Origin of the sequence: Collinsella sp. BG-O-102, assembly GCF_023656745.1 — a bacterium.
Taxonomy (GTDB): Bacteria; Actinomycetota; Coriobacteriia; order Coriobacteriales; family Coriobacteriaceae; genus Collinsella.
The window spans coordinates 1-56,579 of the sequence record NZ_JAMOKO010000003.1 but is presented as its reverse complement, the minus strand read 5'-3'; the positions used below and the strand labels follow the sequence as shown (position 1 = coordinate 56,579).

Sequence of the window (56,579 nt, the reverse complement as noted above, 5' to 3'; positions counted from 1 at the left end):
ATGATGCAAAAGTTGGAACTTCTTTTTCACCGCCGCGCTCTTGGTGCGCTCGGGAAACATGGGGTCCAGATACACCACGTCGGGGGCGGCAAGCTCGCCCCGCCCGATCAGCTCAGCCGTATGGCGAAGGCCGGCAATGCTGTCCTCGCCCGCATGTAAGCGCATGCGCGACACGGCAGCCACAAGCGCCGGATCATCTGCCGCGCGATCCAGGGCATCCTTGAGGAGCGCCGCGATCACGCAATCCTGTTCATACAGATCGACGGTAAAGCCCGCGGCCGCCAACAGCAGCGAATCCTCGCCAAAGCCTGCCGTGGCATCAATCGCCCATGGACACTCGATGCCTTTTGCGCGCGCAGCCTTTACCAACAGCTCTTGCTGCAGACGGCCCTGCTTGAGCCGCGGAAGCATGCGGCCGAAATCGGCGCGCAGCTCCATCGTGCCGTCGGTAAGCGTGAGGCCCTCGGGCTTCCCGGTCAGCTCAAGCCCCGCGGCCCGAGCAGCAGAAAAGGGATCGAAGACGCCCATGGACACTCCTTAACAAGCAAAACGAATACGTGAGCGCCGTTTATGCCAGCACCCAACCGTCCGCTATTGTCCCACATGCGACATGGTCCACAGCATCCCAATGCAAAGCACCGCCATCAATCCCGTGCACACGGCAGCGATCACGGAATCACTCATGCGCCTTCCCAACGACCGCGGCTCACGCACTTGCCCTGCTCCGTACATCATGGCTTCTCCTTCGGTCCAGCTCTTACCATGGCCCCATCATCGCAGCGCCGCGCATACGCTGCCATCGATTTGACTTACGCCCAGCTTTCTTTTTTGAAAGGTTGGACCGTGCGGGCAAGAGACGCTTTCAAACGCATGCATCGCCGCGTTGAACTACAATGTGCTTCACCATATGTGCAGTACATTGGGTGCGCCAAGTTGGCGTACTCGTATCGAAAGGACCAGCCATGAGCTTCACTCGCAAGACTCTCAAAATCCTTGCTCTCATCTACTTTGTTTTGGGCATCGCCAGCCTCGTCACCGCCGGCGTCGGTATCGCCACGGGCGGTCTCGATTCCACGTACGGTTCGTACGCCACGCTCGCAGCGGTCGTGCTTATCGCCAAGGGTCTCGTCGACCTTGCCGCAGGCGTCGCCGGTATCAAGGGCGCCAACAAGCCTTCGCAGGTGGACGGCGCGTTTAAGCTCGGTATTGTTGCCGCGGTCGCCACGCTTGCCCAAGCGGTGCTCACGCTTCCCGCGTTTGGCGGCGACGCCATCAACTTTGGCGCCTTTGTCATCGTGGTGTACGACCTGTTCTTTGTTCAGCAGGCACACGCCGTTAAGGCCGAGAACAAGGACCGCCTGTAAGCGCCCGCTTCTCATAACCTCTGTTTCAGCCAAGCAACTAAAAAGGGCCGATCGCGCATCTCCGCGGTCGACCCTTTACGTTTTCCCAGATAAAACCTGCCAAAATAAATCTGTCCCTTTTTGGTAGGTTAGTGGCGGTACTCGGCGATGATGAAGTCGATGTCGGTTTGAAGGGTGTCCAAATTTGCCAGGCGTTCTTTGTCGGAAGGGCGCGTACGGTAGTAGTACGGCGTCATCTGGAACACTGCCTCGATGTCGGCCTGGGTCTGAAGCGTAATATTCGCAGACACCCGCTGCATTCCGACTAACTCGAGCTCGGTGGTCTTCGGCAGCTTCTCATCGTTAAGGTACGGCGTGTCGTAGAGCACCTCCTTAAGCCCAAAGAGATGACGGGCGCCCGGCACCACGGTGTAGAGCGAGCCCTCTGGCGCCAGCACGCGGGCAAATTCGCGCTCGTTAAAGGGAGCAAAGAGCTCGGTCACCATATCGAAGGCGCCATCGGCCACGGGGATATCCTTCATGTTGGCTACGAAATAGGCTGCATCGCCGCGCTTGGCGGCCAGGCGAACCATCTCTTTGCCCAAGTCGAAACCGTAAGCATCCACGCCCGGCACCGCGCCCATGGCGCTGGTGTAGTAGCCCTCGCCACAGCAAATATCGAGCAACGTCATGGGGCCGTTCGTAGACGCGGCGCGCCCAGACACCTGCTTGCGCACCAGCTCAACCATCGCATCGCGCAACGGCGCATAGTATCCACGGTTCAGAAAGTCACGACGGCTGCGTGCCTGCGACTTGGGATCGCCCATGGAGTCGCCGCTCTTGGACGAACGTAGTAGATATAGATAGCCCTCGCGAGCTCGGTCAAACCGGTGTCCGCCCGCACATGCAGCACCACGCTCGTCGTCCACCAACGGCTCATGGCAAACGGGACACAACAACATGGCAACTCCTTAGCGCGAACAACACAACGCCCACCATTGTCGCACGCCTTCCCCGCCTAGTCATTGGGGACGTTCTTGAATGACTAGTTAGAAGAGATAAGGAGTGTCCCCAGCTGCCGGCAGAAAAGGAACGTCCCTACGTGCCGACTGGTTGCATTAGGAGTATCATCATCTGCGCAAATAAGCACGAAAGAGCATATTAGAGATTGAGAGCATATGGCTGACACCGTATCTAAGCACATTGACATGACCACCGGCTCGCTGTGGCGCAATATCCCCCTGTTCGCCTTCCCCGTGGCCGCCACGAGCATCTTGGAGCAGCTGTCGAACCTCATCGCCACGGTCATCATCGGTAACTTCTCGGGCGACCAGGGAACCCTCGCCATGGCAGCGGTCGGCTCCAATGTTCCGCTTACCAGTCTTATGCTCAACCTGTTTATTGGCATGTCGCTTGGCTCCAACGTGGTCATCGCCAACGCCATCGGCCGCAACGATCAGAACATGGTCAAACGCGCCGTCCATACCTCGATTTTAATGGCGCTCGTGGGCTTTGTCGTCATCGCCCTGGGCGAGGTCTTTGCCGAGCCCATGCTCGCCGCGCTCAACGTTCCCGCCGAGACCATGCCGCTCGCTTCACTCTACCTACGTGTCTTTTTGCTCAGCATGCCCTCGATTTTGCTCTACAACTTTGAGGCCGCGATTTTCCGCTCCGTCGGCATCACCCGCATGCCGCTGCAGGCGCTTGCCGTGTCCACCGTCCTCAACATTGGCCTGGACCTCATCTTTGTCCCCGTACTCCACTGGGGCGTCGCGGGCGTCGCCATCGCCACCGCCATCGCCTACACCGTCAGCGCCGCTACGCTCTTTATTCGCCTGCTCAAGACCGACTCCGTCGTCCGCGTCACCCCGCGCGACCTGGCTATCGACCCCGTCGCCCTCAAGCGCATCGTTAAGATCGGCCTGCCCGCCGGCATCCAAAGCGCTGTCTTTGCCGTCGCCAACATCATCATCCAGTCCGCCATCAACAGCCTGGGCACCGAGGTCATGGCGGCATCGAGCGCCGCCATGAGCCTGGAGTACGTGTGCTACAACCTGCTCAACAGCTTTAGTCAGGCTTGCACCACCTTTGTGGGACAAAACCACGGTGCCCGCCAGATCGACCGTTGCACCAAGACGCTCAAGGTCTGCCTAGTCGAAGGCGGTATCGTCGCGCTCACCACGATTATCGTTATTGTTGGCCTGGGGCGCGAGATCTTGTCGCTGTTCAACAGCGATCCCAACATCGTCTCGATCGGCTATATCCGCGTATGTTCAATCTTCCCGGCGTACGCCTTTAGCATGTTCTACGAAAACATGTCGGGCTACCTGCGCGGCTTTGGTATCTCGCTCACGCCCGCCCTCATCACCATGATCTGCGTCTGCGGCATCCGCTTCTACTGGGTGTTCTGCGTGTTCCCGCACTTCCGCACCTTTGCGAACATCATGATGGTCTACCCCATCAGCCTGGGCACCACGGCGTTCTTTATGGTCGTAGCGGTATTGCTCTGCCACCCGGCACGCACCTATCGCGCCACCCAAGCCAAAGCGACAGCCCGCTAAACACCGCACTCAACGCCACGCCAGTCATTAATTGACAATATGTGAGCTCATGTAGTCGATAAAGCGCCTCGTGGCGATAGGCATGGTGTCCCAACTGCGCCAGGCTGCCACTACGTCGCGCGAGGGGGCGTGCACGATGGGCCGCACGCGAATATCGGCTCGCATGCCCTCAACGGTACGGCGATATAGCATGCTCACGCCTAGGCCCTCCTCCACCATCGCCATGATGGTGTAGTCGTCGGTCACCTCACTCGTCACATACGGCGACAGGCCATGCGCAGCAAATGCATCGAGCACCAGGCTCTGTTCGCCCTCATCCAGCAGCACAAACGGCTCGGACGCCAGGTCGGCGAGTGTCACCTTTTCCTTTGCCGTCAGTGGATGCGCGGCCGGCAATAATGCTACCAACTCGTCGTGATAGACCACGCGCTTCTCGAGACCAGCGGTAAACCCGCGTGCCGTAAAGCAAAAGTCAACCACGCCATCGTGCACCCACTGGGCGTTGCGCGTGTAATCGCCCTGCTTGAGGGTAAAGTGCACGCCCGGATGCAGGGCCCCAAAGTCGCGGATCACGCGCGGCAACACGGTTCGACTCACGTTGGTAAACGTCGCAATGCGAATATCGGTCGACGAAAGCCCCAGCAGCTCCTGGCGCTTGCCCTCGAGCTCGGCCTCGGCAGTCACGATCTGGCGCAGGTACGGCAGATATTGTTTACCGTCGCGCGTAAGCGTAACGCCCTGCTTTCCGCGCTCGATAAGCGTGGTACCCAGCTCGCGCTCGAGCGCTTTGACGGCCTGGCTCACCGCACTTTGCGTATAGCCCAGCTCGTCCGCCGCGCCCTTAAGACTGCCGCGATCGACCACCATACAAACAATCTGATACCGCGATGTCATCGTGCCTCCACATCAATGCAGCCGTAAAACGTTTTGTCAGCGCTTTTCGCGCCTACTTTAGCATTTCTTAATCATACTGAAGATACATTCGCTTTACTACATCCACATCTGGGAGCAGAATCCTTTGTACGAAACCGTTCTGTAACAAAAGGAGTCCCATGGATCGCAAAAAAGCAATCGCGCTCTCATTTTCCGTTCCCGTCGCATGGGGCTTTTCGTACCCTCTCATGAAGATCGGCATGGACAGCATGAACGCCACGAGCATCGTCGCGCTACGCTGCATCATCGCCTTTGTGGTCTGCCTGCTGCTCTTCCACAAGCGCGCGTTCCGCATCAACCGCGACCTTATGGTTCGCGCCGCCATCATCGGCGCCATCATGGCAACCGAGCTCACCTGCATGTGCCTGGGCTCCAGCCTCACCTCTGCCTCCACTGCCGGCTTTTTGCAGAGCCTGACGGTCGTGATCGTGCCGTTTGCCAACGCCGCCCTGCTGCGCCGCGCCCCCGAGCGCAAAGTGCTCATCGGCACCGCCATCGTCACCTGCGGCATGTTGCTGCTCTCGGGCACCGACTTCACCAGCCTGAATCCGGGCGCGCTCATCATGCTGCTCTCCGCTTTTATCTATGCCGGCCACATTATCGTAGCCAAGCGCTTTGTCGAAGATGTCGACCCGCTGTCCCTGGGCGTTTGGCAGTTGAGCTTTGGCGGCCTGTTCTCGGGCATTGCCGCATGCGTCTTTGGCGGTTTCACACTTCCCAGTACGCCCAGCGAGATCGTGGTCGTCGTTGCCCTCGCGCTCATCTGCTCTGCCTACGGTTTTATCACCCAGACGCTCGTGCAGCCCCACGTGCCCGCCGAGACCACCGGCTTCGCCTTCTCGCTCGAGCCAGTCTGCTCCGCCGTCTTCTCGTTCTTCCTGGTCGGCGAGGTCCTGAGCCCCATCGCCTTCTTTGGCGCCGCCCTCATCCTCACCGGCGTCATGGTGGCAACCGTCGAGCTTCCGCGCCTCCGCGCACATGGACAGGCTCGCATGGCAGGAGCACCCGAGCAAGCCTCGTAGACCCCACTCTTCATACAGCCGCGGCATAAAGGCAACCGGTGCGCCTTTACAATAGATGCCAACAGAGCATCTGACGTAAAGGAGCCCCATGGACGCCGCGACCCGCGACCGCAACATAGCAACTTGGTTGGGCGATGCACCGCAGCCGGTACGTGACACTACGAACCAGCTGCTCGAGCGCATCGCCCTTTTGCGTGCCGAGCAGACTATCTACCCGGCACAAGACGACATCCTCAATGCCCTCGCCTACACGCCGGCCGACCAGGTCAAGGTTGTCATCTTGGGTCAAGACCCCTATCACGGACCCAACCAGGCCATGGGGCTGTCGTTCTCGGTCCCCGCGACGCAAACCAAGTTGCCGCCGAGCCTGCGCAACATCTACAAGGAACTCAATGCCGATCTGGGTTGTCCCATTCCCGCCACAGGAGATTTAACGCCATGGGCACAACAGGGCGTCCTGCTTCTCAACACTACGCTCACCGTGCGCGAGCATGCCGCGAACTCGCACGCCAAGCTGGGCTGGAGCACGCTCACCGACTACGTTATCGAACGCTGCTGCCAGCTGCCTCAACCGGTTGTCTTTTTGGCATGGGGCCGCTTTGCCCAGCAGATGGTCGAGGGCAAGCTCGTCGCAACTGACGCGGGCAAGGCAACCGACAAGTTCTGTCTGGCCTCCACGCACCCCTCGCCGCTTTCGGCCAATCGTGCCACGGCAGAACTCCCCGCCTTTATGGGGTCGCGTCCCTTCTCGGCAGCCAATCGGCTACTCGAACAGCACGGCTCGACCCCCGTCAACTGGACTTGCCTCGGCTAAAAATCGATACATCAAAAACGCGCCCGACGGCTTTCCATCGGGCGCGTTTCCTATTCGGGCCAAATAAATTGCGTGCGGCCGGCCTCGCCGCCATCGATCAACAGACTCTGTCCGGTCATAAACCGGTTGGTCACGCCCACAAAGTAGATCCACTCGGCGATCTCTTGGGCGGTGGCCCAGCGTTTAAGCGGCGTGAGCTCCATAATCTGATTCCACAGGCGCTCGTCTTCCATCACGCAACGGTTGAGCGGCGTGATAACGCCGCCCGGGTCCACACTGTTGGCGATGGCCTGCGGCGCCAGGCGGTTTGCAAGGTTCTTGGTGTAGGCGATAACGCCGCCCTTGCTGGCAGCATAGGCAGGAAACTCCGATCCCGTATGCCCGCTCGCCGACCCCACATTGACCACGGATTTGATAGCGGGCGCCGGCTTGGCGGCAAGCCCCTCCCCCGCAAAGGCGTAGCGCTCGGTCACGTTGATGGTGCCATACAGGTTGGCGGCGATGTCATCGGCCGAATCCTGCGTACCGGCAACGTTCACGATTACCTGGGGTTCAAGGTCGCCTGGAAACGAGCCCGGCTCGCGGACATCAACGATCAGATGGCGGTAGCGCTCGTGTTCGACCGCCGCCGGCAGCAGATCAAAGCCCACAACCTCGTGGCCCTCGTCCAAAAAGCGCTGCACGCATGCGGCTCCGATACCGCCCGAAGCGCCCGTGATCAAAACCCGCATACTTGCTCCTTAGGCGGTTGCGTGGCGCTCGAGGTACTCGGAACCCACATTCTCGCGCTCCCAGCCGCGCACGACCTTGTAGCCCACGGGGCTCAGGAAGACCTCGCACAGCAGCTCGGCAACAGCGCCCGTCAGCGAGCACATGAGGACTTGCACCCAGGTCCAGCCGAAGAACGTGTGGCTCACCACAATAGCAAAGACCAGATTGTCGATAAACTGGCCAACACCCGTGGACACATAGGAGCGGAAGGCGAAGCTCGCAAAGTTATTCTTTTTGAGCATGCGGCCGAGCGACTGGTTGAGCGTGGAGTTAACCACGGCAGAAACGAGCATTGCCAGCGAAGAGCCCAGCACCACGTACCAGGTGCCGCCGATGGTGGCGTTAAGGGCGGTGTTGACCTCGATCATGCCGGTGTCGTAGTAGGCGCCCCACATACCGGGCGTGAGCGAGCATGCCCAAAAGCACAGGCTCACGGCCAGGTTGACCAGCAGCGCGAGGATAGAGATTTTGATGGATGCCTTGGCGCCAAAGCGCTTGCAGATCATGTCCTGGCACAAAAACGAAACCCAGCTCACCACAAAGCCGCAATCGAGTGCCAGATACGGCAGGCTGATAAGCTCTTTGTTGGCCAGCAGGTTCATCATGATGACGCTCACGAAAAACAGCGAAACCGTTGCCGCGGGAATGCTCCGCAGCAGGACCTTGTAGTCCTCCATGACCTTCTTGATCATTATGTACTCCTTTGGTTTTAGGTTTAACGAGCAGGATATCGGACCCGAACTGCTCGGACGCCCCGGTCTTGAGACGACGGTGGGTATAATAGCCGCTCACACGGCATAAGGCAAGCAAACGGCGCGGCAGCCCCGCAGGGCCACCGCGCCGATGCGTTAAAAGGCCACGTTGCCAAACTCCGACAGGATAAGGTCGGGGTTGTGGTCAGTTGCCCAATCCACGTTCCACGGGCTCGTGAACAGCAGCAGCTTACCGCCGCGCATGTCCTCGACGCGCAGTGTGTCGCGCGTGAGCGAAAGGCCCGGGATATCGATGGTGTCGGGGTCGTTTTGGATCCAGCGGATGTCCGTATAGGGCAGTGGCTGGCGACGAACCTCAACACGGTACTCGGCCTTGAGGCGGCGCTCGAGCACCTCAAACTGCAGCACGCCGACCACGCCCACAATGACGCTCTCCATGCCGGCACCCAGTTCGCGGAAGATCTGGATGGCACCCTCCTGGGCAAGCTCCTCCATGCCCTTGACGAACTGCTTGCGCTTGAGCGTGTCGACCTGCGTAATGCGAGCGAACATCTCGGGGGCAAACGTCGGGATCTGCGGATACTGCACGTGGCGCTTGCCGGAGCACACGGTGTCGCCGATGCTAAAGATACCCGGGTCGAACAGGCCCACGATATCGCCCGCGTACGCCTCGTCCACGATGGCGCGGTCATCGGCCATCATCGACGTGCCCGTTGCAAGCTTAAGCTTGCGGTTGCCCTGCACGTGGAAGGCGTCCATGCCGCGCTCGAACTTGCCCGAGCAAATGCGCACAAAGGCGATGCGGTCACGGTGATTCTTGTCCATGTTGGCCTGGATCTTAAACACAAAGCCGCTAAAGTCGTCGCGGCAGGGATCGACCGGTTCGCTGGTGAGCGTATCGGTATAGGCGCGCGGCGTCGGGGCCAGACGCAGGAACTCCTTGAGGAAGGGCTCCACACCAAAGTTGGTAAGCGCCGAGCCAAAGAACGCCGGGCTCAGCTTGCCGCAGGCCACGGCATCCAAGTCGAGCTCGTCGCCGGCGCCATCGAGCAGCTCGATGTCGTCCATCAGGTTCTTATGGTTCTCTTCGCCAATAAGCTCGTCCATGGCGGGGTCGCCCAGCTCGGCCTCGACCTCGGCGACCTTCTTGGTGGCGTTGGCGTGGCCGTCGCCCTCAAAGGCGATAACGCGACGGGTCTGACGATCGAACACGCCGCGGAAATTGCGGCCGCTGCCGATCGGCCAGTTCATGGGATACGTATTGATGCCCAGAACGTTCTCGATCTCTTCCATGAGCTCAAACGGATCGCGGGCCTCGTGGTCGAGCTTGTTCACAAAGGTGAAGATGGGAATGTGGCGCAGCGTACAGACCTTAAAGAGCTTCTTGGTCTGGGCCTCGACGCCCTTGGCGCCGTCGATAACCATGACAGCGGCGTCGGCAGCCATAAGGGTACGGTAGGTATCCTCCGAGAAGTCCTGGTGGCCGGGGGTATCGAGGATGTTGACGCAGGCGCCGTTGTAGGTGAACTGCAGCACCGAGGAGGTAACGGAAATACCGCGCTCCTTCTCGATGTCCATCCAGTCCGAGACGGCATGCTTGGCCGAGCTCTTGCCCTTGACCGAGCCGGCAGTCTGGATGCTGCCGGTATAGAGCAGCAGCTTCTCGGTAAGCGTGGTCTTACCGGCGTCCGGGTGGCTGATAATCGCGAATGTGCGGCGCGACGAGATTTCATCCGACAGGCTTGCCATGCGGATCCTTTCTTGCATTGAGTGCATTACGTCGTTGTAACCGCATTATTGTAGCCGTGAAATCCCGCTCTAGGGCACCTATCAGGACAAATTCATCAGTTGGGGCCTGGGCGGCCGGTCCAATCCGCATTTGCCTCTTGCAGAACTGTGCATAGTGTATATATACTGTACTTACCGGTTATATACACGTGTAGCCCATCAGCTAAGGAGCCGCTGTGGACATCATCCTATCCAATTCGAGCGATAAGCCCATCTACGAACAGATATCCTCGCAGGTCAAAGCTCAGATCCTATCGGGCACGCTCGCTGCGGGAGCCAAACTCCCCAGTATCCGTGCACTCGCGAGCGATCTTGGCGTGAGCGTCATCACCACAAAGCGCGCCTACGCCGACCTGGAGCAGCTCGGGTTTATCTGCACCGTGCAGGGCAAGGGCTGTTTTGTCGCCGAGGGCAACCAGGAGCTCTTGCGCGAAAACCAGCTCTGCCATATCGAAGAGCTGCTTGCGAAAGCGGCGAGCCAAGCCGAAACCCTGGGTGTCACGCGCGACAAGCTGCACGAGATGCTCGACCTGGTAGCCCCCGAAACCATGCAGTAGCCATCTGCAAGAAAGGCTATACCATGCAATATTTGCTAGAAATCAAAGGTGCATCGCGCCATGTGAGCGATCGCTTTTCGCTGCGCGACGTCACGCTTGCCGTGGAGCCTGGCCAGATCGTCGGCTTTGTAGGCGCAAACGGTGCCGGCAAAACAACGACGATTCGCGCCGCGCTCGGGCTTATAAAGCTCGATGCCGGCGAGGTGCACCTGTTTGGGCAGCGCTGTGGCGCCGACGCGCCCGATGGGTCGCAACGCCATCTACGCTCCCGCGTCGGTCTTGTCCTGGACACGTGCCCCTTCCCCTCCACGCTCAAGGTGGGCCAGGTCGAGTCGCTCGTAGGCCCGGCGTACCCCACGTGGGACCGCGAAACGTTCGCCGGATTCATCAACCGATTTGGCCTCGATCCCAAGACAAAGGTCAAGGACCTCTCCCGCGGCATGGGCATGAAACTGCAGCTTGCCTGTGCACTCAGCCACAATGCCAAGCTGCTCGTTTTGGACGAAGCCACCGCGGGCCTCGATCCCATGGCACGCGAGGAACTGCTTGATGAGCTGCTTGCCTTTGTCGCCGACGACCAGCACAGCGTGCTGCTCTCGAGCCACATTACGTCCGACCTCGATCGCACCGCCGACCGCGTCATCTGCATCGATAACGGCTCGATTGTGTTTGACCTGCCGCGCGAGGACATTACCGACCGCGCCGGCATCGCCCACTGCACCCAAGCGCTGGCCGCCGAGCTTATGACTTGCGTCGAAGGTGCCCATGCCGCCCGCCACGCCTATAGCGTGGACGTGCTCGTGCCCAACCGTCGCGAAACGCTCGAGGCCTTTCCCGAGATTCCCTGCGATCGGGCAACCATTGACGACTATCTGCGCCTCACGCTGAAAGGGGCTTCGAAATGAAACGCGCCTTTATGTCCGAGCTCGCCATCGCTCGCACGCTCATCCCGAGCATTGCGGGCGTCGGCCTGTTCATCTTCGTCGTGCTAACCCTTGCCATCGCATCGGACGGCGATTCCGGTATGAGCGCCGGCGCCTGCGCGGTCAGCGCCATGTCGCCCATCATAATCATGAACTCACTGGCTGGCTACGATAACCAAAACGGCTGGGAGCGCTATCGGGCAACGCTGCCGTTCTCGCGCAAAGACATCATCTGCGCACGCTACCTGTGCATTATTGCTTTCTCGGCCGTCATGGCATGCGCCGCCGTGCTTTTGAACATCATCGCCCTTCCGTTCTTCAACAGCGCGGGCGTGGCCTCGACAGGACAAACCATCTTTGAGATCGCAATTGCCTCGGCAGCATCGATGCTCATCTCCCTCATGATGGTGTTCTTGGCACAGCCGCTGTTCTTCCGATTTGGACACATGGAGGCACTGCGCCTATCCGTTGGCCTGTTTGCCCTACTCGGATGCCTTACCATGGCAGCGCTGAGCTCCTCCAACCCCATCAGCAACTGGCTTATGTCGATTGCCGGGGCGAATCCCAATCCTGCCGTCCTTGGCTGTCTGTGTGCAGGAATTGCCGTACTGGCGCTCGCACTATGCGCAATCAGCTGCACCGTCAGCACCAAGGTTTATCGAGTACGCGATCTGTAGCCACACGAGTCTCAATCCGCGAAGGACGCGATCGCCGCCCCTCCCCGCAAATCCGTGGCAAAGGGCATGTCCCCGGCGTGCGCCACTGTACTACTTGCGCAGCGGCTTGGGCAGTGGAATGCCGGCGGCGATGACAGCCGCGATGATCATGCAGACGATACCCTTGAGTGGGAAGCACATGAGCAGCAGGCCCACGACCATGACCGGCTGACGCATGACCGCACCCATCGTCGATGCCGTGCAGACGGCGACGCAAAAGACCGGATCTGCGCCGGTGAGGATGGCAAGGCCATAGCCCAGGCTTACGCCCGAGAAGATAACCGGGAAGAAGTGACCGCCGCGCCAACCAAGGTTGATGAGGGCGGGCGTCAGCATGGCCTTAACAAGACCGGTCGCGATAAGCACGCCAGCGGGAATGGTCAGATAGGTTTCCATGAGCACGTCGGCCTGGGTCTCGCCGGCAAACATGGTATAGGGCAGGACCGTGCCACAGATGGCGAGTGCCAGACCGGCCAGCATGGCCTTGACGACAGGTCGCTCCCCTATTGCATGGGACAGTGCCTCGCTTGCATGCTCAGAGACAAAGTACAGCCAGCCGCAGACGGTGCCGATCAACGACAGAGGGACGAGCCAGGTAAGCTCTAGGTTGCCCACCTCGGCGGACTCGAACCTGGGCATGCCCATGCCGCCGCCCACAAGCTGTCCAAGCAGCAGGTAGGTGCCCAGACCGCCGGCAATCGCAATACCGTAGACCACCGTCTTTTGCGCCTTGGGCAGCTTGATGGTGATCTCGCCGGACGCGGACTCATCGTCGGCGTCTTCACCCTGGCCGTCGGTGCTACCGGCAAGCGGCGCCACAAAGCCAAAGACGGGCGCGGTAAAGAGCGCCGTCAGGGCAGCCTGGGTGCCCAGCAGCGTGAGCTCCCTAAACTCGGCGCCAAAGCGACGCATACGATCGCCGACCCAGCTGCACAGACCTGCGATAACGCCGGTCAGACCGGCCTCCGGTCCAATACTTCCACCAAACAGCAGCGGCAGCAATGCCGCGAGCGAAAGCCTGCCCAGGTTGTCGTACGGGTAGCGCCCGTCTTGCTTAACCTTTGCCATCACCTGGTTGAGGTCATCGGTCTTGATGCCCGTCATCTTTTCGTACAGGCCAATCACCAAGCCGCCCAACAGGCAAACGAAAAACGGGTACGGCAAAAAGCCAAACGGGCCGCTGGCGAGTTCGGGCGAAGAGACACCCAGCATATGCGGGACCTCGGTCCACAAATAATCAATGCCGTGCTCCATCGCAAAGAAGAACAGCCAGACTGCGGCACCTGCGAACGCACCGGTCACGGCAACGCTAACTAAAAACAGCGCGCGGTTTGTGGGTTTGGCAAGGTTATCCATCGGGCCCTCCCGCGGTCAAAGTCGACATAGATACGTTTATTGTAGAGCGAGCGTTGCCGAACGAGCTAACCATCTGCGCCGCAAACGGCACCATTGGGATTCACAGTGAGGAAGGCTCAAGACTTATCCGTTGATAATCGAGGCAATCTCGCGCAAATCGTCGGCAAAGTAGATGCCCTGCTGGCGCCTCAGGCTCGAAAGCCCTTTATCAATCATGTGCCCGAGCAGTGCCTTGAGGTCGTTGTAGTAACCGTCCAGGTTATACAGGATGCACGGAGCACTCAGGTGCCCCAACGACACCGCGGACATAACCTCGGCAATCTCCTCGAGTGTGCCCGTGCCGCCCGGAAATGCGATGAACGCATCGCCGAGCTCAATCATCTTGGCTTTTCGCTCGGCCATATCACTCGTCACGATAAGGTCGTCGATTCCGTCGTGCTGAAACTCGGCCTCGATAAAAAAGCTCGGCTCCACGCCCGTCACATGTCCGCCAGCATCGAGCACGCTATCGGCGAGCGCGCCCATCAGGCCCGATTTGGACCCGCCGTATACCAGCGCGTGGCCGTTGGTGCCAATCCAGTTGCCCAGCTCCTGTACCGCAGGCAGAAACGCCGGGTCATTACCGACGCTGGCACCCAGATACACGGTGATATTCATTTCAGTCCCCCTCGTCGTGACGCGCGGCGCCCGTTCTAGCGTTGGCGCCGGCGATATTCGCGCACGCGGCGCGACAGGTCGGCGAGCTCGTCACGATCGAGCTCTTCCAAATGCTCAAGATCGTCCATAAAGCGCGCCATGGTGTCCTTTTGGCGCAGCTTGATGAGCGTATTGCAGTAGTTCACCGCCACGCCCGTAAGCATGGCGATATAGAAGATACTGATGACGCTTAGGATAACGGTAATGCCGCGGGCAACCGGCGTTTCGGCGGGGATATCGCCAAAGCCGATCGTCGAGACCGTCTCAAAGCTAAACCAAAGTCCATCGCCAAACGTAAGGGTCGTGGGCTCGGACAGCCAGACGGCCGTCGAGCACAGCAGATAGAAGATAAGAAACAGGCCCGTGATGCGCGCAAAGCCAGCCTGTCGCAACACATCGGCAAGCGTCCTCAACTTGTTCATCGCGACCCCTTTTCCCAGACGTCCAATCACGTTTGCTCGGTATTGTCCCACAACCGGCAGTTAGGGACGTTCCTTTTGTGCCGGCAGAAAGGGGCTGTCCCCAACTGCCGGGCGGGAGCGTTTAGCGGTGCAGCCGCCGGCTAGGCAGGCTGAGCTGGTATCCTTATGCGGTATTGTCTCGATTCGTTAGGATTGCACGTGAGAGCTACCGTCGCCCTTCGTTTAGTTATATCTCGCGCCTTGGTCATCGTGCTTGTCGCGCTTACCGTGCTGAGCGCCGCCGCGCCCGCCCCCGTCTATGCCGCCAACACCGTTCAACAGGTCAAGACGGTCCGCGTCGGCTGGCTCGTCAACAACGAGGGCTTCCAGGACGGCACCCCCGGCGAGCGCCTCTCGGGATGGGGCTACGAGTACCTCCAGACCCTGTCGTACTACACGCCCGGCTGGCGGTACGAATACGTCTCCGGCACCTTCACCGAGCTTATGGACATGCTCGAGGCAGGCGAAATCGACCTCATGCCCAACATCTCCTACTCCGAGGAACGCGCCCAAAAGCTGCTCTTTTCCTCGAACCCCGAGGGCACCGAGCGCTACTACATCTACGCCAAGCCCGATCGCGACGACCTCGCAAAGGGTGACCCTCAAGCACTCCAGGGTCTCACTATCGGCTGCAACCCCGGCGTTATGCAAACCTTCGTTGGCCAGCAATGGCTCGCCAACGAAGGAATCGCCTGCGCATACAGGGAGTATGACGGAGGATCCGATCTCTTTAACGCGCTCGCAGACGACGAAGTCGATGCCGCAATCATGAACGACACCATTTCGTCGCCCGAGGCGTCGCCCATGTTCTACGTTGGTTCAAGCGACTACTACCTTGCCGTCCCCAAAAGTCGTTCCGACCTGATGAACGACATCAATGCTGCCATGACGGCAATCGCCCGCGTCAACCCACGCTATAACGACGAAGTCAAATCTAACTACTCGACCCAAAACAGCGGTTCATCATCGCTCAACATCCCCGAACGCTCCTGGCTCAAAGCAAATGGCAACACCATCACGCTCGGCTACATTACGGGCAAACTCCCCTACTGCAACGAAGACGAAGACGGCGAAATGGAAGGCTCGCTCGCATCGCTTGCAACGACGCTGCACGATCAATTTGGCATTACGGTCAAAACCGTCGCCTTTGATAGCTACAAGATGATGTCGAAGGCCCTGTCAAAGGGAAGCATAGACGTTGCGCTGCCAATATACCGAGATTACTGGTTTGCCGAGCAATCGGGCGTTGTGCAGTCGGTATCGTTGGGGACTATATCCCTCACCGCCATCCACACCGGAAGCAACCTGAACAAAGACCTTCAGAACATCGCCTGCACCAAATCATCGATTATCAACCGAAATGTACTTGAAAGTCTGTTCCCCACAGCGACCGTGACCGAATACCAATCCGACGATGAAGCGTTCGACGCCCTCAGGAAGGGAACGGCGCACTGCATCGTCGCTCCCAGTTCACGCGTAAAAACCATCGGTGACCGTTATGATCTCGAGGACTGCGAGACGGCCGAACTCCCTGACACCCGTGAGCTCTCGTGCTGGATTTCGCGCGGAAAACCCGAGCTGTCGGGAATCATCAACAAGGGCATCATCAATGCCGGAGAATCGCTCTCCGCAAGCAATTACTCCTCAACGTCGTACACGGCGCAAGAATCGGACACGTTCCAGTTTCTCCACCGCAACCGCACCGCCATTGCAGCTACCCTCATCGGTATGTTGTCGGTCGGCATCGTCCTGCTCATCTGGGCGCTCGTGCGCGCTCGAACCGAGCGCAAAAAAGCCGATGCTGCCAACGCTGCTAAGACGGCATTCCTCACGCGCATGAGCCACGACATCCGTACGCCGCTCAACGGTATCCTGGGCCTTATCGAGATCGAGGAATTGAAGGAAGGCGATATGCAAGTCGCCCGCGAGAGCCGTGCCAAGGCGCGCGTTGCCGCCAATCACCTGCTCTCGCTGATCAACGACATCCTCGAGATGGGCAAAATCGAAGACCGCAAGCTAACACTGGAGCATGCGCCTTTTAACCTCAAAGAGCTCTGTGACAATACGCTGGTTCTGTGCAAGCTCCGCGCATCCGATAACGGCATCACCATGCAGGACAATAGTCTGCCATACGCCACGGGGCCATACATGGTCGGCAGTCCCATCCATATCCGACAGATCATGATCAACCTGTTAGACAACAGCATTAAGTACAACAGGCACGGCGGCTCCGTCACCTTTAGCTCAAAGACCAAGCCACTCGATAACGGGCGCGCGCTCTTTTGCTTTAGCGTTTCGGATACCGGCATTGGCATGGCTCCCGAGTTTTTAAAGCATATCTATGAGCCGTTTGCCCAAGAAGGTGACGATGCGCGCAGCAAGTTCCAAGGAACCGGCATGGGCATGCCAATCGTCAAGTCGCTTATTGAACTGATGGGCGGCACCATCGAAGTCACCAGCGAACTCCATGCGGGCACCACGTTCTACGTGGAAATTCCGCTCGATATCGACAAGAACCCCCGGGCGCGGGCGAATACGGTCGAGAGGGCGCTCGACTGCTCGCTCGCCGACATGAACGTGCTGCTCGCCGAAGACAACGAATTGAATGCCGAGATTGCCCAGACGCTGCTAGAATCCGAGGGCGTCGTGGTCACCCGCGCCGTCAACGGCAACGAAGTCGTCGATCTGTACCTGTCTCATCCCGCCGGCAGCTTCGATGCGATCCTGATGGACATTATGATGCCGGACATGGACGGTTACGAGGCAACCCGCGCGATTCGCCTGAGCGAGAAGGTCGATGCAGCCGATATCCCCATCATCGCGCTCACCGCCAATGCCTTTGCCGAGGACGCCAAGGCGGCACACGACGCCGGCATGAACGCCCATCTGTCCAAACCGCTCGACTTTAACAAGCTCAAAAACATACTCGCCCGCATCAAGAAAAACGGATCCGTTTCGCTATAGTTTGTGCTCAACCACCACGCACGACCAGAAAGGAAGCCAACGATGTTTAGGCCCTTACGTCGAAAGAAACGCGCCATCACTGACGAGGAAGCGCGCGAACTGCTCGCTACCTGCAAGCGCGGCGTCTTTGCCGTCAACGGCGACGATGGCTACCCGTACGCCATTCCCGTCAACTACTTCTTTGACGCCGAGCACGACAAGATTTATTTCCATGGCGCCAAAGCCGGCCACAAGGTCGACGCACTCAAGCGCGATGACAAGGTCTGCTTTACCGTTTACGGCAACGAGTGGCACAAGGACGGTGACTGGGCTCCCTACGTTATGAGTACCGTGGTCTTTGGCCGCTGTCGCCTGGCGAACGACACTCCCGCGTTTATCGAAGACAAAGTCCGCCAGCTCGCCCTTAAGTACTACCCTTCCGCCGAGGAAGTCGAAGAGGAAATCGCCAAGGACATTAAGGGCGTCCAGCTCTACGAGATTACGATTGAGCATCTTTGCGGCAAGCAGATTCAGGAAAAGTAAGCCCCTCAGCAGGCCTCATCAATAACAATATGGCCTGGTTCCAACCCACCTTGGAACCAGGCCATATGCTTATAGAGCGTCGGCGGCTATGTGCGCAAGCGCCTCAATGAGCTCCTGCGAGCTCACGGGTTTACTCAGGTGCGCGTTCATGCCCGCCTCACGCGAAAGCCTGCGGTCGTCGGCAAAGGCGTTGGCGCTCACGGCGATAATCGGCGTGGTCGCGGCATCCTCGCGATCGAGTGCTCGAATCTGACGTGTGGCCTCAAGGCCATCGATGCCCGGCATCATGATGTCCATCAACACCACGTCGTACTCGTGCGGCACGCTCGCGGCAAACATCTCGACGGCAGACTCACCATCCCTAGCGTGTGTCACGACGGCACCGGCACGGCTGAGCGTAAACTGCGCGATCTCGGCATTCAGATCGTTATCCTCTACGAGCAAAACGCGCAAGCCCTGGAGTGCATCGCCGTCTCCCGCGTCCACGCGCACAGCCTGAGGAATCTCGGAGCGCTTGCATTTCTCGAACGGCAGGCGGATGGTAAACGTCGTCCCCTGCCCCAAGACGCTCGTAAAACTCATGGTTCCGCCCATAAGCTCGACCAACTGTTTTGCGATAGGCGCGCCCAGGCCAGTTCCCGATGAAGCGCCTTCCACCTGTTGCCCCTCACGGCAAAACGGCTCGTAGAGGCGCTGTTGGAACTCCTCGCTCATGCCAATACCGTTGTCGGCGATCGTGTATTCATAGACGGGGACGCCATCCGCTGGCTCCACCTCGCGGCACACCAGGCGAACATAGCCGCCCTGGCGGTTGTACTTGACGGCATTGCCGGCAATATTGAGCAACAAGCGCTTGAGGTGCGTCACGCTCACCCGCGCATAGGGATGATTAAGCGTCTGCTGGTCGCAGATAATTGTCACCAGACGCTCCTCGGCCTGGCGCTCCAGAATATCGCGCACCTCGTGGTTGAGGGTCACCAAGTTTGTGGGAACAAGCTCCAGATCGATTTGCCCGCTCTCCAGGCGACTCATATCCAGGGCCTCGTTGGCAAGGTCGAGCAGCAGTCCCGATGCCGTCCAGATCTTTGAGCGGCACTCAGTCTGCTTTTGCAGATCGTCCGCATTGGCATCGCCAACCTCGACCATGCCGCGAATGCCGTTGATGGGCGTGCGCAGATCGTGGCTCATGCGACGCAAAAACTCCGTCTTTGCCGAGTTGGCAGACGAGGCCTCACACGCCGCCTTTGCCAGCTTGTCGCCATAGTCGCGCTCCTGCTGCAGCAAGTCCGTCAAACGTCGACGATCAGCGCGGCGACGCACCGTCACAACAACGGCTATAACACCGCCGTAGAGCACCAGCACGCCGGCGGCAACAGCCGCGGCGACCTCAAAGTAGCGCTGCGCCGAGGCATAGGTGTACACATAGAATTTGTGCGCTTTTCCAAATGTGCCCAAATACCACTCGCCGTCGGCGTTAACCAATCTGACCTTACCAGCCAGGCATCGATCCTTAATACCGTCGACAATAAAGACATCCGTCGCAGGCAGATCGAACACGCCCAATACGGTGGGTTCAACGGCATTGGTCGCAACGACCTTGCCGTCGCTTTCGATCACGATATTGCCGCTATCGATGGTTTCATAGCCATCAAGCAAGCTCTGCAGTTTGAGTGTATTGCTTGCAACCGCTTTCGCGCTCTGATGCCTTACCGCGATAACGATGCCCTCGCCATCCTGCCGAGTCACGCAGCCAATGTCTGCGACCGAATCATCCGCAAGCGTGATGCGGGCGGTATAGGACTTAAGCGGATGAGTTGCCACCTCCAGCACGGGTGATTCTTTGAGATACGTAGCGAGCGACCCGTAGTCCACATCGCCCGTCGAGGACTCGGACACCAAATTGCCCGATGCGTCCGTCACGATCAGCGCGCTCACGTTGAACTGGTCGGCGTATTGCTCCAGCATGGCGTTATCCACCGAACCGTCGCGCTCCATATCGCGCGCTGCCTCTCCGGCGATCTCCATAACGCGTATCAGGTTTTTGGTCGTATAGGCGCTATTGAATGCATCGTAGGAAAGGCTCTGCGTCGCCACGTAATCGACAACGTCGGCAAAGCGCTGCTCGGCTTGGGCCGTCGTGTAACCGTAGCTCATCATGCCGGCAACAACCGAGAGCGCTATCCCCAGCAGAGCGACAAGGAGCCATGCCCCTGCCGAACGATTGCCCCGCTCCTGAGCAGCGTGGTCGGGCGCATCGATCATGACAGGCCCTCCATATTCAAAAATGGCGAAGGGTCATCGAAGTACTTTGACACCAGGCGTTCCATGGTGCCATCGGCAAGCATTTCTTGGTAGGCATGAGTGAGCTTGACGTCGATGCCACGCGTATCGTTGATATCGAAAGCGGTGCCCAAACCGACCTCTAGCAGCGGCTCATCCAAAATGCGATATGTCACACCATAGTCTTTTTCGTAGGTGAGCAGCGAGGACTCATGCGCGGCGATGGCGTCGACCAGGCCCTCGACGAGCGCCGGGTTCAGGTATGAACCGTCCGAAAAGCTGTAGAGTTCCTTGATCTGCGGAACGTTTTCATTTATGCGATTGAGCAAAATGTCCTCGGGCTTGGTGGTGGACTGAACCGCCACGATCTTATCCTCAAGATCGGCAAGCGTGTAGATATCGCTCTGGGGATCGACCGCGACCACCTGGCGGCTCGCAAGGTACGGGCCGGCCCAACGATATTCGTTTTCGCGACCCGTCATACTAAAGCTGCCCATGACACAATCGAGTTCGCCGCTCGCCAGCAGCTCCTTCTTCTTTTCCCAGTCAATCAGCTGGTATTTTGGCTTGTAACCAATGCGAGCCAAAGCCTCGGTCAATATCTCGACATCCAGGCCAACGATATCGCCGTACTCGTCGGTATACACAAACGGTGGATAGAGGTCGCTTCCGACGTTGAGCGTCTTAAGGTCGTCGTCTTTGACTTGCGAGGCGTCCAGACCTTCTAATGCAGATGTCGAGGCTCCGTCATTCGACCCGGAACAGCCAGCTATCGCTACGACAAAGACGCTCGCCACTGCAAGCGCAACAAACAACGAAATGGCAACCGAGCGACGGGATCTTTTCATCGAGCTCCATACGATCCTGTTTACAGACTTAAATGGTTAAAGATAATAGCAAACAAAACCACACGAGTGCCCAATTGTTACAGGCGCTTTACCGTGTGGGACCTTCCAGCCGACTTGGCAGAAGGCCCCACATGCAGTGCTCACTTACCGTGCATTAAAAACGTAGCGGTCCAGGCGGTCGCACGCCTCCCTTACGCGCGAAAGCGGCAGCGCCAGATTCACGCGAATGTGGCAGGGTCCGTGGAACGGGCGGCCGTCCTGATACCCCACGCCCACGCGTGCCCCCTCATCGAGCAACCACTGAATATCGCGGCCATGCTCTCGGCACCACTCGGTGCAGTCCAGAAACACCATGTACGTGCCCTGCGGACGCGAATAGGACACGCCCTCAAAATGCTCGTCCACGTAATCGCAGAAGTACTCGATATTGCCGGCAAGCACCTGGTTGAGCTCGTCCACCCACTCGTAGCCTTGCGGCTGGTAGGCACCGATAAGCGCGTGCATGGAGAGGACGTTCATCTCGTTGTAGTGGGTCTTGTTGGACACGGCGCACACGCGGTCGCGCAGCGTCTCGTTATAGATGATGTGGTAGCTGCCGACCAAGCCCGCCAGGTTGAACGTCTTGCTCGGCGCATAGAGGGCAACCGTGCGCATGCGGGCATCCTCGCTCACCGACTGCGTCGGGATGTGCTTGTGCCCCGGCAGGATGATATCGGACCAAATCTCGTCCGAAATCACCACGCAATCGTGCTGGCAATAGATGTCCATGGCGCGCTCAATCTCGTCGCGCTCCCATACGCGGCCGCAGGGATTGTGCGGCGAGCAGAACACCGCGGCATGGATGTGGTTTTGGGCGAGCTTGTGCTCCATGTCCTCAAAGTCCATACGCCACACGCCCTGGTCGTCGAGCTTAAGCGGGCTGTGGACAATACGATAGCCCGCGGCCTCGATGGACTTGGTAAAGCCGATGTAGGTAGGGCTGTGGACCAGCACCGCATCGCCTGGCTGAACATACGCACGCAGCGTCGACACGACACCGCCCAGCACGCCGTTTTCGTAGCCGATATGTTCAGGGCGCAGACCCTCGACGCCATTGCGGCGGCTCTGCCATTCGATGATGCGGTCGAAATACTCGGAGCGCGGGTTAAAGTAGCCAAACATGGGATGCTGAGCGCGCTGAATGATGTGCTCCTGGACCGTGGGCACCGTGGCAAAATTCATGTCGGCCACCCACATGGGAATGCGGTCGAAGCCCTCGTCGGGTGCGTTCGGAGCCATACCGGGGATCTCGCCCCAGGAGTCAACGGCGATGGAGTCCATGCCGTGGCGATCGATTAGCGAGCTAAAGTCGTATTTCATGCTGAGCTCCCGTGCAAAGTAGACTGTTTCGATAGGCGTTATTGTCCACCAGCGTGGGCGGTTTTGGCATGGGGTTTGGCGCTTAATTTGACGGGTGCGGACGAATGGCCGGTTAGTCTCGCGCGTCGTTGACGGCAACTACGGTTAGCTGGGTTTCATCGACCGTAAACGATATGTCGAGCCCGGCGAAGGCCAGATGATAGACGCGGTTCGGCTCGTGCTTGCTGCCTGCGCGGCGCGGGTCTTGGCGCAGGACCTCGACCAGGCCGGGGAGCTTTGTGGGCGGGACCATATCCTGCAGCGTCTGCGGGAACTCGATGTCGAGCTCTTGCCACGGAGCATCCTCAATCCAGCCGCCGGTCGCATCCGGGTGACAGTCCGCAAACGGAATGTAGGGCTTAATGTCGTAGATGGGCGTGCCGTCGCGCAGATCGGCCCCCAGCACATGGATGATGGGGCCATCGTCGGTGAGCTCAACGTGATCGAGCCTTACGCAGGTAAGTCCGATAGGATTGGGGCGAAACGGGCTGCGCGTGGCAAAGACGCCCACGCGCTCGGCTCCACCCAGGCGCGGCGGGCGCACGGTTTTCGACCACTTGACGTTGGTGCCGGACCTGTCCTGCGTTTTAGCGTCGACGGCAATATCCTTAGCCGTGCCGCCGGGCGTTCCGTTTTCGAAGCGCCACAGCAGCCACAGGTGAGAGAAGGAGTCCAGACCCTCAACCGCTGCATTGGAGGCAAATTCCGGCTCAAAAACGATGCGTCCCTGCAGATGGGGCGCCAAAAAGCTGTTGCGCGGGATGCCGAACTTCTGCGGCAGGTCGGTATGTATGTGTGCGATAGGTTCCATGCCGGTCATTGTACGGCATGGGGGCATGGGGCGTTACGCGCAATTCTTCGCCGCGGTCCCCCGTCGTGCAACCAACGGTTGCTTGGAAGGGCGCCTGTCACCGCGTATGCTTAAGCCATCAACCAGCAGAAAGGAGCCGCTATGGCCTTTGCAGAAAAGCTCATCGCTGTCCGCCGCGCCCATCACCTTACCCAAGAGCAGCTTGCCGCTAAGCTCTTCGTCACACGCCAGGCCATCAGCCGTTGGGAGCGCGGCGAGGTCACACCGGGCATCGACATGATGAAGCTCATTGCCGCCGTAACCGGCGAGCCCCTGTCTCACCTGCTCGAAATGCCCGAGCACTATTGTCAGAGCTGCGGCATGATACTCACGCCCGACGACTGCGGCACCGATGCCACGGGCGCCACGACCGACCATTACTGCAAGTGGTGCTACGACCACGGCAAGTACACCTACGCCACCACCATGGAGGCGATGATCGAGGACTGTGCCCCGCGCCTGGCGCAAAACACCGGCATGTCGCTTGACGAAGCCGTCTCGCTCATGGGCGCCGTCCTGCCGCAACTGGAGCGCTGGCGCACCGTGCAGGAAAACGAGGAATGCTACGGCGCCGAGGCTCGAGCTCGCTATGGCAATGAGGCTATCGATGCAGCAAACGAAACGTTACTGGATATGGATCCTCAGACATGGAACGACATGAAGGAACTTGAACGCGCCATTTTGGGCCAGCTCTCGATTGCCATGGGCATTGGCGACCCAGAGAGCAACGAAGCTCAAAAACTGGTTACAATGCACCGTCGATGGATTGCTCTCAACTGGGGATGCGAGCCCCAAGACGAGGCGTACCTGGGCCTCGCCCACGGCTATCTTGCCGACCAGCGCTTTGTTGACTACTACGACAAGCCCTGCGGCACCGGAGCCACGGCGTTTCTGGTCCAGGCCATCGAGTCGTCGTTGACGTGCGCATAGACCGCGGCGGCTTTGGGTATTTCAATCAAAACCGCAACCGATTGGAGACCTATGACTACTGATCACGAGCTCGTGCTCTACGTTATGACCGGCTGCCCGTATTGCATAAAGGTCAAGCGCTTTTTGGCCGATAGCAGCGTGACCATTCCCGAACGCAATATCTCGACCGATACCGAAGCCGAGCAGACACTCATCGCCGTCGGCGGAAAACGCCAGGTTCCCTGCTTGCTCATCGACGGCAAGCCGCTCTACGAGTCAAGCGACATCATCGCATGGGTGCAGGAGAATCTGCTCTAGTGCGCACACTCTGTCCGTCCAGGGACCCAGCCCATACGGCCCAAACATGTACACCAGCATCCAAAGTCGACATTTTTCGACATCTTTGGATGCTGGTGTACAGTTTTTGCGGGTAGTCATCGGGGACGTTCTTAAATGACTAGTCGTTAAAGAACGTCCCCAACGACTAACTAGTCGTTGAAGCGAGCTGTGGGTGCAAGCGGCTGTTCGCGAAAGACGCGCTCGACGGCAGCGCGGTATTCGTCGACCTTTTTGGTCTTGCGTACGATCTTGTGGACGGTAGCGGGATCAGCGAAAGCGCACTTGGCGTAGAACCACCACTCCTTCATGCGGAAGACCGCATTGCCGCCAATCTCTTCTGCATATGCCGCAAACAGCGTGTCGTGGAAGCGCTGCAGCTCAGCAGCCGTTGCAGCAGGGCCGCCCTTGACCATGCGAGCCAGAGCGGGGTTCGCAAGCAAGCCACGCCCCAGCATCACATGGCGCGTCCCGGGATAGGCCTCCACCAGCGCATCCATATCCTCAAGATCGAAAATGTCGCCGTTATAGGCCACGGGGAACGGCGCACGCCCCAGCGTCTCGCCGTAAAACTCCTTGCGCGGCGATCCCGTATAGCGGTCCTTTTGCACGCGCGGGTGCACGATCAGCTCTGCCAACGGCATGCGGCAATACAGATCGAGCACGCGCTCGTATTCGTCGTCATTCTCCAGCCCCAGCCTGGTCTTTACCGACACCGGCAACGGCGACCGCTCGCACACATCGCTTAAGAACGCCTCGAGCTCGTCGAGATTGCGCAAGAAACCCGAGCCCTTGCCCTTGGCGACAACCGTTCCCGAAGGGCAACCCAGGTTGAGATTGACCTCGCGGTAGCCCATGTCGGCGAGCACCTGTGCCGCCCACACAAACTCGTCCGCGTTCTTGGACATCAGCTGAGGCACCACGTTGAGCCCCTGGTTATTGGCAGGATCGATCTCCTTAAACGCCTTGCCGCCAAAGCGGTTTCCCACCCGCGGCGGCGGCAAAAACGGCGTGTAATAGCAATCGAGCGCACCGAAGCACTCCGCATGCACGCGACGGAACACATGCCCGGTAATCCCCTCCATAGGGGCCAGCGAAAGGATCATCTACTCTTCTCTCATATCAACGAACGTGACAAAGGGACTGTCCCTTTGTCACATTATTCGGAGCGCAGGGCTTCGACGGGGTCCTTCTTGGATGCGCTACGGGCCGGCAGCAGGCCGGCAACAACCGTCAGCAGCACCGAAATTGCAATGAGCACCAGCGCATCCTGCACGGGCAGACTCATCAGGTTGGGGACCTTTTTGGCCGCAAGCGCCCAGGCATTGACCGGGAAACTCACGAGCACCACGACGACAATGGCAAAGACGCCGGCAATGAGGCCCTCGATAAAGGTCTCGGCGTTGAACACGTTTGCCACGTTACGCTTCGACGCGCCAATCGCGCGCAGGATGCCAATCTCCTTTTTGCGCTCCAGCACGCTGATGTACGTGATGATGCCGATCATGATGGAGCTCACCACCAGGCTGATACTCACGAATGCGATGAGCACCAAGCTGATGGTATTCACGATATCAGTCACCGAGCCCATGATGATGCCCATGTAGTCGGTGTACGAGATTGCCTGCTCGTCGTGGCCGGCGGCTTTGACCTGCTTGTTGTACGCATCGATATGGTCGAGTACGCGCTCCTTGGCCTCAAAGTCACGCGGGAAAATCTTGACCGAGATGGGGTCCGCCTCGTCCGCATAACCCAGTGTGGTCAGGTTGTTGTCATAGGTAAGCTGCGATACCTTGGCATAACTCATCATGAGCGAACTCAGATCCTCGGCGTCCATGTTGAAATGGATGGCACGAGCAAAGGCGCTCGCATCCACGTGCATGGCGCTCGCCAAGTTGGCAAAACTCGAAGACATCTGCGTCGCCATCTGGTCCATAAGCCCCGCTGCGCCCGCCTTGAGCTGGGACGATACCGTCGACGCTATCTGCTCGCTAATTGTTTTCATCATCTGATCCATAGCCCGCTGCAGATACGGAGCCAGCTGCTTTTGCACATAGTCGGTCATCACCTGCTGCAGGCGCTCGGCCAGGGCATCGCCGCCGAGCGCTTTTAGCTGGGCAAGGATTTGCTGGGCCGTGGCATCATTCTCAAGATACGTCGAGAATGCGGCGGCGAGCTTTGACGCGTCCTTAAGATTATCGGGCGACAGCGCCTTAAACTGATCAGACTGCAAAAAGCCCTCAAACAGCTGGTTGGCTAGTGTTCCCACCTGCTGCATTTGCTCGGGCGTGAGTTCCAGACCGTCAAAGATACCCGAGAAATCTGGGGTTGGCGCTTTTGCCATGATGTCGCTGAAGTCGATGTCCTTGCCAACGCCCGAAAGGTCAATGTCCAGCCCGGACAAATCGATACCAGAAAGGTCCATACCGCCGGATGCACCCGAGAGCGCAGACGCATCGAACGAGAACGCGCTCTTGAGCGCCGCCTCGTCCACACTGAACATGCTGCCCAAATCCACGCCTTGCTTGGCCTCGCCCTGCAGTTCATCGAAAGACTTGCCCGTAAAGACATCCGTCTCGGGGCGGGCGAGTTGCTCCTGCACAATCTGCGAATCGGCGGCGCGCTCCATAAGCTGACGAGTTAGTGCATGCGTATAGGCAATGCCCGGGGTCAATGCGCTCGCATTGGCCGTCTCGTTAGGTCGCACCACGCCCACAATGCGCACGTCAATACCGTCGGCAACCTTGGCCGTCATAAAGTCGGCATCGTCAGACATGTCAGTCCACATGCCGGTCTCTTCGTTTTTGCGATACGCATCGGCCGGCGACAGCACCTTAAACGTCGTGGACAGCGCATCGTCGTAGGTAAATTCGGTGCCGGTCTCGGGCGTTTCGACCCCACCGTCAGCCGTCATAGCACTGTTTACCAGATCGTTGAGCTCATTGATATCCAGCGCACCGATGCTGTAGAGCGTGTAGTCGCCCACCGTGCCACGGCTCGAAAGCACCATCACGGCTTCGTTAGCAGACGTAGGCCAATGCCCCGCCACGACATCATACTGGCTGTCGAGCAGGCTCTGGTCGTCGATCATCTCGTTAAAGACCGAGGTTCCCATGGATTCCATGCTCACCGTTGCCGCCGAGCTCGCGCCTCCGCTCATGGCCTCGGTCATAGCGTTGGGCACCAGCCGAACAGGCTTCTCATCGCCCTTGCCGGCACGATAGACAACCGGCGATACACCGTAGCCGTACTGAATGGCGTTGACCTCTTTATCGATGCCGTCGCCACCGGCATCGAGCCATGCCTTAAAGCTTGTCATGTCGTTAGACTTAACGCTCGCAAACATATCCTTTACGGCCGTGACCACAGGAATCTTATCGGTTCCCTGAGCCTTGCCGCCGGCACTGTCGTCGGACGAATCCACGTTTTCAGACGAGTCATCATCCGCAGTTCCCTGCCCGCCCATCATGGACGACAGGTCGTAATCCTGCTTGGAAATGGTGAGCGGATAGCTCGAGAGCGTATCCTCCTCGACCTTTTTGATGTAGCCGTTTACGCCATTGGAGAGCGCCAGGATCGCCGCAATGCCGATAATGCCAATCGACCCCGCAAAGGCCGTCATGGCCGTACGACCCTTTTTGGTCATGAGGTTTCGGGCAGAAAGCCCCAGCGCCGTCACAAAGCTCATCGAGGTTTTGCGCGTAGGCTTGGCCTCGCGGCGCGCGGCCTTGGCAGCATCGAAGGGATCGGAATCGTCGGTGATCTTGCCGTCCGCCAGATTGACGATGCGCGTGGCATATTGGTACGCCAGCTCGGGATTGTGCGTGACCATGATGACCAGGCGGTCGCGCGCCACGTCCTTGAGCAGGTCCATGACCTGTACGGATGTCGTTGAATCCAAAGCGCCGGTCGGCTCGTCGGCAAGAACGATCTCAGGATCATTTATCAGGGCGCGGGCGATGGCCACGCGCTGCATCTGCCCGCCCGAAAGCTGGCTCGGGCGCTTGTTAACGTGCTCGCCCAAGCCGACTTTCTCCAACGCCTCGCGCGCACGCTGGCGGCGCTCGGCATGCCCCACGCCCGTGAGCGTGAGCGCCAGCTCCACGTTTTCCAAAATGGTCTGATGCGGAATGAGGTTATAGCTCTGGAACACAAAGCCGATGCGGTTGTTGCGATAGGCATCCCAATCGCGATCGCGAAAGTCCTTGGTCGAAATACCGTCGATCAGCAGGTCACCCGAGTCGAAGTGATCGAGTCCGCCGATAACATTGAGCATCGTGGTCTTACCCGAGCCCGAGGGACCCAGAATGGCCACGAACTCGTTATCGCGAAAAGACAGGCTCACGCTGTCCAGCGCCACCTGCGTAAACGACTGGGTAACGTACCTTTTGCAAATACCTTTGAGCTCCAACATGGACGGCAACCTCTCCCACGCGGGCGCACTCGCCCGCTCTCCCCCGCCGTTCGTATTCGACGCGTTTGTCCTACTCTATCCCCATTTTTCACCGACGCCAGTGAGGAATGTAGGGAACCGCATCAAAAAACGAACGGGACGGCGCCCAAAAGAAGAGGTCCCGAGTGGGACCTCTATATGGTGGAGCTTATCTTGAAAGGTAGCGGACTACTTCGTACAGCGGCGCACGATCATCGCGATGCTTTACGTGTTTTTTACTGCTCGCTATTCGCAATCGCCTGGTCGATAAGTTTGTTGAGTGCTGCGCGCTGCTCGGCGGAGCTGATGGCTCCCACGATGGGCTCCCCTACGATGTTGCCATTCTGATCGATGACATACGTTGTCGGGAACGAGAATAAATTTGACGTAAACTTACCGGCCTCGCTATCCGACTTGAACCAGATGTTCTTATATGTCACGCCCTTCTTGCTCAGCACGTCCTTGGCATCTGCAATCTCACCCTTGTTGCCATCGAGCGTAAAGGAATTGACGCCCACGACCTGGCCGCCCTTCTCGGCAAGCTCCGTATTCAGTTTCTCAAGATCGCCCAGCTCGCCCACGCACGGCTTGCAAGTGGTGAACCAGAAGTTCATGACGGTGACCTTGTTCTTAGCGAATAGCTCGTCGCTGCTCACGTCGTTGCCATCCAGGTCCTTGCCCGTAAAGCTGGGGAACTTCGTCGCCTCGCTCGAAGCATTGGCACCAGCCGTCATGCCAGCGGTCGAAGCGTCGACGCTCTCGCCTGAGCTCGGCGTGCTTCCACAGCCGGGGAACTCCTTCTCCAGGCTCTCGAGCTTGTCCTCGATCTCCTTGATCTGCTGCGCACCGGCCTTGAGCGTCTTAAGCTCATCCGCCGTGAACTCATCCTTGGCGCCGTCGATGGTCTTGAGCAGGAAATCGCCGTAATTGCTGCCGTCCTCAATCATTGTCGAGTCTTTATTTGCCGCGTTGAATACCTTTTCCCACAGCGCGTTATCACTCGAAAAGATCTCGTTCTCCTTCTGCATGAGTTTTGCATACAACTCGGCGGCCTCCTCGGCATTGGTCGGCTTCTGCGCAGTGAGTTCTGCGATCTTAGGATCGGAGCCCGCAGATTCACTCGCATTGCCACCGGGTGCCGAGCACGCCACAAGGCACAAGGCCAATACCGGCACCATAAACAGGGCCGCAATCTTAGAAAGCTTCATGGTCATTCCTCCGTTTTGTCGAAGCTTGTTTACTTTTTATCGGCGGTCAAGGGGAGCTTTTCCGCCGACACATCCAGGCCATAGCGATAGCTGATGGCATCGACGGGACAGGCCCCGATGCACTTTCCGCACCGGATACATTCGGCATGATTGGGCGCGCGGACCACATCAACGTCCATCTGACAAACCTTTGAGCACTTGCCGCACGAGACACATTTGCATGTATCGACCCGGATCCCCAGTAGGGACACCCTATTCATGAGCGCATAGAATGCGCCGAGTGGACAAATCCATTTGCAGAAGGGGCGGTAGAACAAAACGCTCAGCACTACCACGGCAATGAGAACGGCAAGTTTCCAAGTAAAGAGATGTCCCAACGCAGATCGAATGCCGGCATTGGCGATGGCCAGTGGAATGGCGCCCTCGAGCACACCCTGTGGACAGATGTACTTACAAAAGAACGGGTCGCCCATGCCCACGTCGTTAACCACCAAGACGGGCAGCAGCACCACGGCAAACAGCAGCACAACGTACTTGATGTATGTGAGCGGCTTGAGCTTTTTCGTGGAGAACTTTTTGCCGGGAATCTTATGAAGCAGCTCCTGCAGCCAGCCAAACGGGCACAGAAAGCCGCATACAAAGCGCCCCAGCAGCACGCCGAGCAAAATGAGCGTACCGGTAACATAATAAGAAAAGTTGAACTTGGATGAACCTACCACCGACTGGAACGACCCGATGGGGCACGCACCCGATGCCGCGGGGCACGAATAGCAGTTAAGTCCAGGTACGCAGACTGTTTTTCCCGCGCCCTGATAGATGCTTCCTTTGGCAAAGTTTGGCAGGTGAATATTGGTGACCAGCGTCGCCGCCGCCTGAATGAATCCGCGAAATCGGGCCAAAACATGCGACGCAGTGTTTTCTCTTTTATCCAATTCCGATACACTCCAAGCACAGCCTAATCGCTTTGGCCAGCACGGCATCCGCCTCGCCACGCATAACACCAAAGCACACCATGGCAATTCCGACGATCAACAAAGCGACCTGTACCACGGGTTTTACCGCTTTGAACAACCCAACCACTCCTTTCGTTACGCGACCATTGGACCATATCGACTATAAAATCCGTGTTAAGCGCGATTTGGAATGTGCAAGGAGACTGTTATGCGTATTTTGATCGTCGAAGACGAGCGAGCACTGTGCGATGCAATCGCGCGCAGCTTGCGAAACTTGGCGTACAGCGTCGACTGCTGCCACGACGGACAGGAGGCGCTCGACCTGCTGGGCGTCGAAGTCTTTGACCTCGTGGTACTCGACCTCAACCTTCCCCGTATCGATGGCATGACCGTGCTCAGGGAACTTAGGAAAACCGATTGCGAGACTAAGGTACTGATTCTGTCCGCGCGTGGCGAAGTATCCGATAAAGTCGCCGGACTCGATGCCGGCGCCAACGATTACCTTACCAAGCCGTTTCATCTGGACGAACTTGCGGCAAGGATCCGCAGCCTTACCCTCAGGCGCTTCGCACAAAGCGACATAGTATTAGCCTGCGGAAAGCTCAGCTTTGACACCAAGGCGCGCATCGCTTCCGTGGACAGTGAGGCTCTATCTCTTACACGCAAGGAAACGGGAATCTTGGAATACCTGATGCTTAATCAGGGGCGACCGGTAAGCCAAGAGGAGCTTATCGAGCACGTTTGGGATAGCAGCGTGAACAGCTTTAGCAACGCAACCCGCGTTCACATCTCGTCACTCCGCAAAAAGCTACGCAGCGCTTTGGGATACGACCCGATTCGCAATCGGATTGGAGAGGGCTACGTTATGGAGGATAGCGAATGAAAAGGCTTTCGCTGCAATGGCGCATAACGATTATGACGGCACTGCTGACGTGTGCGGCATGCGTGCTGACGAACTGTCTGGTCGGCTATACGGGCATGCGCTACATGGATGCTATCGGCAGCGACATCTCGGCCCTTAGCGCAGCCGGCGTAGATGCACCTCAGGCGTTTGACCCAACGAAGGAGAGCCTCGATGACGAGGTCACGATCGTCGTAAACGACGCACAGGAGTCTTTTGGCACGACAGCCTGGTACATCACGGCTGGAGTCACACTCCTTGGCGGCGCGCTGGCATACTTTGTGAGCGGCCGTGCACTCAAACCGCTACGGGCTTTTGCGGCCCAGGTCGAGCGTGTGCAGCCTGACAACCTAAGCGAAATCAGGCTCAGTGAAGATGTGCCCATCGAGCTACAACGATGCAGCGCCTCTTTCAACGACATGATCGCCCGTCTTGGCGAAGGGTTCTCTGCACAGCGTCAGTTTACCGGCAACGCCGCACACGAGCTGCGCACCCCGCTCGCCCTTATGCAAGCACAGATTGAACTATTCATCTCCGAGCACTCCGGTTTGCAACCCGAAACTGCCGAGCTACTCGGCCTGCTACAAGAACAAACCGAGCGCATGTCTCGAATGGCCAAGGTATTGCTCGAGATGAGTGAGCTCCGCAGCGTTCCTTGCGAGGACGATGTGGAGCTTGGCCCCTTGTCCGAAGAGGTCCTCACCGACCTTGCGCCACTTGCCGAAAAAAGGGGCATAGCCCTCAATTGTGCTGGAGACGCTTTAGTAATCGGGAGCGACACGCTCCTCTATCGGCTGGTGTTTAACCTGGCCGAAAACGCTATCCGCTATAGCCGCACCGACTCGAGCGTTACCGTCTCCATCTGCGACAACGACAGCCACGTGTTCCTGCGAGTCGAGGACCAGGGCCCGGGGATACCCAAGAAGTACCGAGAGAGCATCTTCCAGCCGTTCATTCGTCTAGACAAATCCCGCAGCAGGGCATACGGCGGCGCAGGACTCGGACTAGCGCTCGTTTGGGAGATTGCAGCTCTTCACGGTGGCACAGTAGAGGTCGAAACAAGTTCCGAGAACGGGACCACCATGCTCGTAAGCCTTCCAAAACGATCCGCAGCGTCAACCGAGCAGTAAAACGAAAGGGGTCCCGAGCAACAGGAGTACAATTGCTGCTATTGTTGCCAGCTGTTGGGAGATGGAAGATGGACTGCGATGGCTACCCATGCGTTCCCATGCCGTTGATGTGCACTGCCTTTGTGCCGGGGCAGATTGACGCTGCGGTTGCAGGCATTTCCGACCCCGATTCACGCACCATCGCCACGGCAGAAGCGCTGTACTTTCGCGGACAGGCCGCCCTCGCTGCCAAGACGGCGCGCCCCTATCTTGACGCCACCGATTCCGCACTGCGCTATTCCGCATGCTTTATCTGCGGATACGCCAGCCTGTCGCTCAACCGTATCGCCGACGCCCGCCGTTGTCTTGCGGGCATCCTCGATACGCCAACTGACGAGGAATCACCCGCCGTCCACGCCACGCATATCCTGTTCGCCTCGGCCGCAAGCGTCCTGCTGCACTTGTCTTCCCCGTATTCTGCCGAAGAGTTTTATCCGCTTGCGGCGCATCTGCCCGAAGGCCTGCGCCTGTTCGCCAGCTACGTGATGGCGCATGCCCTGTACCTGCGCGGCGAATATGGCCGCAGTCTGGGCATGGCGGAAAACGCCCTGATCATGAAACAGGGGAGCTATCCGATCTCGGAACTGTTCCTGCACCTGGCAGCTTCCATGGCATGCATGAGCCTCAAGGACATCGACGCCGCAAAAACGCACTTCGGAGCCGCTTGGAACATTGCGCGCCCCGACGGCCTTATCGAGCTCATTGGCGAGCACCACGGCCTTTTGCAGGGGCTCATCGAGGCATGCCTAAAATCGCAATACCCTGACGATTTCGCACGCATCATCGAGATTACGTATCGATTCAGCTACGGCTGGCGGCGCATCCACAACCCCGATTCGGGCGAGGACGTGGCTGACGACCTGACGACCACAGAGTTCACCATGGCCATGCTCGCCTGCCGCGGATGGACCAACGCCGAAATCGCTCGTCATATGGGTGTGTCGCCAGGTACCGTTAAAAATCGACTGTCCAACGTGTATGCAAAGCTTGGCATCGGCACGCGCACTGAGCTGGTCGCGCATATGCTGCGTTAGCAGCCAGACTGCCTAGCGCGGCACGTGCGCCCCGGAGCCCCGGCGCTTCACTCGCTCAAATTGGACATTTTGGCCCTCGGACGGCACTACCGTGACAGGATGCCTTCTCGCAAAATTGGATTATTTCCACCGATACCTGCGGGATGGGAGCCAAAGATGCTTGATCGCCGTTCGTTACTTGTTGCCGGAGCGTCCTCGCTGGCGAGCATTATGTTGCCGCGCGTGCCGGGAAGCGCAAACGCCTTCATATTGCCGTTCGCGCCCACCGAAGCCTATGCCGACGAAAAAGACCCTTTCAGGGTGCTCGTTCTCTCGCGCACCATGTTTGGTGTGGTCGTGGTCGACGTCGCCAACAAGAATACGCCCATCACGGGTGCCCAGGTCACACTCACATCGCGCTATGCCGCAGGCAAGCAGCTCACCGCCGCTACCGATGACGAAGGCACGGCCATCTTTGAGGTCGCGCCGCTTTCAGAAGGCTACGTGGACGAGGCGACGCTTCTCGACGCGTATGACTTTAACGGCGGCATCTCCATTAGCATGGCGGGCTACCGCGATGTCGAGATTCCCCTCGCGCGTGTCCAAGGCGGCACCGCCATTACCGCACCCACACGTCCGCTCTCCGATGGCGAGCCGTACTTTCGCCAGCTCACATTCGACGAATGGGACATCCAGTACGCCGACGCCACGTTTATGGCAATGCCAGCGGACGAAGCAGCAAACGATCAGCCCGACACGCACGCTTTTACCGTGCAGGCCCATCTGCCGCAGGGCGGGCAGGCAACGTTGCATATCAATAAAGTGATGCCCGCTGCGGGCAGCTCATCCGAAACCGTCACGCAGATTGGCCAAGTCAAGGCCAGTGCATCGGGCGCGGATAATCTGGCGACGTTCACGCTCGAAGACAAGTTCCTCGACGCGGCATCGAGCCTTCTGGAAGAAGGATGCAAGCTGCGCTTTGGCCTCGACTATCAGGGCAAAACCTACACGCTCTCATCCCCCATGGCCGTTGTCACCGCGCCGGCCGCAAAGGCGGAATCCGGATCGACCACTATCGTCCCCACTACCATGGACCAAGAGATTACTCCGTTTGATTTTCCGGCGGCGTTTCCCGGCATCGGCGGCAACAAGTTCACCTGCTGGATGCCCTCGTTCCCCATTCTGTTCGATTTCTCGTTTGCCGGGTACGTACTGTTTGGCGGAGGATACAAGCCGGTCGGCTACATGAACGATTCGGGTAACCCTGATCCAGAGTACTGGAAGAAGTCACCGCGCGAGTCGGGTGCCAAGCAGGCAAACCGTTACCTCGACGAGATGGAGGGGAAGTGGAATCAATATAAGAGTATGAGTGCCGGTTCGGGTACCGATCCAAGAAACACCAAGCTCCTTCGCCACCATTGCACGCTGCTGTTCACGATGGATATCGCCACACAGCTGTATGGCTCGCTCGCCTACGATTGGGTGGGCAAAACCTGGGGCAACAACAACGACCCCGCATACGGCAATATCAAGGCCCTCTTTCAGGTAAGAACCGATCTCAATTGGACAGAGCAGTTTACCCTAGGACCGGTGCCATTTTTCCTAAACGTCAACCCCTGGGTGCTGGCAAAACTGGCACTCGCCGTGGGCGCCCACACGCACGGTAGCGGCGCGGCGTTTTTTAAAAACATTTCGCTCGACTATTCAAACACCTCAGGCTCATTCACCATCCAAATCGGGCTTGCCGTCACCTTTGGCGCCGGCGTTGCAGGCGTCGCTTCGTCTGCCGTGCGCGGCGCCGCATCCCTCACGCTGTTCATTGGGTACGAGAAGGCAGATGGACACCAGCTTCCGCGACTGCGCGTGGGTGCGGACGTCGATGTCGATGTGATACTCCAGTTCGTAATGTTCAAGTGGACCACCAAGGCTTGGTCGGGGTCGTGGCCCACACTCCTCGATTCGTGGAATATGTCGGTGAACAATGGCAACCAGTATGTGCTCCAACGCTCTGAGCTTGCATTGGGTGGGGATACGCCTTACACGCTGGATGCCCGCTTAGGCACGCCCGGCAACATCGAGGCGGGCGGCGTGCCGCAATTTATCGCATCGGCCACCATCGTCACCAACGCCGAGCTACTCGCACGCGCCGAGGTTAAGGCCACCGCCGTAAACGTCGCGCCTGTCGTGCGCGATTGGGATCAAGCGGTCACGCGCATTGAGCTCGAGGCGGATGCAGAAAGCGACGACACGGGACAGATCGAGCATTTCGTCCATGCACTGATAGAGAACGACGAAAACGCCGCGCCGATGTATGCGTACACCCATATCGGGCAGGCGAAGGACGCCGTTGCGGACCCCAACGCCAATTCTGCTGGTGTATCGGAGGACGAGCGTGGCGGCATCAAGCCCTCGAGCGACAACGTGCTGTTTACTGGCGTGCTCAGCGAAGCTCACATGAAGCTGGCAATGATCGCCGGCGTAGAATGCCTGTTCCGTATCGCCTCGGTGCGCTACGGCGACAATGGCCGCTCGCGCCTAGTGGTGCACACAAAGGCAAACGGCACGTGGTCTGCCCCCATGCCCGTGGACTTCCCCCTTGGCTTTGGCGAGGGCGACGTGGAGCGCGACGGCATATTCGATTACGACTTCGACGTAGTGGAATATACGGACGGAAGAGAAAACCAGGACGCTTACGTGCTGCTGGTCTCGGGCGAGCGCCCCGACGGCGACAACACCCTTTTCGATACGGCAAGCACAGCCGGCATACTGTCCGTTGTGCGCCTGCGCATAAGCAACGACGAAGTTCGCGTGATGTCTCATACGTCGTGGCGCAGCATCTCGCGCGGCCGCCTTCAGGAGGATGGCCACCATTGTCTGCAGTGTCCACGCATCACGGTGGGCAAGACGCTGGTCGACGGGCGCCTGTCGGGCGCTTACCTCCACCGCCGCGGAACCACCGCAGAAAAGGCGCTGGGCAATGAGGCAGAGGTTGCGCTGGAGTGCTTCACCCTGTGGTCGGACGTTTCGGGCGACAGCCTCACGTTCCGTCAGGTCCTCCGCTTTCCGCAAGCGCCATCGAGCATCGAGCTGGGCGTACCCGAGAATATCAACGGCAAAATGGTGGTGTCCGTTGCATACGAAACTGCAAACGGTAGTGGCTGCGCATCGTATGCCGTGATCGGCCAGTCCATCGCGGGTTGGGGCGTTATGCCACCAGATGCCACAGTACCCCACGCGGTGCCGTGGCCACAACATTCGGGCTTTTTGGCAACCGTCAACGAGCAACTGCAGCATATTACTTGGACGCGAGGCGCATCGGCATTTGCAACGCAGCCCGTGGGTGCCGCAGGCTGTGGCCCGGCATCGTTTAGCGTAAGCAACAACGGCAGGTGCGTGGTCTATGTAGAGAACACCGATGGCAAGGTGGGGCAAACCTACGACGAAGAAGGCAACCCGGTAGCAGTGATGGGCAAGCACTTCCGCATCTTCGCCAGCACCTTGGCAGGCGATCTGTTCACGGAGCCGTTCGTGATGTGCGAGCTGGACCATCCCGTCGATCAGATAACGACATTTTTGACGTCGGGAGGCATGCTCTCCGCACTCGCCACGCACATTGCGAGCGCGGAGAAGAGCGAGGCAGAGCTGCACGGCATCGAAGTGCCCTTGGTGGCGTGTGCCACTCCGACGGGCGCGGTCGCCACCTCGGGCGCTGTGGTGCCCGGAGCAGCAGGCGAATCCTTCATGGTCACGGTGCGAAACGACGGCAACACCTTGCTGACCGCCGGCACGATCGATCTGTACCGAGAGAGCTCCAGCCAGCCGTTCTCCAGCGCATCCATCGGGTTCGGAGCGAACGCACGCATGGCATCGATCTACGATCCAGAGCTTGCCGAGAGCGCTTCGGCCAACGACATGGCACACGTGAAGTACGCGCTCGAGACGCTGGGCACATGTTTTGCAACGCACCCGCTGGTAGCCGACAACGGCAACGCCGTGCTGGCACCGGGTTGCACGGCACAGTTCCGCATGAGCTTTGCTATCCCGGAGAGCTGGAGCGACGAGGTGGGCAAACGTGTAACGCTATATGCGAAAGCGCGTAATCTGGTGGCGCTCGATCCCGTAACGCTCGAGGAAATTCGACCGGGCGCAAACTCGGCGCTGGGCGCCGTACTGCACGAGCTTCATGTGCCCGACGCGGCATGCGAACGCTCAGAAGTTCAGGTCGGCGTATGCGACAGCGCGGATACGACGGGGCTTCACGATGCACCGATGACGGCGGACGGCGGTGGCGACTCGAGTGGCGGCGGTACTGACAAGGGCGGCGGCTCCGGCGGAAGCAGCTCCAGCAGTGGCAAGGACCACGGCACTAACAAGCGCTCCGGAAAATCGGGCGCGCTTGCGGGCACGGGCGATGTCAACGCTCCCCTTACGGCAGCCGCAGCAGCACTCGCCGCAGCTGGTGCCGGCCTTGTCGCCTACAGCGCCCGCCGCACGGCGCTCGAAAACGACGCCGCCGATGAGGTCAATTCTGATAAGCCTCACTAGCTCTCAGTTACCTTTGCGAGAGACGCCGACTCGGCTCATCGACCATCAAAATGGGCTGGTTCTGGATACCCAGAGCCAGCCCATTACGCATTAGATGTCGTCAGAGGAGTTGAGTTCTGCCTCGAGCTTGGCACGGCGCTTTTTCGCCAACAATCCGCATGGCACGTTTTTGATAAACGCATCCAACCGCAAACGCAGCAGAACGCATTCGATCGCCTTCAATCTTACTCGGACAAAACCGACTCGGTTTTTTCCGAGTAAACGTGATTGATAGTCGATCGATGTGCCCGCTCGCACAATCAGCATCATTCGATTTTGTTTAGTAAAACTAGGTCCCTATTAAATAAAATTCATCTGTATCCAAATTTGTTTAACAATGCCGCGCTACCACTAAACACTATCCCCTTTAATCCGAACGATTGTTCGATGGATTTCGTGTTGGGTGGAATCGTCTGCGGGCTCGGCTATGCTACCTTGACTATCTATATGACTTAAACGCAGCAAAGGAGCACCGAGAGAGCGAGTATGGCAAAAAACACCGCAAACTATGGTAACGACAGTATCCGCCAGCTCAAGGACGAGGAACGCGTACGCCTGCGCCCCGCCGTTATCTTTGGCTCGGACGGACTCGACGGTTGCGCGCATGCCGCCTTCGAGATCCTGTCCAACGCCGTTGACGAGGCGCGCCAGGGTTACGGCAAGCTCATCACCCTTACCGCCTTTCGCGATGGCTCTATCCAGGTAGAGGACAATGGCCGTGGCTGCCCGCTCGACTGGAACCCTTCCGAGAAGCGCTTTAACTGGGAGCTCGTCTTTTGCGAGCTCTACGCCGGCGGCAAATATAACAACAACCAAGGCGGCGACTACGACTTCTCGCTCGGCACCAACGGCCTGGGCTCCTGCGCGACTCAGTACGCCTCCGAGTACATGGACGTCACGGTTTGGCGCGACGGCAACAAGTACTCTCTGCACTTTAAAAAGGGCAAGGTCGTCGGCGCCAAGAAGAAGGCACTCGAGATTGAGCCCAGCGACGAGAACCGCACCGGCACCACTATCAAGTGGCGCCCCGATCTTGAGGTCTTTACCTCGATTAGCATTCCCCACGAGTGGTATCGCGAGACCATGCGCCGCCAGGCCGTGGTCAACGCCAACGTGACCTTCCGCCTGCGCATCGAGGGCGACGATGGCGAGTTTTCCGAAGAGGATTTTTGCTATCCCAAGGGCATCGAGGACTACGTGCTCGAGAAGGTCGGTACCGACTACCTTACCGAGCCCTTCTTTATCGAGGCCGACCGTCGCGGTCGCGATCGCGAGGACCTGCCCGACTACAACGTAAAAATCACTGCTTGCATGTGCTTCTCGCGCACTTTCATGATGCAGGAGTACTACCACAACTCATCGTGGCTCGAGAACGGCGGCTCGCCCGAGAAGGCTGCCCGCAGCGCTCTGACCAGCGCCATCGATGCCTACATCAAGCAACAGGGCAAGTACAACAAAAACGAGAGCGGCATCAAATGGCAGGACGTCCAGGACTGTCTGGTGCTGGTGACCAACTGCTTCTCAACCCAGACGTCCTACGAGAACCAGACTAAGAAGGCCATCAACAACCGCTTTATCCAGCAGGCTATGACGGCCTTCTTTAAGGAGCGCCTCTCGACTTACTTGATCGAGAACAAGGACGCCGCCAATAAGATCATGGAGCAGGTGCTCATCAACAAGCGCTCGCGCGAGAATGCCGAGAAGACGCGCCAGAGCATCAAGACCAACCTGCAGCAGAAGACCGACATGGCCAACCGCGTGCAGAAATTCATCGACTGCCGCTCCAAGGACAAGAGCCGTCGCGAGATCTACATCGTAGAGGGCGACTCGGCAGCAGGCGCCATTCGCACCTCGCGCGATGCCGAGTTCCAGGGCGTTATGCCCGTCCGCGGTAAGATCCTCAACTGCCTAAAGGAGGACTACCCGCGCATCTTTAAGTCCGACATCATCATGGACCTCATGCGCGTGCTGGGCTGCGGTGTGGAGATCAAGGACAAGCGCATCAAGAACCTTGGCGCCTTTGACCTGGACAACCTCAACTGGAACAAGGTCATCATCTGTACGGACGCCGACGTCGACGGTTATCACATCCGCACGCTCGTGCTCACCATGCTCTATCGCCTGGTACCCACGCTTATCGACGAGGGCTACGTCTATATCGCCGAGTCGCCGCTCTACGAGATCAACTGCAAAGAGAAGACCTACTTTGCCTACACCGAGCTCGAGAAGAACGGCATCCTCAAAGAGATCGGCGACCAGAAGTGTTCCATCAACCGCTCCAAGGGTCTTGGTGAGAACGACCCGGACATGATGTGGCTCACCACCATGAACCCCGAGACGCGTCGTCTGATCAAGGTGGAGCCCGAGGACGTCACCAAGATGGAAACCATGTTCAACCTGTTGCTGGGCAACGACGAGGCGGGCCGCAAGCGCCATATCTCGGAGCACGGCAAGGAATACCTGGACCAGCTGGACCTGCAATAGCAGCAAATCGATAACGACGGCCCATAAGAAGTTCAAGAGGAAATCGTGGCAAAGAAGAAGACGAAGAACCAGCCCAAGAAAAAGCAGGTCAACGCCGAAAACGTCATCGGCCTGCACTCCGAGGTCACCGATCAGCCGATCACGCAGACGCTCGAGGTCAACTACATGCCCTACGCTATGAGCGTCAACGTCTCGCGTGCATTCCCCGAGATCGACGGCTTTAAGCCCTCGCATCGCAAGCTGCTCTACACCATGTACAAGATGGGTCTGCTCAAGGGCGAGCGCCAAAAGAGCGCCAACATCGTGGGTCAGACCATGAAGCTCAACCCGCACGGCGATGCCGCGATCTACGAGACGATGGTGCGTCTGGCCACCGGCAACGAGGCGCTGCTCGCCCCCTTCGTAGAGTCGAAGGGCAACTTTGGCAAGTACTATTCGGGCGACCTGAGCTACGCCGCCTCGCGTTATACCGAGGCCAAGCTCTCCCCCATCAGCGCCGAGATCTTCAAGGACATCGACAAGGACCCGGTCGACTTCGTCGACAGCTACGACGGCGCCATGAAGGAGCCGCGCCTGCTGCCCACCACGTTCCCCAACATCCTCGTCTCGGCCAACAAAGGCATCGGCGTCGCCATGGCGTCCGACATCTGCGGCTTCAACCTCAACGAGGTCTGCACTGCCACAATGCACTACCTGCAGGACCCCGACTGCGACCTGCTCGAGTACATGCCCATGCCCGACTTCTCGACCGGCGGCGAAATTATCTACCGCCGCGAGGAGATGGAGAAGATCGTCGAGACCGGCCTTGGCAGCTTCCAGATTCGCTCCCGCTGGCGCTGGATCCCCGAAGAGCGCATCATCGAGGTGTACGAGATTCCCTACACCACCAAGACCGATGTCATCATCGAGCGCATCGTCAAGCTCTCCAAGGAGGGCAAGGTCAAGGAGATCGCCGACATCCGCGACGAGACAGACCTTTCGGGTCTGCGCATCGCCATCGACCTTAAGCGCGGTGTCGACCCCGACAAGCTCATGGCCAAACTCTATCGCTCGACCACGCTGCAGGATTCGTTCTCGTGCAACTTCAACGTGCTCGTCGACGGCTATCCCCGCGTTATGGGCGTGCGCCAGATTCTGCACGAATGGGTCAAGTGGCGTATTGAGTCAACGCGTCGCCGCATCAACTTTGACCTGGGCAAAAAGTCCGAGCGTCTGCACCTGCTGCACGGCCTTGAGGCGATCTTGCTCGACATCGACAAGGCGATTGCCATCATCCGTGGCACCAAGCTCGAAGCCGAGGTCGTGCCCAACCTTATGAAGGGTTTCGACATCGACGAGACCCAGGCCGAGTTTGTTGCCGAGCTTAAGCTCCGCAACATCAACGAGGAGTACATCCTCAACCGCACCAAGGACATCGCCAAGCTCGAGGGTGAGATTGCCGAGCTTGAGGAGATCCTCTCCAGCGAGGAGAACATCAAGAAGGTCATCAGCGACGAGCTGGCCGCAGTCAACAAGAAGTACGTGATGCCGCGCCGCACGGGCAGGATCGAGCCCCATGAGGTCATCGAGGTGAGCCTGGAGCCCGAGGTCGAGGAGTACCCGGTCACCATCATGCTCTCGCGCGATGGCTACCTTAAGAAGATGACCGACCGAGTGCTCAAGAAGGCCACCTCGCTCAAGTACAAAGACGGTGACAAGCCCTTTATCGAGTTTCCGTCCTCCAACACCCACGAGTTGCTGGTCTTTACCAACAAGAGCCAGGTGTACAAGTGCAAGGTTGCGGCGTTTGAGGACACCAAGTCGGCCCAGCTGGGCTCGTACCTGCCCACCGATCTTGAGATGGAACCCGACGAGAGCGTCATCTGGGTCATCGACCCCGAGGACTACAAGGCCGACGTGCTGTTTGTCTTTGAGAACGGCCGCGTGGTGCGCGTCGCGCTTTCCGGATACGTCACCAAGACCAACCGCAAGCGCCTTAAGAACGCCATCTACGGCGGCAGCAAACTGCTGTATGCCCAGGTGCTCAAGGAAGATCGCGACATCGCGCTGGTCTCGAGCGACTATCGCCTGATGAACTTCAACACGTCGCTGCTCAAGACCAAGACGACCACCAACACGCAGGGCGTCCAGGCCTTTACGGCCAAGAAGGGCCGCTCGGTCACCACCGTCGGCACAACCGAAGAGATCCTTGGCGCCGGCGTCTCGGCCGAAAAGTTCACCGCGCAGAGCCTGCCTTCTGCCGGTGCCCTCATGAAGGAAAACGACATGCCGAGTTTGTTTGACTAGGCGCCACGGCAACGAGACCGTTAGATACTTCTCAAAGCGGCGAGGCCCGGAACGCAACGGCATTGCGCCCGGGACTCGTCGTTTTTCTTCTCAACTTTTTTTAACGCAGATAAATTGATTTCTGCTTATTTTTCTGCGTAAAAAATGTCAGCGTCACTGCTTCGATGTCCTTTGGTCAGCCGTTAGCAAAACTTGCAAAAGTTAGCAAAAGTTGCAAAAATTAGCAAAACTTGCAAAGGAGCTACCATGGAGTACAGCAAGAACCCCTTTACCCCAACATTTGGAAGCGTCCCTCCCTTTCTAGCGGGCCGCGAGCATATTCTGCGTGACATCAACCGTGGCTTTATCAATGGCCCGGGAGATCCCAACCTGTCGACTATTTTTACGGGCGCAAGGGGAACGGGCAAGACGGCGCTTCTCTCGCTCCTTTCAGAAACGGCGCTTGGACACGACTGGATCGCAGCAAATGTCTCCGCCATGCCAGGCATGCTCGAAGATATTATCGAGCGAACCAAAGAAGCCGCAGATAGCTACCTCTCACAGCCTCACGCGCGCATAAACGGTGTTCAAATTGGCCCAGTGGGCATCGATTGGACATATGCTCAAGAGGCCCAGGGCAACTGGCGCACACGCATGAATGGCATCTTTAAGCAACTCGAAAAACATGACATCGGACTTCTCATCACCATCGATGAAGTCACAGTAGATCTTGATGAAATGCTCCAATTTGCCTCTGTTTACCAGCACTTTGTGCGCGAAGGTAAAAAAGTCGCCCTACTCATGGCAGGACTGCCTTACAAAGTATCGGCACTGCTACGCAACGATTCCGTCTCGTTCCTCAGGCGCTCTCAATATCATCAGTTAGGACGAATCACTGACGTTGAAATTGCAAATGCCTTCCGCAAAACCGTTGAGGCCGGAGAACGGTCGATTACGCCAGAGGCGCTCGAGGATGCTGTGAAGGCGGTCGACGGATTCCCCTACATGATGCAGCTCGTCGGATATCGCACTTGGGATGTTTCGAAGAACTCGCCCCAAATCAGTACGTCCGATGTTCAGCAGGGTTCCCTGCTCGCACGCATGGAGCTGCGCGATCGTATTCTCGAAACGACCTATCGAGAGCTTTCCGATAAAGACATCGAATTTTTGTTGGCAATGCTGCCCGATTCTGGCCCCAGCAGGGTCTCAGAAATTGCCAAGCGTATGGGCGTCGCCAGCAACTATGCAAGTCAATATAAACGCCGCCTCCTCGAAGACGGCGTTATCGGGGAACGTGGACGTGGCCTCGTCGGCTTCGACATCCCCGCGTTCAGGGAATTCTTGAACGAGAAGGCGTTTTAGCACGCCGGAATTGTCCGCGGGAGCATCAACGCATGGCAATCAGCAATCCTCTTGGTAAGGGAAGCAGGCTTTCCGCCAACGCTGAGTGCCATGCGCTCTCCTTGTCCTTAGGCGAGCTTGCGAGCGAGCTCTCGCACCTCTTCCAACTTGGGCGACGATGCCATGCTGTCGCGCTCGGTCATACCGCTGATGGTGACAATGCCCTGGTCCTCCCACTTGCAGTACGCGCAGGTCGACTTGTACATAGCGATTGCCGCATCGTAGACGCCCTCGCTGTGGCTATCGAGCAAAAGGGCCGTCTTGGTAAACGGGAATCCCGTGGCACCGAAGGCGTACAGGCGGTCGATGGCGGCCTTCTCCTGCGCGGTGATATCAAACCAGTAGATAGGCGAGGCGAAGACGACCATGTCGGCGCCTTTCAGCGACTCGATCACGTCGGCCATGTCATCCTTCTGCACGCAAGTGCCCTCATGGGTAAAGCAGTACTGACATCCCAGACAACCAGCGATCTTTTTGCCGGCAACGCGGACGACCTCGACCGTATGGCCGCCCTCGCGCGCGGTCTCGGCAAACGCCTCGACCATAGTGTCGGTATTGGCGCCCTTACGCGGGCTGCCGCTCAATACAACGATATTCATAAGAATCTCCCTTCTTCATGCCGCAGGCGCACGATGATTCGGGACAGGTTTTCGTTAGCACCCTCATAGCGGTTCTCCGCCCCCTAAGCAGCGTGTCCGCTACGAAACGACCGTCTTGTAATAAGCGCCGAAGTCTGCCAGCGAGTCCACGACGGGCATCATCTGGCGGCCGAGCTCGGTAAGGCCATACTCAACGCGGGGAGGATTCTCGCCATAGTCGTGGCGAAAGACCAGCCCATCATCCTCCATCTGCCGCAGGCTGTCGGTAAGCACCTTCTGAGAGATTCCCTCAAGGTCGCGGCGCAACTCGTTGAAACGCCAGGGGCGTACGCGCAAGTTACGGATAATGAGCAGCTTCCACTTGCCGCCAATGAGCGCTACCGCCGTTGCGACCGGACACTCCGGAAGCTCCTCTTTCGCCATCACGGGAGACTCAACCTCCTTGACCATACCGGTTTCACAAAAAAGTACGCAGTTACAAATATGTGCGTACTCGTATTTGCATGCGCCTTCGCGTTGAATATATCTCACGCAGGAGATGCCTGCAAGGTAAATCAACCCCAAGAGAGGAACCATTATGGCTAATTATGCAAAGACCCACATCGGTAATGAGAGCCGTGTCGAGCTGCACGAAGTGCTCGGGCTTACCGGGGCAGAGGTGAGTGTCAACAATCTTCCCGCCGGCGCTGGCGTTCCGTTCGTCCATGCACACAAGGAAAACGAGGAAATCTATGGCGTGATCGAAGGCGCTGGCTCGGTCACGATCGACGGTGAGGAAATCGAGCTTGCAGCCGGCGACTGGCTGCGCATTTCCCCCGCCGCACACCGTCAGTTCCGCGCCGCATCCGACTCGGGCATCACATACGTCTGCATCCAGGTCAAGCAGGGATCCCTTGATGCCTTCACGGCCGACGACGCTATCATGCTCTAATTCGCGATCGGTGTGCAAGGGGCCGATACCGCCCGCATGCCCCCTTCGGAATAGGCGCTGAGCAGCTCCTGGGCGTGAGCGAACTCGGACCCTCGCCTCCAACCGAGCAGGCGGTTGACCGCGAGATTTCCCTGGACGTTGTGGACGAAGAGCAGATAGGCGTCCTCGCGCGAAAGCCCGGTCTCCTCCATGATCGAGGGGACCATCTGCTCAGCGCCGCGGTCGACGACGCGCTGAGCCACCCGGGCGTATGCGTCGTCATCCGAGTAAAGCAGATAATAGTCATCGTTTGCCGGCGGGCGCTGGCAGAGGGCGCCCGCCTCCGTTCCCTCGAGCGGCGGCGCCGCCGCCAGGGCCTCGTCGATAAGTTCGTCGAGCAGCGCGAACTTGTCCTCGTAGTGCAAATAGAACGTGCCGCGGTTGATATCGGCGCGGCGGCAGATATCCGCCACCGTCATCTTCGCGAAGCCGACCTCGGCCAGCAGCGCAAAGAACGCCTCCCGTATGACCGAGAGCGTATAGCGTCGGCGACGATCGATCTTCCCCGATTCCATGGCCCCTCCAATTGCAGCGCTCAACAATATCCAGAAGCCGCTCGTTTATCGACAGCAGCTCGAAGCTGTTCATTGCTCTGACGCAAATCAACATTGATACTTTTTATAGACACCTGTTCATTGTAGTTGAAAGAGAGTATCAAGTGACTCTATACGAGCGGCTCGTTATCGAACTCACCAACCAATCGTTTTCCCATCAGACCGCCTACCGCACCGGCGGCACGCCCTATGAGCTGAGTGCCCGCGAGCCCGAGCCCTACGACCAGCAAATCGAAACGTTTGCCCGCATGATCGATGAAGCCGATTGCGTGCTTGTAGGCGGGGCCTCCGGGCTCTCCGCGGCGGGCGGCGGCGACTTCTACTACGAGGACAACGCGACCCATCGCAGGCATTTCGGCAAATTCGCCGAGCGCTACGGTTTCAGGGGCGCTTTTGAAGGGTCGTCCTACCGCTGGCCCACCGCCGAGTCGCGCTGGGGCTACCTTGCCACCTTCCTCGACACCACGCTCAACGCCCCGCTGCGCGAGCCCTACAAAAAATCTCGACGCCATTCTTACCGAGAAAGACTTCTTCGTTCTCACCACCAACCAGGACACGCAGTTCATGAAAATCTACCCTTGGGAGAAGGTGGCAGAAATCCAAGGCGACCACCGCTTCTTCCAGTGCTCCCGTTGCTGTACGGACGAGGTATGGGACGCCATCGAGCCGGTCTCTCGTATGGTAGAGGCCATGGGAGACGGCCTAGAGGTTCCGACAGAGCTCGTGCCACGCTGCCCGCACTGCGGGGCAGAGGCGTTCCCTTGGGTTCGCGGCTACGGCAACTTCCTGCAGGGCGAGCTCTACGAGGAGCAGTACCGCAAGGTGTCCGACTGGCTCGACGCGCACGCGCGGCAGAGGATCCTCTTCCTCGAGCTGGGCGTGGGCCGCATGACGCCTGCGTTTATCCAGGAGCCGTTCTGGGCCCTCACGGCGCAGTTGCCGCAGGCCAGCTACATCGCCGTAAACAACAAGACGCAGTTTCTCCCCCGCGCGATCGAGGACCGGGGGCTCGCCGTTCGTGCCGATATCGCCGACGTGCTCGCCGACGTGCGCAAGACGCTGGGTAGGTAGCGCATGGAAACGGTAAAAGCGGTTCGTATCGGCCAGGCACTTGCCGAGGCGGATCTTGTCATCATCGGCGCCAGCAACGGGCTCGACATAGCGGAGGGGCTCAATCTCTTCTGCGCCGACGCCCATTTCCGAGAGGCGTACGGGGACCTCGCCCAGGCCGACGGCATCGGCTGCATACTGCAGGGGCTCGCCTCTCTAGATGCAAACGTACGACGCCGATGGGCCGAGCGGTTCCATCAAAAGGAGTATGTCGAGTATGAGCCCAGCCCACTCATGAACAGGCTGCGGCATCTTACGGAGCACGCTGACACCTTCGTGATCACGTGCAATATCGACGGACACTTCGCACGTGCAGGGTTCAACGAGAACAGCGTGCTCGAAACGGAGGGGAGCATACGCACGTCGATTGACGAGCGGCGTCTCGCCCATCCAGATGCCCTCGCCATGGCACAGCTCGAAGAGCTCGCACACCTTGTGCAAGCCCATCGCAACCACAAGGTTGCCATCCTCGAACTTGGTGTGGGACTGCGCAACGGCGTCATAAAGCGCATGCTCGCTCAGGTCGCGAACGTCTGCGAACACGCCACCTACATTGTGTTCAACTACAGTCAGGCCTTGGCGCCCGATGCATCGTGCGAGACAATTCTCGTTGACGGCGATATGGCCCCGGCTTTTGAGGAGATTGCCCGATGCCGCCTCTAGAAAGAGAAGCAATGAGGCTTCGAAGCCTTATCGACGATGCCGACGCCATCATCGTCGGCATCGGCTCGGGCATGTCGAGCGCCGCCGGGTTCAACCATTACAACCACGCGGGCATGACGCGTGCCGGAATGGCGGACTGGCAGCAAGCCTTTGGCTTCAAGAGCCTTTTCGACGGCTTCTACCACCTCTACCCCAGCCTCGAACAGCAATGGGCATACTATGCGCGATACATCGATTTCATGCTGCGCGAGCCCGCCTCACAGCCCTATCTCGACTTGCGGGCCCTCATCGGCCATAAGGATTACTTCATCCTGAGCACCAATGTGGACACCCAGGTCGAGAAGATGTTTCCCGCCGAGAGGACCTGTAACTATCAGGGAAGCTTCGCGCACCTTCAATGCAAGCAGCCATGCTGCGACGAGCTCTTCGACGCGGGCCCCTACGTCGAGCGCATGCTCGCAGGCATGGCGGGGTTCGAGATCCGCAGCGAGGATGTCCCCCGATGCCCGCACTGCGGTTGGCAGCTTGTGCCGTGGGTGCGCGACGACACGTTTTTGCAGGGCACGGCATGGCGCGAGGGCCTCGAACGATATGAGCACTTCGTGCGCGAGCGCGGTAGTAGCCGCGTGCTGTTGCTGGAGCTCGGCGTGGGCGAGATGACCCCCGGCATCATCACGCTCCCGTTCTGGAGCATGACCGCAAAGCTGCCGGATGCGCACCTGCTGAGCGTAAACATATCGGGCGACTCGGCGCCGCTGCAGCTTGGAAGCAAGGCAGAGGCGATCCAGGCCGATTTGGGCGCACTGCTCTCGGCGGCGCGGACATGAACCGTGCGCTGGATATGCTGAGGTTCAAATGCTGATACTACGAACAGGCGATTCAGGATGGCAGTGAGAATAGGGTGAAGGCGCTGATTCCCGACGATTTGTCGGAAGAGATTAATGACGCCTACGAGAACGCGCACGTTCGATAACGCCGCCAAAGGGATCTGGCCGCCGCTCAAATAAGATCACCGCCATCTTGCATAAACGACGCCATGTTAAGGTGCCTGACGCCATCCCTCTCCTGCAATAGAGGATCAAGCGTGAACAAGTAGCGCGGATACCCATCCCTGATGTGGCCGAACGGCCTGTACTCGCGCTCCTCGACGCCTCTGTCGGCAATCGACATAGAGACCTGGATGTAGGCGTAAGCATTGCGCCTACGAGCGATGAAGTCACACTCGAGCTTCCCAATACGGCCCACAGAAAGCTCGTACCCGCGCGATGCAAGATAGAGGTAGAGCACGTTCTCCAACGCCGGTCCGTAGTTAATCCTCGCATCCGTGTTCATGGCGAAATAGAAGCCGGGATCAGCCAGGTAGTACTTCTCTTCGCGGATAAGCGATCGCCGAGACTTGAGATCGAACCTCGAGCAGCGATAAAGGATCTTCGCGTCAACAAGAATCTGGATATACCGATTGAGCGTTTCGCGCTTGATGGGAATCTTCTCGACATCATTGAAGTACGCAAGGAGGTTCTTCAGGTTCGTCGGCGCACCAAAGTTGTTGATGAGATACGTCTGGACGGCATCGAAAACCGAGACATTCTTGATCTTGTTCGAATGTTTGACGTCCTTTTCAAAGATCTCATGAATAACACTTTTGATATAGGTGCGCTTTTCATCCTCGCCCTCATACTCCAGCGCTTTGGGAAAGCCTCCAAGGGTCAGGTACTCGGTAAACTCTCCCACGAGAAGGTCATTGACGGGCTTGCCGAGAAAACGCTTCATATCGATATATTCCGCAAAATCGAGTGGGAACACCTCGAACTCGATATAGCGACCCGTCAGCTTTGTAACAAGCTGCCCAGAAAGCAGATATGAATTCGAACCGGTAATGAAGATGGACCAACCGCCATCTGTCCGGTAGCCGTTGATGAGCAGCTCGAATTCCTCTACGTTCTGAATCTCATCGATGAAAAGGTACTTTGTCCCCTCAGTGTCTGCGGGGGTCGACATGTCAATAAGGTTTTCGAGCTCATCGGTCGTCTTGACCTTCCTGTTCTCCCGTGAGTCGAGGTCGATATAGATAATGTGATCCTCCGCCACACCGGATTCCACGAGCTCGTCCGCAATCGATTGCATGAGACAGGATTTGCCGCACCTGCGAACACCGGTGATCACCTTGATCATCCCGTCATCGTGGTAGAAACCACGCATTCGCTTCAGATACTTTTCACGTCGGTATATACGCAAGATGCACCCCTTTCCTCAGCGTCCATTTTATCGGTTATGGGGGTGATTTTTTACATTTTATAAAAAAGCGTACCGATAACTTATTCCCACTCAGTTTTGAAAATCGAATGGTTTTGAAGTTTCGAAAGCGGCGGAGCAACATGCATAAGGGCATGTTGGGATCCGCACCAGTAAAACGGGAATTGACTCACGCGAGAAGGCGCCGCCCCGTCGCCTCGAGGCGTGCGACAGGCAGATTAGGTTTGGGGAGTAGAACGGCCCTTGCGCGAGGCGTGAATTGTAATCGATAAAGCCGAGTTTTGAGAACATGCGGTTTATCTCGTCGAACGTTGAGTCAACAGGGGCTTGCGCCCCGTCGGCCAACTTGGCGACGCCCGTGTCCATGATGCCGGGCACAAGCGTGAATGCGCCACGTGGAAGCGAAGGGGCCACCCGAAAGGTTGATGGTAAGCGAGCACCAGAGGTCAAGGTAGTCCTCGCCTTCCGGGCTTGCGCGGTCGAGGGCGAGAGCCCCTCCCTCGGTCGCGTACAGCGGCAGCGGGCCCTCGGCCAGCTCCTCGGTCATAAGCGCTTACATGTCCGTCTCCCCTCCGGGCCACGTCAGACCCCTAGAATCTTCGCCCCCGGGCAAAGCTTCGGCGCGCCCCATGGCATCTCGGCTTTGCCTCCTGCAATGTCGCGCAGCGGAGACACCACCTGAGACGGATGTCGACGCATCGAACCCGAGACCGGGCGCAGCGGCGGGGAGCCTCTCGCGCGAACAATCTGCTCGATCCTGCCGTACCCGTCTTAAAGAAGTTCGAAAACGTTTAATCGTACGACATCCCTCGAACAGTCGGGGGTACACACCACTACAGAAGGCCCACGGAACGGGGGGCGAGATGGTCGGCGACGGGTTCAAGGCACTCTCCGGCCCCACGCGCTGCCAGGGGGGGGCGTCGGGAGGGAGGCCGTAATGGGTGAGAAGGGTGAGCGGCCGGAGCGGGTGTTCCCCGGCAGGACAGACCCGTGGTTCATGGCGGCCATGGTGATTGTGGTGGGCGGTTTATCAGCGGCGTGTATCGCGTGTTTCCTGAGCTCGAGTCCCGCGCTCCTATGGGGCTGGCTCGCGCTGCTGCCCGTCCCGGCCCTCGTGGCCCTGGCTGCCCTTCCCGTCCGCAGCAACCGCCTCGAGCTCTACGGCGACCGCCTCGTCGTCGTGTACGCTGGGACGCGTTCGGTGATACCCTACGCCCACGTACGGGACGTCCGGCGCACCAGGACGCTCTGGGCGGGGACGGCCAACTCGCTCGACCGCGTCTACATCGAGGCGCCCTACGACGGCGACGCCATCGTCTCGGTGACCGACAACGACGCCCTCGTGGCAGAGCTCGAGCGTAGGTGCGGCCTTAGGCCCGGCGCCTGACGCCCCGAAAGGAGGAGAAGAGGATGGACGTCCCGCACTGGCCCTACTGGAGGAAGAACTCCCTCGGCGGCACAGCACGCAGGTCTGATACACGGACTGGGGCGACTGCCCCTTCGACACTGGGCTACATGAGCCCAGTTGAGTTCAGGAACGCAGGGCTGTCCCTGTAAAAAATGTTTAAGCAACCGTTGCAAATCCATTCTCCCGCGCGGAGAGCTCCGGGTAGGCCGAGCTCGCGTCGGGCATGTAGCCCATGCGCCTCCGGGCGGCGGCAAGCCCGCGCTCGCCGCGCTCGCCGAACAGCTCGACCGAGCCCGAGCTGGGGCTGGCGGTGCCAGTGACGATACGGATGAGCGTGGACTTCCCGGCGCCGTTCTCGCAGATGAGCCCGTAGACGCGCCCCGCTTCGAGGGCGAGGTCGATGGGGCCGAGGACAGTCCTCCCGCGGTACGCCTTCGTGACCCCGTGAAGGCGGAGGGGCGTGGCTGTCGTCATCGCGTTCCTTTCTCCTCGGATGGATTTTGGGTATGCGTCATGGGCCCCCGCGCGGGGCGGGGAACGAATCGACGCAGGCTCGAGGCCGGTTGGGTTGGGGTTGAGGCTCGGGTTCCACAGGCTTGCACAGCCCGACGGACGGGGCGTCCGAGCGCGCTATGCTTAGGGAGCGGTGGGCGCCTCCGGGGCAGCAGGGGCCTCGGACGCGGTGATGCCGGAGGTGTCGACCTCGCCGATTCCGGCGAGCTGCTCGATGAGGGGGAGGCCCGTCGGGTCGTCCACCTCGACGCCGCCGAGGACGATGGTGTCGTCGCGCATGTCTATCTGGGTCGTGAACACGGCCGGGTCGAAGTCCGAGGCGATAAAGCCAATGCCCGCGAGGACGACGCCCGCGGCAACGAGCCCGCCCGCCACGGCGAGGTAGATCTTCTTCGCGCTGATCATGGTACTCACTCCTTTCTACGCCGCGAGATGCGCGGCAGCACCGCCCTTCTCGCCCTTACCCTTCCAGAAGGGCGAGGCGGCCTTCCTCGCCCAGAGCGCCGAGAGGCGCGCAATTTGTTTTGAGGCGGCCCAAGCGCCAGCACCAACGAAGAGCGCCACGCCGACGAGGCCGAGCCCCACGCCCGCCGAGGCGAGGGCGTACGGGAAGTGGCCGATGGTGACGCCGCTTACGGCAAGCAGGAGCTCAACTACGCCCACGCCCCCGAGTGCCGCCGCGACGATCCACACGCAGAGCGCCAGCACCCAGATGCAGATATAGACCGTGACGGCCACGGCGGCGAAGGCGGCGAGCAGCGGCACCCACACCGGGGAGCCCACGATGGCCAGCACCCACAGCAGCGCGGTGCTGCGCCGGCGCGTCCTCGCGATCGCGCGCGGCACGGCGGGCAGGTCGTCGAGCGTGGCCTCCGCCACCTCGCCGGGCGTGCCCATGGCGGCCACGGCCTCCTCCTCGCTCATACCGTCCTCCATGCGGTCGGCGATGGCCTCCGCATAGAACGCCTTGGTCTCCTCCACCTGCTCGGCCGGCAGGCAGGCGAGCAGCTCGCCCAACCGGCCCAGAAACTCATCGCGCGTCATGGTGCGCCCCCTCAACGTATGCGTAAATTTCCCGTACGGACGGCCACTCGGCCAGGAACTCCTCGATGCGCGCTCGCCCGTCGTCCGTGATGCGGTAGTACCGGCGCAGCCGCCCGTTGTGCTCGGCGGAGCGCGCCGTGATGCACCCGGCCTTCTCCAGGCGCTTGAGCAGCGGGTAGAGCGTCGACTCCGTGAGCCCCATGCTCGCCGGTACGTCCTTCACGATCTGGTAGCCGTAGGACTCCTCGCCGGAGACGGCCGCGAGCACGCAGGCCTCCAGGAAGCCGCGCTTCATCTGTGCCTCCATCCGCACACCTCCTCTCGTCATATACTATGCTATACACACTATACGATGCAAGGTATTAGACGTCAACTCTCATCGCGAAGATTCTCCGGCCCCTGCGCGCTGCGAACGTGATGTCGCGGGGCGGTTGGCATTATGCATGAAACGCAAAGCAACGCACAGACGACAGCAGCAGTCCAACACTGGCTGGAGACGCCGGGATGCCAAGAGGAGGCGCATGCCGCGGTTGAGAACATCGCCCGCCCCAGGGGACGCGAGCGAATCAACCCGAAAGCAAGGGGCTTAATTATTCCCACTCGATGGCTCTGTTTTTGTCGTCCCGTCATTCCAGTTGCACCCAGTTTTCGGTGCCGTCTCGAGACGAGTGCCGCCAGGTAACGCCATGTCGCGTTTCGTCGGCTTCGGGGACAAAAGCGGGGACAACTCCAAAAACTTTTTTCAAACTCAAGGGCATTGAGTTTTTGTTTTTGTCCCAAAGGGCGCGGCGGACCGCCTTTGGAGGCTCGATTTCGCCGAAAACGCCCGTTTTGAAACTCAACCGACCTTTAGCGTGCAAGCCGCCAGCTTCAACCGCAAGTGAGTCAGCGCTGGTGGTTTTCGAGCCGTTCGCAAAACCGCAGGTCACAGGTCTTTGGTATCGGTGGGCAAAGTGAGTAGTCTCGGGGGGCTTGCCCATGAGTTGACAAGCAAGCCTTCAGAGTTTCGAGAAAACATACTGGTAGAATATGGTCTGCAAATCAATGACAGGAGACCGACGATGGCCGATATCCCGAGCAGGAAGCCCATTCTCACAATAGAACAGCAGATCGAGCACCTGAGGCGGAAGGGCGTCTCCTTCGAGCTGTGCTCCGAAGCGGAAGCCGCGCGCATCCTGGCCGGCCAAGATCACTATTTCAGACTCGCTGCCTACCGCGTGTTGTTCCCCAAACGCGTAGGCGGGCCGCGAGACGGCCAATACGCCGGGCTCGACTTCGGGCACCTCGTCGACCTCGCCGCCATCGACCGCGAGCTGCGCAGCTTCCTGCTGCCGCTGACCCTTGACGTGGAGAACTCCGCGAAGACCAGGCTGGTCGAGCGCATCACCGAAAAGCCGGACGAGGACGGCTACTCGATCTTCTCCGACTACCTTGCAGCCCTCAACCACGGCGACCGCAACCGCAGGGAGGGAGAGCTCAACCGCCTGAAAAACGACGCCTACCTCGGATCGCTCGTTTCGAGGTACCCGATTGGCGAGATGCCGGCGTGGGTCTTTCTGGAGCTGTCGTCTTTCGGCGCCTTCGCCGACTTCTACCTCTTCTGCGCCGATCGATGGGGCGATTCCGAGATGAGGGACGAGCACTACATGCTCAGGCGCGCGAACTCGCTGCGAAACGCCGCGGCGCATTCGAGCGCCATCGTGAACGGGCTCGGCTCGTCATCGAGCGCGCCGCAGCTGAGGTACCCCGCGCCGCTGGCCGCGGCTCTCGGCGAAATCGGCGTGTCCAAGCGCCTCAGGCGCTCGAAGATGCGCAATCCACGCATCCTGCAGATGACCGTCCTCGCTTACGCCTACTCTCGATTCGTTCCTAGGGAGAAAGCAGAAGGGACTCCCGAGAGGCTACTCGCTCTTGCCGACAGGTCCGAGCTTCACGGCGACTGGTACGCGGGCAACACAGTGATAGCCTCGTCGCACGACTTCATTGCGATGGTCTTCAAAGCCTGGCTCGGGTAGGATCTGCTTCCCACTTGCGCGCAAGCTTTGCTCGGTGCTGATGTGCGCGTCAAGCATCCATGGGATTGACAAAGAGGCGTTTAGCTGCATAATGGACTCTAGTTAGAAACCCTCGGGTTTGCGGGGCGGGATCGTGAAAGCGATTCTGCCCTATTTTAATATGAGAAAGCCATTGTCAATAGGCATGTTCGTTCGAGCCCGGTTTGAAACCGGGCTTTTTCGTTTCCCGTCGGGAGAGCCCGCGCACGCTGCATGGCTTAGTCGACGCTTGCCTGGCAA

The 56,579-nt window shown here is 58.9% G+C and carries 53 protein-coding genes (1 of these 53 running past the window's edge); 24 read left to right on the top strand and 29 right to left on the bottom strand.

What is annotated here, in order from left to right; translation table 11 throughout:
* Positions 1 to 528 carry the 5' portion of a class I SAM-dependent methyltransferase gene (locus NBH09_RS02365; RefSeq protein ID WP_161115297.1) on the bottom strand. 177 nt of this gene lie to the left of the window's left edge, so 528 of the gene's 705 nt are visible here — the first part of the coding sequence; its start codon is at positions 526 to 528; its stop codon lies off the left edge, out of view.
* A 434-nt stretch (positions 529 to 962) separates the two neighbouring features.
* Here NBH09_RS02365 and NBH09_RS02360 point away from each other — a divergent pair, with 434 nt between their 5' ends.
* A complete protein-coding gene (locus NBH09_RS02360; protein WP_055286664.1) occupies positions 963 to 1,364 on the top strand; it encodes a hypothetical protein in 402 nt (133 codons plus the stop codon).
* 128 nt (positions 1,365 to 1,492) lie between these two features.
* Here NBH09_RS02360 and NBH09_RS02355 read toward each other — a convergent pair whose 3' ends face one another.
* Complete coding sequence (locus NBH09_RS02355) at positions 1,493 to 2,305, bottom strand: putative RNA methyltransferase (RefSeq protein WP_250786960.1); 813 nt, start codon at positions 2,303 to 2,305, stop codon at positions 1,493 to 1,495.
* Between the two features lie 216 nt (positions 2,306 to 2,521).
* Here NBH09_RS02355 and NBH09_RS02350 point away from each other — a divergent pair, with 216 nt between their 5' ends.
* Positions 2,522 to 3,904 carry an MATE family efflux transporter gene (locus NBH09_RS02350; protein WP_217107643.1) on the top strand — a complete coding sequence of 461 codons (1,383 nt, stop codon included), beginning with the start codon at positions 2,522 to 2,524 and terminating at the stop codon, positions 3,902 to 3,904.
* A 27-nt stretch (positions 3,905 to 3,931) separates the two neighbouring features.
* Here the strand turns inward: NBH09_RS02350 and NBH09_RS02345 are convergent, their stop codons facing one another.
* Positions 3,932 to 4,798 (bottom strand): LysR family transcriptional regulator, encoded by an 867-nt coding sequence (locus NBH09_RS02345; protein ID WP_250786959.1) that lies wholly within the window; start codon positions 4,796 to 4,798, stop codon positions 3,932 to 3,934.
* 158 nt (positions 4,799 to 4,956) lie between these two features.
* Here NBH09_RS02345 and NBH09_RS02340 point away from each other — a divergent pair, with 158 nt between their 5' ends.
* A complete protein-coding gene (locus tag NBH09_RS02340; protein WP_250786958.1) occupies positions 4,957 to 5,859 on the top strand; it encodes a DMT family transporter in 903 nt (300 codons plus the stop codon).
* Between the two features lie 88 nt (positions 5,860 to 5,947).
* A complete protein-coding gene (locus NBH09_RS02335) occupies positions 5,948 to 6,673 on the top strand; it encodes a uracil-DNA glycosylase (protein ID WP_250786957.1) in 726 nt (241 codons plus the stop codon).
* A 50-nt stretch (positions 6,674 to 6,723) separates the two neighbouring features.
* On the opposite strand, the gene NBH09_RS02330 is transcribed toward NBH09_RS02335, so the two are convergent.
* From NBH09_RS02330 to NBH09_RS02320, 3 genes are all read right to left on the bottom strand, one after another.
* The gene (locus NBH09_RS02330) at positions 6,724 to 7,404 is read right to left on the bottom strand and encodes an SDR family NAD(P)-dependent oxidoreductase (RefSeq protein ID WP_250786956.1); all 681 of its coding nucleotides are present in this window, start codon (positions 7,402 to 7,404) and stop codon (positions 6,724 to 6,726) included.
* A gap of 9 nt (positions 7,405 to 7,413) precedes the next feature.
* Entirely contained in the window at positions 7,414 to 8,136 is a 723-nt protein-coding gene (locus tag NBH09_RS02325; protein ID WP_022093974.1) for a VUT family protein, read from the bottom strand.
* Between the two features lie 156 nt (positions 8,137 to 8,292).
* The gene (locus NBH09_RS02320; RefSeq protein ID WP_055252215.1) at positions 8,293 to 9,906 is read right to left on the bottom strand and encodes a peptide chain release factor 3; all 1,614 of its coding nucleotides are present in this window, start codon (positions 9,904 to 9,906) and stop codon (positions 8,293 to 8,295) included.
* Positions 9,907 to 10,121: 215 nt separating this feature from the next.
* On the opposite strand from NBH09_RS02320, the gene NBH09_RS02315 reads away from it, so the two are divergent.
* The 3 genes from NBH09_RS02315 to NBH09_RS02305 all read left to right on the top strand — a co-directional run bounded on the left by NBH09_RS02315 (position 10,122) and on the right by NBH09_RS02305 (position 12,102).
* Positions 10,122 to 10,502, top strand: coding sequence for a GntR family transcriptional regulator (locus NBH09_RS02315; protein WP_117717016.1), 381 nt, complete (start codon positions 10,122 to 10,124; stop codon positions 10,500 to 10,502).
* Between the two features lie 62 nt (positions 10,503 to 10,564).
* On the top strand, positions 10,565 to 11,407 hold the full coding sequence (locus NBH09_RS02310) for an ABC transporter ATP-binding protein (protein WP_250786955.1): 843 nt from the start codon (positions 10,565 to 10,567) through the stop codon (positions 11,405 to 11,407).
* A complete protein-coding gene (locus NBH09_RS02305) occupies positions 11,404 to 12,102 on the top strand; it encodes an ABC-2 transporter permease (RefSeq protein ID WP_250786954.1) in 699 nt (232 codons plus the stop codon). Before NBH09_RS02310 ends, NBH09_RS02305 begins: the two co-directional genes overlap by 4 nt.
* 90 nt (positions 12,103 to 12,192) lie before the next feature.
* On the opposite strand, the gene NBH09_RS02300 is transcribed toward NBH09_RS02305, so the two are convergent.
* From NBH09_RS02300 to NBH09_RS02290, 3 genes are all read right to left on the bottom strand, one after another.
* A complete protein-coding gene (locus tag NBH09_RS02300) occupies positions 12,193 to 13,497 on the bottom strand; it encodes a chloride channel protein (protein ID WP_250786953.1) in 1,305 nt (434 codons plus the stop codon).
* A 123-nt stretch (positions 13,498 to 13,620) separates the two neighbouring features.
* Positions 13,621 to 14,154: an LOG family protein gene (locus NBH09_RS02295; protein ID WP_250786952.1), complete on the bottom strand. Its 534-nt coding sequence runs from the start codon at positions 14,152 to 14,154 to the stop codon at positions 13,621 to 13,623.
* Positions 14,155 to 14,189: 35 nt separating this feature from the next.
* On the bottom strand, positions 14,190 to 14,615 hold the full coding sequence (locus tag NBH09_RS02290; RefSeq protein WP_148346595.1) for a potassium channel family protein: 426 nt from the start codon (positions 14,613 to 14,615) through the stop codon (positions 14,190 to 14,192).
* 198 nt (positions 14,616 to 14,813) lie between these two features.
* On the opposite strand from NBH09_RS02290, the gene NBH09_RS02285 reads away from it, so the two are divergent.
* On the top strand, positions 14,814 to 17,618 hold the full coding sequence (locus NBH09_RS02285) for an ATP-binding protein (RefSeq protein ID WP_250786951.1): 2,805 nt from the start codon (positions 14,814 to 14,816) through the stop codon (positions 17,616 to 17,618).
* Positions 17,619 to 17,660: 42 nt separating this feature from the next.
* Positions 17,661 to 18,140: a pyridoxamine 5'-phosphate oxidase family protein gene (locus tag NBH09_RS02280; protein WP_250786950.1), complete on the top strand. Its 480-nt coding sequence runs from the start codon at positions 17,661 to 17,663 to the stop codon at positions 18,138 to 18,140.
* Positions 18,141 to 18,209: 69 nt separating this feature from the next.
* On the opposite strand, the gene NBH09_RS02275 is transcribed toward NBH09_RS02280, so the two are convergent.
* The 4 genes from NBH09_RS02275 to NBH09_RS02260 form a co-directional block, all read right to left on the bottom strand.
* Entirely contained in the window at positions 18,210 to 20,402 is a 2,193-nt protein-coding gene (locus tag NBH09_RS02275; RefSeq protein ID WP_250786949.1) for a hybrid sensor histidine kinase/response regulator, read from the bottom strand.
* Positions 20,399 to 21,268, bottom strand: a complete 870-nt coding sequence (locus NBH09_RS02270; protein ID WP_250786948.1) for a substrate-binding periplasmic protein — start codon at positions 21,266 to 21,268, stop codon at positions 20,399 to 20,401. The genes NBH09_RS02275 and NBH09_RS02270 overlap by 4 nt, the downstream gene beginning before the upstream one ends.
* Positions 21,269 to 21,412: 144 nt before the next feature.
* The gene (locus NBH09_RS02265) at positions 21,413 to 22,627 is read right to left on the bottom strand and encodes a MalY/PatB family protein (protein ID WP_161162244.1); all 1,215 of its coding nucleotides are present in this window, start codon (positions 22,625 to 22,627) and stop codon (positions 21,413 to 21,415) included.
* Positions 22,628 to 22,739: 112 nt separating this feature from the next.
* A complete protein-coding gene (locus NBH09_RS02260) occupies positions 22,740 to 23,477 on the bottom strand; it encodes a tRNA (N6-threonylcarbamoyladenosine(37)-N6)-methyltransferase TrmO (RefSeq protein ID WP_250786947.1) in 738 nt (245 codons plus the stop codon).
* Between the two features lie 141 nt (positions 23,478 to 23,618).
* Here NBH09_RS02260 and NBH09_RS02255 point away from each other — a divergent pair, with 141 nt between their 5' ends.
* Together NBH09_RS02255 and NBH09_RS02250 are read left to right on the top strand one after the other, a co-directional pair.
* Entirely contained in the window at positions 23,619 to 24,446 is an 828-nt protein-coding gene (locus tag NBH09_RS02255; RefSeq protein ID WP_138374953.1) for a TipAS antibiotic-recognition domain-containing protein, read from the top strand.
* A 51-nt stretch (positions 24,447 to 24,497) separates the two neighbouring features.
* Positions 24,498 to 24,743: a glutaredoxin family protein gene (locus tag NBH09_RS02250; protein WP_250786946.1), complete on the top strand. Its 246-nt coding sequence runs from the start codon at positions 24,498 to 24,500 to the stop codon at positions 24,741 to 24,743.
* A 170-nt stretch (positions 24,744 to 24,913) separates the two neighbouring features.
* On the opposite strand, the gene NBH09_RS02245 is transcribed toward NBH09_RS02250, so the two are convergent.
* The 5 genes from NBH09_RS02245 to NBH09_RS10110 all read right to left on the bottom strand — a co-directional run bounded on the left by NBH09_RS02245 (position 24,914) and on the right by NBH09_RS10110 (position 31,397).
* The gene (locus NBH09_RS02245) at positions 24,914 to 25,867 is read right to left on the bottom strand and encodes a tRNA dihydrouridine synthase (RefSeq protein ID WP_250786945.1); all 954 of its coding nucleotides are present in this window, start codon (positions 25,865 to 25,867) and stop codon (positions 24,914 to 24,916) included.
* A gap of 53 nt (positions 25,868 to 25,920) precedes the next feature.
* Complete coding sequence (locus NBH09_RS02240; RefSeq protein ID WP_250786944.1) at positions 25,921 to 29,175, bottom strand: ABC transporter ATP-binding protein/permease; 3,255 nt, start codon at positions 29,173 to 29,175, stop codon at positions 25,921 to 25,923.
* Between the two features lie 254 nt (positions 29,176 to 29,429).
* Positions 29,430 to 30,401 (bottom strand): TlpA family protein disulfide reductase, encoded by a 972-nt coding sequence (locus tag NBH09_RS02235; RefSeq protein WP_250786943.1) that lies wholly within the window; start codon positions 30,399 to 30,401, stop codon positions 29,430 to 29,432.
* A gap of 29 nt (positions 30,402 to 30,430) precedes the next feature.
* Positions 30,431 to 31,333: a 4Fe-4S binding protein gene (locus tag NBH09_RS02230; RefSeq protein WP_250786942.1), complete on the bottom strand. Its 903-nt coding sequence runs from the start codon at positions 31,331 to 31,333 to the stop codon at positions 30,431 to 30,433.
* Positions 31,326 to 31,397 (bottom strand): CD1871A family CXXC motif-containing protein, encoded by a 72-nt coding sequence (locus tag NBH09_RS10110; protein WP_254179316.1) that lies wholly within the window; start codon positions 31,395 to 31,397, stop codon positions 31,326 to 31,328. Before NBH09_RS10110 ends, NBH09_RS02230 begins: the two co-directional genes overlap by 8 nt.
* A 147-nt stretch (positions 31,398 to 31,544) precedes the next feature.
* Here NBH09_RS10110 and NBH09_RS02225 point away from each other — a divergent pair, with 147 nt between their 5' ends.
* The 7 genes from NBH09_RS02225 to NBH09_RS02195 all read left to right on the top strand — a co-directional run bounded on the left by NBH09_RS02225 (position 31,545) and on the right by NBH09_RS02195 (position 45,132).
* Complete coding sequence (locus tag NBH09_RS02225; RefSeq protein WP_250786941.1) at positions 31,545 to 32,237, top strand: response regulator transcription factor; 693 nt, start codon at positions 31,545 to 31,547, stop codon at positions 32,235 to 32,237.
* Positions 32,234 to 33,385 carry a sensor histidine kinase gene (locus tag NBH09_RS02220; RefSeq protein WP_250786940.1) on the top strand — a complete coding sequence of 384 codons (1,152 nt, stop codon included), beginning with the start codon at positions 32,234 to 32,236 and terminating at the stop codon, positions 33,383 to 33,385. Before NBH09_RS02225 ends, NBH09_RS02220 begins: the two co-directional genes overlap by 4 nt.
* A gap of 68 nt (positions 33,386 to 33,453) precedes the next feature.
* Positions 33,454 to 34,458: a helix-turn-helix domain-containing protein gene (locus NBH09_RS02215; protein WP_250786939.1), complete on the top strand. Its 1,005-nt coding sequence runs from the start codon at positions 33,454 to 33,456 to the stop codon at positions 34,456 to 34,458.
* Between the two features lie 156 nt (positions 34,459 to 34,614).
* On the top strand, positions 34,615 to 38,982 hold the full coding sequence (locus tag NBH09_RS02210; RefSeq protein WP_250786938.1) for a hypothetical protein: 4,368 nt from the start codon (positions 34,615 to 34,617) through the stop codon (positions 38,980 to 38,982).
* Positions 38,983 to 39,507: 525 nt separating this feature from the next.
* Positions 39,508 to 41,505, top strand: coding sequence for a DNA gyrase/topoisomerase IV subunit B (locus NBH09_RS02205; protein WP_250786937.1), 1,998 nt, complete (start codon positions 39,508 to 39,510; stop codon positions 41,503 to 41,505).
* A gap of 45 nt (positions 41,506 to 41,550) precedes the next feature.
* Entirely contained in the window at positions 41,551 to 43,791 is a 2,241-nt protein-coding gene (locus NBH09_RS02200) for a DNA gyrase subunit A (protein WP_250786936.1), read from the top strand.
* Between the two features lie 246 nt (positions 43,792 to 44,037).
* The gene (locus NBH09_RS02195; protein WP_250786935.1) at positions 44,038 to 45,132 is read left to right on the top strand and encodes a DUF8462 domain-containing protein; all 1,095 of its coding nucleotides are present in this window, start codon (positions 44,038 to 44,040) and stop codon (positions 45,130 to 45,132) included.
* Positions 45,133 to 45,239: 107 nt separating this feature from the next.
* Here the strand turns inward: NBH09_RS02195 and NBH09_RS02190 are convergent, their stop codons facing one another.
* On the bottom strand, positions 45,240 to 45,770 hold the full coding sequence (locus NBH09_RS02190) for a flavodoxin family protein (protein ID WP_250786934.1): 531 nt from the start codon (positions 45,768 to 45,770) through the stop codon (positions 45,240 to 45,242).
* A gap of 99 nt (positions 45,771 to 45,869) precedes the next feature.
* The gene (locus tag NBH09_RS02185; protein WP_250786933.1) at positions 45,870 to 46,220 is read right to left on the bottom strand and encodes a winged helix-turn-helix transcriptional regulator; all 351 of its coding nucleotides are present in this window, start codon (positions 46,218 to 46,220) and stop codon (positions 45,870 to 45,872) included.
* Positions 46,221 to 46,347: 127 nt separating this feature from the next.
* Between NBH09_RS02185 and NBH09_RS02180 the strand changes: the two genes are divergently transcribed.
* Positions 46,348 to 46,701 (top strand): cupin domain-containing protein, encoded by a 354-nt coding sequence (locus tag NBH09_RS02180; RefSeq protein ID WP_250786932.1) that lies wholly within the window; start codon positions 46,348 to 46,350, stop codon positions 46,699 to 46,701.
* On the opposite strand, the gene NBH09_RS02175 is transcribed toward NBH09_RS02180, so the two are convergent.
* Both NBH09_RS02175 and NBH09_RS02170 read right to left on the bottom strand, forming a co-directional pair.
* Positions 46,698 to 47,255 (bottom strand): TetR/AcrR family transcriptional regulator, encoded by a 558-nt coding sequence (locus NBH09_RS02175; RefSeq protein WP_250786931.1) that lies wholly within the window; start codon positions 47,253 to 47,255, stop codon positions 46,698 to 46,700. The two genes, NBH09_RS02180 and NBH09_RS02175, sit on opposite strands and share 4 nt — an antisense overlap.
* 149 nt (positions 47,256 to 47,404) lie before the next feature.
* On the bottom strand, positions 47,405 to 47,860 hold the full coding sequence (locus tag NBH09_RS02170; protein WP_250786930.1) for a hypothetical protein: 456 nt from the start codon (positions 47,858 to 47,860) through the stop codon (positions 47,405 to 47,407).
* Between NBH09_RS02170 and NBH09_RS02165 the strand changes: the two genes are divergently transcribed.
* From NBH09_RS02165 to NBH09_RS02155, 3 genes are read left to right on the top strand one after another with little or no spacing between them, the layout of a single operon-like run.
* Entirely contained in the window at positions 47,859 to 48,365 is a 507-nt protein-coding gene (locus tag NBH09_RS02165; protein ID WP_250786929.1) for an SIR2 family NAD-dependent protein deacylase, read from the top strand. The genes NBH09_RS02170 and NBH09_RS02165 overlap by 2 nt on opposite strands.
* 3 nt (positions 48,366 to 48,368) lie before the next feature.
* Positions 48,369 to 49,067, top strand: coding sequence for an SIR2 family protein (locus tag NBH09_RS02160; RefSeq protein ID WP_250786928.1), 699 nt, complete (start codon positions 48,369 to 48,371; stop codon positions 49,065 to 49,067).
* Between the two features lie 11 nt (positions 49,068 to 49,078).
* Positions 49,079 to 49,894 carry an SIR2 family NAD-dependent protein deacylase gene (locus tag NBH09_RS02155; protein WP_250786927.1) on the top strand — a complete coding sequence of 272 codons (816 nt, stop codon included), beginning with the start codon at positions 49,079 to 49,081 and terminating at the stop codon, positions 49,892 to 49,894.
* Between the two features lie 172 nt (positions 49,895 to 50,066).
* Here NBH09_RS02155 and NBH09_RS02150 read toward each other — a convergent pair whose 3' ends face one another.
* Entirely contained in the window at positions 50,067 to 51,239 is a 1,173-nt protein-coding gene (locus NBH09_RS02150; protein WP_250786926.1) for an ATP-binding protein, read from the bottom strand.
* Positions 51,240 to 51,636: 397 nt separating this feature from the next.
* Entirely contained in the window at positions 51,637 to 51,867 is a 231-nt protein-coding gene (locus tag NBH09_RS02145) for a hypothetical protein (RefSeq protein ID WP_250786925.1), read from the bottom strand.
* Positions 51,868 to 52,257: 390 nt separating this feature from the next.
* Here NBH09_RS02145 and NBH09_RS02140 point away from each other — a divergent pair, with 390 nt between their 5' ends.
* Positions 52,258 to 52,707, top strand: a complete 450-nt coding sequence (locus NBH09_RS02140; RefSeq protein WP_250786924.1) for a PH domain-containing protein — start codon at positions 52,258 to 52,260, stop codon at positions 52,705 to 52,707.
* Positions 52,708 to 52,884: 177 nt separating this feature from the next.
* Here the strand turns inward: NBH09_RS02140 and NBH09_RS02135 are convergent, their stop codons facing one another.
* The 5 genes from NBH09_RS02135 to NBH09_RS02115 all read right to left on the bottom strand — a co-directional run bounded on the left by NBH09_RS02135 (position 52,885) and on the right by NBH09_RS02115 (position 55,265).
* On the bottom strand, positions 52,885 to 53,202 hold the full coding sequence (locus tag NBH09_RS02135) for an ATP-binding cassette domain-containing protein (protein ID WP_250786923.1): 318 nt from the start codon (positions 53,200 to 53,202) through the stop codon (positions 52,885 to 52,887).
* Between the two features lie 162 nt (positions 53,203 to 53,364).
* Positions 53,365 to 53,646 carry a hypothetical protein gene (locus NBH09_RS02130; protein ID WP_250786922.1) on the bottom strand — a complete coding sequence of 94 codons (282 nt, stop codon included), beginning with the start codon at positions 53,644 to 53,646 and terminating at the stop codon, positions 53,365 to 53,367.
* Between the two features lie 15 nt (positions 53,647 to 53,661).
* Positions 53,662 to 54,285, bottom strand: a complete 624-nt coding sequence (locus NBH09_RS02125) for a DUF1700 domain-containing protein (protein ID WP_250786921.1) — start codon at positions 54,283 to 54,285, stop codon at positions 53,662 to 53,664.
* The gene (locus NBH09_RS02120) at positions 54,272 to 54,592 is read right to left on the bottom strand and encodes a PadR family transcriptional regulator (RefSeq protein WP_006234594.1); all 321 of its coding nucleotides are present in this window, start codon (positions 54,590 to 54,592) and stop codon (positions 54,272 to 54,274) included. The genes NBH09_RS02125 and NBH09_RS02120 overlap by 14 nt, the downstream gene beginning before the upstream one ends.
* Before the next feature lie 319 nt (positions 54,593 to 54,911).
* Positions 54,912 to 55,265, bottom strand: a complete 354-nt coding sequence (locus tag NBH09_RS02115) for a hypothetical protein (RefSeq protein ID WP_250786920.1) — start codon at positions 55,263 to 55,265, stop codon at positions 54,912 to 54,914.
* Positions 55,266 to 55,346: 81 nt separating this feature from the next.
* Here NBH09_RS02115 and NBH09_RS02110 point away from each other — a divergent pair, with 81 nt between their 5' ends.
* Positions 55,347 to 56,300, top strand: a complete 954-nt coding sequence (locus tag NBH09_RS02110; RefSeq protein WP_009142117.1) for an Abi family protein — start codon at positions 55,347 to 55,349, stop codon at positions 56,298 to 56,300.
* The last annotated feature ends 279 nt before the right edge of the window (positions 56,301 to 56,579 follow it).

Excerpts from the sequence above, each read along its gene's own strand:
- NBH09_RS02320 (WP_055252215.1), bottom strand. The coding sequence starts at position 9,906 with ATGGCAAGCCTGTCGGATGAAATCTCGTCGCGCCGCACATTCGCGATT.
- NBH09_RS02110 (WP_009142117.1), top strand. The coding sequence starts at position 55,347 with ATGGCCGATATCCCGAGCAGGAAGCCCATTCTCACAATAGAACAGCAG.
- NBH09_RS02205 (WP_250786937.1), top strand. The coding sequence starts at position 39,508 with ATGGCAAAAAACACCGCAAACTATGGTAACGACAGTATCCGCCAGCTC.
- NBH09_RS02150 (WP_250786926.1), bottom strand. The coding sequence starts at position 51,239 with ATGATCAAGGTGATCACCGGTGTTCGCAGGTGCGGCAAATCCTGTCTC.
- NBH09_RS02130 (WP_250786922.1), bottom strand. The coding sequence starts at position 53,646 with ATGATCAGCGCGAAGAAGATCTACCTCGCCGTGGCGGGCGGGCTCGTT.
- NBH09_RS02335 (WP_250786957.1), top strand. The coding sequence starts at position 5,948 with ATGGACGCCGCGACCCGCGACCGCAACATAGCAACTTGGTTGGGCGAT.
- NBH09_RS02250 (WP_250786946.1), top strand. The coding sequence starts at position 24,498 with ATGACTACTGATCACGAGCTCGTGCTCTACGTTATGACCGGCTGCCCG.
- NBH09_RS02135 (WP_250786923.1), bottom strand. The coding sequence starts at position 53,202 with ATGACGACAGCCACGCCCCTCCGCCTTCACGGGGTCACGAAGGCGTAC.
- NBH09_RS02155 (WP_250786927.1), top strand. The coding sequence starts at position 49,079 with ATGAGGCTTCGAAGCCTTATCGACGATGCCGACGCCATCATCGTCGGC.
- NBH09_RS02120 (WP_006234594.1), bottom strand. The coding sequence starts at position 54,592 with ATGGAGGCACAGATGAAGCGCGGCTTCCTGGAGGCCTGCGTGCTCGCG.
- NBH09_RS02330 (WP_250786956.1), bottom strand. The coding sequence starts at position 7,404 with ATGCGGGTTTTGATCACGGGCGCTTCGGGCGGTATCGGAGCCGCATGC.
- NBH09_RS02210 (WP_250786938.1), top strand. The coding sequence starts at position 34,615 with ATGCTTGATCGCCGTTCGTTACTTGTTGCCGGAGCGTCCTCGCTGGCG.
- NBH09_RS02280 (WP_250786950.1), top strand. The coding sequence starts at position 17,661 with ATGTTTAGGCCCTTACGTCGAAAGAAACGCGCCATCACTGACGAGGAA.
- NBH09_RS02225 (WP_250786941.1), top strand. The coding sequence starts at position 31,545 with ATGTGCAAGGAGACTGTTATGCGTATTTTGATCGTCGAAGACGAGCGA.
- NBH09_RS02355 (WP_250786960.1), bottom strand. The coding sequence starts at position 2,305 with ATGTTGTTGTGTCCCGTTTGCCATGAGCCGTTGGTGGACGACGAGCGT.
- NBH09_RS02170 (WP_250786930.1), bottom strand. The coding sequence starts at position 47,860 with ATGAACTGCGTGTCCTGGTTGGTGGTGAGAACGAAGAAGTCTTTCTCG.
- NBH09_RS02360 (WP_055286664.1), top strand. The coding sequence starts at position 963 with ATGAGCTTCACTCGCAAGACTCTCAAAATCCTTGCTCTCATCTACTTT.
- NBH09_RS02185 (WP_250786933.1), bottom strand. The coding sequence starts at position 46,220 with ATGGTCAAGGAGGTTGAGTCTCCCGTGATGGCGAAAGAGGAGCTTCCG.
- NBH09_RS02290 (WP_148346595.1), bottom strand. The coding sequence starts at position 14,615 with ATGAACAAGTTGAGGACGCTTGCCGATGTGTTGCGACAGGCTGGCTTT.
- NBH09_RS02345 (WP_250786959.1), bottom strand. The coding sequence starts at position 4,798 with ATGACATCGCGGTATCAGATTGTTTGTATGGTGGTCGATCGCGGCAGT.
- NBH09_RS02180 (WP_250786932.1), top strand. The coding sequence starts at position 46,348 with ATGGCTAATTATGCAAAGACCCACATCGGTAATGAGAGCCGTGTCGAG.
- NBH09_RS02350 (WP_217107643.1), top strand. The coding sequence starts at position 2,522 with ATGGCTGACACCGTATCTAAGCACATTGACATGACCACCGGCTCGCTG.
- NBH09_RS02195 (WP_250786935.1), top strand. The coding sequence starts at position 44,038 with ATGGAGTACAGCAAGAACCCCTTTACCCCAACATTTGGAAGCGTCCCT.
- NBH09_RS02245 (WP_250786945.1), bottom strand. The coding sequence starts at position 25,867 with ATGATCCTTTCGCTGGCCCCTATGGAGGGGATTACCGGGCATGTGTTC.
- NBH09_RS02270 (WP_250786948.1), bottom strand. The coding sequence starts at position 21,268 with ATGAAAAGATCCCGTCGCTCGGTTGCCATTTCGTTGTTTGTTGCGCTT.
- NBH09_RS02275 (WP_250786949.1), bottom strand. The coding sequence starts at position 20,402 with ATGATCGATGCGCCCGACCACGCTGCTCAGGAGCGGGGCAATCGTTCG.
- NBH09_RS02215 (WP_250786939.1), top strand. The coding sequence starts at position 33,454 with ATGGACTGCGATGGCTACCCATGCGTTCCCATGCCGTTGATGTGCACT.
- NBH09_RS02255 (WP_138374953.1), top strand. The coding sequence starts at position 23,619 with ATGGCCTTTGCAGAAAAGCTCATCGCTGTCCGCCGCGCCCATCACCTT.
- NBH09_RS02235 (WP_250786943.1), bottom strand. The coding sequence starts at position 30,401 with ATGAAGCTTTCTAAGATTGCGGCCCTGTTTATGGTGCCGGTATTGGCC.
- NBH09_RS02300 (WP_250786953.1), bottom strand. The coding sequence starts at position 13,497 with ATGGATAACCTTGCCAAACCCACAAACCGCGCGCTGTTTTTAGTTAGC.
- NBH09_RS02295 (WP_250786952.1), bottom strand. The coding sequence starts at position 14,154 with ATGAATATCACCGTGTATCTGGGTGCCAGCGTCGGTAATGACCCGGCG.
- NBH09_RS02125 (WP_250786921.1), bottom strand. The coding sequence starts at position 54,285 with ATGACGCGCGATGAGTTTCTGGGCCGGTTGGGCGAGCTGCTCGCCTGC.
- NBH09_RS02240 (WP_250786944.1), bottom strand. The coding sequence starts at position 29,175 with ATGTTGGAGCTCAAAGGTATTTGCAAAAGGTACGTTACCCAGTCGTTT.
- NBH09_RS02160 (WP_250786928.1), top strand. The coding sequence starts at position 48,369 with ATGGAAACGGTAAAAGCGGTTCGTATCGGCCAGGCACTTGCCGAGGCG.
- NBH09_RS02190 (WP_250786934.1), bottom strand. The coding sequence starts at position 45,770 with ATGAATATCGTTGTATTGAGCGGCAGCCCGCGTAAGGGCGCCAATACC.
- NBH09_RS02175 (WP_250786931.1), bottom strand. The coding sequence starts at position 47,255 with ATGGAATCGGGGAAGATCGATCGTCGCCGACGCTATACGCTCTCGGTC.
- NBH09_RS02145 (WP_250786925.1), bottom strand. The coding sequence starts at position 51,867 with ATGACCGAGGAGCTGGCCGAGGGCCCGCTGCCGCTGTACGCGACCGAG.
- NBH09_RS02140 (WP_250786924.1), top strand. The coding sequence starts at position 52,258 with ATGGGTGAGAAGGGTGAGCGGCCGGAGCGGGTGTTCCCCGGCAGGACA.
- NBH09_RS02325 (WP_022093974.1), bottom strand. The coding sequence starts at position 8,136 with ATGATCAAGAAGGTCATGGAGGACTACAAGGTCCTGCTGCGGAGCATT.
- NBH09_RS02265 (WP_161162244.1), bottom strand. The coding sequence starts at position 22,627 with ATGAAATACGACTTTAGCTCGCTAATCGATCGCCACGGCATGGACTCC.
- NBH09_RS02115 (WP_250786920.1), bottom strand. The coding sequence starts at position 55,265 with ATGGGCAAGCCCCCCGAGACTACTCACTTTGCCCACCGATACCAAAGA.
- NBH09_RS02220 (WP_250786940.1), top strand. The coding sequence starts at position 32,234 with ATGAAAAGGCTTTCGCTGCAATGGCGCATAACGATTATGACGGCACTG.
- NBH09_RS02305 (WP_250786954.1), top strand. The coding sequence starts at position 11,404 with ATGAAACGCGCCTTTATGTCCGAGCTCGCCATCGCTCGCACGCTCATC.
- NBH09_RS02340 (WP_250786958.1), top strand. The coding sequence starts at position 4,957 with ATGGATCGCAAAAAAGCAATCGCGCTCTCATTTTCCGTTCCCGTCGCA.
- NBH09_RS02260 (WP_250786947.1), bottom strand. The coding sequence starts at position 23,477 with ATGGAACCTATCGCACACATACATACCGACCTGCCGCAGAAGTTCGGC.
- NBH09_RS02165 (WP_250786929.1), top strand. The coding sequence starts at position 47,859 with ATGAAAATCTACCCTTGGGAGAAGGTGGCAGAAATCCAAGGCGACCAC.